Source organism: Roseinatronobacter alkalisoli (assembly GCF_028745735.1).
Classification (GTDB): domain Bacteria; phylum Pseudomonadota; class Alphaproteobacteria; order Rhodobacterales; family Rhodobacteraceae; genus Roseinatronobacter; species Roseinatronobacter alkalisoli.
Window position 1 is genome coordinate 1 of sequence record NZ_JAQZSM010000022.1, and the last position, 57386, is coordinate 57386.

The following is a 57386-nucleotide window of genomic DNA, read 5'->3' on the forward strand; positions in this document are numbered from 1 at the left end:
GCCAGTCGCGCGACCATGCATGTTCATCTGTTCTTCGATGGCCTGCCGCAGATTCTGCACAGTGCGATCCTCGAGGATATCGATCACGACATGCCGTTCGAGATCAACGATAATGGTTCCGTATGTTGGCGACTTTTCCAGCTCCAATCATCTATGCCGATGACTCTTGGCGGCGGGGCGGTGTTGTCCGCAACCTGCTTGAGTTGCCGAAGCACCGTGTCATCGCTGACGCCGACGCCCAAACGGCGCAAGAGCCGTTCGGCAGGCCGCCCACCTGTCGCGTGCCCAAGATGCCTGACAATCTCCCGACACGGGAGGTGCAACGTTCGAATGGACGTGCTATCGAGAGGACATGGTCTGAAAACGTCCGGCGCGGGCAAGCCGAAGCCAAACATCGCCACCGGCAAACCTGGAGTGCCAACGTGACCCTGTCGCCATGTGCAGGGAAATCCTGCAGTCGCCGATGCCGCCATCCGTGACGGCGTCGAGACTGCAATCCAGAGTCTGGGCAGATGCCATTTGGTGTCAGACTGCCCGATACAATCCACCCGCCGGAATCACGTCGCTCAACGCTTTGAACCGACACATCGCTCCCGGGCGACCAATGCTTCTTCGAAATCATGACTATCCCTTCTGAATTTTCCAGTTTCAGGATAGTGGCGCCACACAGAGAGTGACGCAGAACCCAATTAAGGGCTACGCGACACAGGGCTTTGACGCGCCTGGCTGCTTCTCGTAATCCTCGGGTTTCGGCACGCAATCGGTCACAATCGATTTGGAGAACTTTGAGGATTGTCGCGACGGTCACCACTTTCCCATGCCAAAGGTACCAGCGCATTGTCTCGGCAGGCCGCTCGAAGAGTAGTAACAACCCTGAAAAGCCCTTCGATTGCAGGAGCCCTTGCACCGCATTTTCAATGTGCTTGACCCGCATCGAGATATGCCACCAATCCAGTATGTGGGAGACGGGACCTCGAACGGCACGCCGCACTAGGTTTGGCAAGGCTGGCTCGCCGTCTGAAATCACGGTCACCTTGCTTTGGCCATCCCAACCTTGTGCAATCAGGTCATTTCGGAGTTATCTGGCAGGCGACGCAGCGGCTTGTTGAACGAGACCAAATCGTCGGCTCATATTGAGGCTTTCAGCCTTGCCGACCACAACATCAAGGTGCCGTTTCTGGTATTAAGGCCGACATCGTATGTGCGCACCATCCAGGAAAACAGTGGTTGGGGAGGATGCCGCGTCTGTATCCGCGTCTCCTTGACCGTCTTCGTCGAAGCCGAGTTTGTGGGCAATGCGCCCCAAACGATTTCGAATTGTCGTGTTCAACTGAGCCGAACAGGGCAGGAACATTTCGATCAATCGAGCGGCTTCTCGAAACGAGTGCCTCGATCCCAATTCGGCCTGCAGTCGCCGAAGTTCTGGCGTTGCACGATCGGGAAAAAGACCAGCAAGTAGTGATTGCGGCCCATGGGTCTCAATCCCAGCCACCGTTTGGCACGAGCAGCGCCGAATTCTCGGCGACTTCACGCGAAATCGATCGAATAGCGTGTCGAATACGCGGCCTCAATCATCATGGATCGCGCGTCGTCGACCACAGTCGTCGCAGTTCCGGCGAGCGGTCAGCGCGTCATAGATCTGTTCTTGCAGGATCGCTTCCCGCAATCGCCTTAGCAATTGCTTTGCCTCGTCGAGAAGTAGACCAAGGTTCACGGGTCCCAACGCGTCAGGCGCACAGCAGAGCCGACCGATATTGCGCCTACGCGTTTCTCCATCGTCAAACGTCGTCTCAACAAAAATATTTACATCCATGGTGGGTTACGCCTCATTCTGAAACCCTTACCCCAACACGTAGACCACCAAGTTTTGCCCACTCCCCCGCAGGTATTGCATAGCCCTTGGTTCTTTGATCAGTCCCCAGCATTCATATCCTGACTGCGCGTTGCCGGGCGCTGGTCAGGTGGGCGAGAAGGGCGTTTTCTGCGGCCTCCGGATCCCGGCTTTCTATGGCCGCGATGATCGCCAGATGTTCATCCATGACCGAAACGGCCAGCTCTGGTAGCATTCTGGTATCCTCGTTCCGGATCAGCCGGACTTTGATGGCATTGGTACGGTAGATTGTTCTGATCAGGTCATTGCCCAGCATATCGATCATTCGGTCGTGAAAATCCCAGTCGGTTTGCTGCGCCTGTGCTAGAATATCGGGGGTGATGCCCGAAGCGGCCGCCGCACGCGCAGCTTCATGATCAGCGCGCAAGGCAGCGATCTCCGCGTCCGAAACGACGGTTACAAAATGGCGCACGGCCTCGCGTTCCAGCATGATGCGCAGCTGAAATGCATTGCGGATCAGTTCCATATCTACATGCATGACCTGCAACCCACGCTGGGGCACAGATCGGATCAGGCCATCCGCTTCCAGCCGGGGGATCATTTCGCGCACAGCGCCAAGGTTCATCCCGGTCAGGGCAACCAGCTCCCTTTGTGAAATGAACTGTCCCGGTGAAATCTGCCGGGACAGCAAGTTTTCGGTGAAGGCATCATAGGCCAGTTCCCGCAGCTTCATAACGTCCGCTCCCTGTTTCCTGATGTTCAGCCCTTCAGAAACCTTATAGTACTAAGCAAACTTGCGACCAGCGTCGAGTCTGCCTGTTCCAGCGGGGGCCGCGTGCCTGACCAGCCGGGATCGTCGTGCAGGCCGCCGACCAGCGCCTTGACCAAAGGTGTGACGGGGGCCGAAACCACGCGGTCCACAAGAGCGTCCATATCAGGGTCGGCGGCCCCGGTGCGGATTATTTTGTCAACACGGGCGGGCAGAAGGTTGCCCATGCCACTGATCGCGCCAGCCCCGCCAAGGGGGGCGGCGCGCGCAAGCAAACGTTCGTCACCCACAAGAATGGCCAGATCGTCCATCGGCAGCAGGCTTGCGGTGTGATCCCAGTCACCAGCACTGTCTTTGACCCCAAAAATCGTATCGCTGAACCGGTCCTTCAGTTGGCGCACCAGGGGCGCGTCAAAGGCCACCCCCGTAACCTGTGGGATATGGTAGAGGATGATCTGCATGTCGCGCTTTGTCGCGCTGATCAGTCGCGTAACCCATTCGCCCAGCCCCGTTTGCGAAACACCCTTGAAGTAGAAAGGCGGTGCCAGAAGCAGGCGTTCCACGCCGCGGGCCTGTGCCGCCGCGATCTGCGCGCCGGCCGTTTCGAAGTCCGAGGCGACAATTGCGACCGTGATTTTCGCCGACGGCACACCGGCATCTCTCACTGCATCGAGCAAACAGGCCCGGTCGGTCGTTCCCAATGACGCCCCTTCACCCGTGGTACCAAAAAGCGTCAAGCCGTTCAGCCCTTCTTGCATCAGAAACTCTGCATGGGTAGCCGCGCGGTCGGTATCGATCGCACCGTCTGCCGTAAAGGGTGTCACCATCGCGGCGGACAGTCCGAAAAGATGGGCCCGCGGAGCGCGCGCGGTGAGACTGGTGGGCATGATCAGGAATCCTGTTTATACATTCACTGACATGTTAGCGTGTTGACATTAACAGTTCAATTGCTACCTTGTCAGCAATTCGACAAGGGGGGGCTCGTGGATGAACGTCAGATATGATACAATTCCGTCATTGCAGGCGTTTCTCGACGCTTTGCCTGAAGCGGTTCGTTCCACACGCATCGATCCTGTTCCCCCGAGAAATCACAATGACTGGTCTGCGCTGATGCCTGAAGCGCCGGCAGCGCTGTTTTGTCCCCGCACAACCGAGGATATTGCGGTGCTTCTGCGCGCCGCGAATACGCATCGGATTTCTGTTGTGCCGCAAGGCGGTCTGACTGGCCTATGCGGTGGGGCACGTCCGGTATCATCCGGAATAGCACTGTCACTGGAGAAGATGGTCGGCATCGAGGAGATCGATCCTGCCTCGGCCACAATCACCGTTCTTGCGGGAACCCCACTAGAAGTTGTGCAGAACGCCGCTGCCGAGGCAGGACTGTACTTTCCCCTGGATCTCGGGGCGCGGGGATCCTGCACCATCGGAGGTAATGCCAGCACCAACGCGGGGGGGAACAGGGTGATCCGATATGGCCTGATGCGCGATCTCGTGCTGGGGCTTGAAGCGGTGCTGTCCAATGGGACGGTGATTGATGCCACCACCAAGCTGATCAAGAACAACACTGGATACGACCTGCGCCAATTATTTTTAGGGTCTGAAGGCACGCTCGGGATCATCACGCGGCTTGTGCTGCGGCTGCAGCCCGCGCCGGGCTGCACTCATGCTGCGCTTTGCGGTATGGGTGACTATGCGTCTGTCCTGCGTCTTTTAGACGGGGCGCGGCGCAAACTGGGGCCGACGTTGTCCGCCTTCGAAGTAATGTGGCCGGATTATTGGCAGATCGCTTGCGATGTGCCGGGCGTGCGTAGTCCACTAACGCAGCAGCACGTTTTCCGCGTCCTGATCGAAGCGCAGGGCACGAATGAGGCGATCGACAGCGCGCGCTTCACGACCTTTCTCGAAGAGATGTTCGACGACGGAGTGTTGGAGGATGCGGTCCTGTCCCAAAGCCTTTCAGACATCAAGACCTTCTGGGGCGTGCGTGATGCGTGTTCCGAGTTCAAAGTCACACTTGGGCCGCATTTGGCCTATGATGTAGGATTGCCGACTAGGCAGGCAGATGAATTCGCGAAGGCGTGTGCGGCTGCCATCACACAGGCAGTTCCGGGTGGTAAGTCAGTGTTTTATGGCCATGTTGCGGACGGAAATCTGCATCTACTTGCTTGGCTGCCCGGTGCAAAGTACCAACCGGCCAAGGCGTTCGACACTGCCGTCTATTCAACTGTCCGGGAGTTTGGTGGCTCCGTTTCGGCAGAGCACGGCATCGGAACAACCAAGAAGCCGTATCTTGAACATTCCCGCACTGCGCAAGAGATCGCGCTGATGCGTCTGATCAAGACCGCACTGGACCCGAATGGTATCCTTAATCCTGGTAAAGTGATCGACCTATGATGACAGCCCTGAGATTTTTGGAGGTCAATTTCGAGCGTTTTATCCTCGCCGCGATTCTTCTTGCGCTAGTTCTGATCCTGGCCGCGCAGGTTATGTTTCGCTATCTGATCGGGTCACCACTGGTCTGGTCCGAAGAACTGGCAAGATATCTTCTGATCTGGTGCACGTTCATTGGGGTCAGTCTTGCTGTGCGGGAGGGACGCAACATTTCTGTCGATCTGTTGCCAGTTCTGGCGGGTCAGGCGTGGCTTCGGACCTTCGGAGTTGTCGCACTGCTCGGATCTGCGATCTTCTTTGCGTTGATGGTTTGGTATTCTGTCCCTCTGACGCGAAGAATCGCACAGATCGGACAAACATCCCCTGGACTGAACCTGCAGATGTGGATCGTCTATGCTGCGGTGCCAGTCGGTATGGGGCTGGCACTTCTGCGCGCAATTCAAGCCCTATGGAAAATCGCGCGGGGCGGCGAAGTGCCGGGACTGAACGTTATGGCAGATGTAGTGCCTGAGGCCAGCGCTGCAGAAAGGCCGCGCGCATGATCCCAGTCTATGCCCTAGGTTTTTTCCTGCTGGTAATGCTTTTCAGCGTCCCGGTTGCTTTTTCGCTGGGCTTTGCAGCATTTTTGCCGGGATGGATTGGCGCACCGACCAACCCCGGCCAGGTCGTGCGCTCCATCGTAACTGCACTTGACAGTTTTCCACTGCTGGCCGTGCCGCTGTTTATACTTGCAGGTGAGATCATGACGCGGGGCGGATTGGCGAAGCGGCTGTTTTCCTTTGCAGATGCCCTGTTTGGAAGGTTCAGGGGCGGCCTTGCAATGTCCTCGGTTGTGGCCTGCATGTTGTTCGGCGCGATATCGGGAAGTTCTCCTGCGACAGTGGCGGCCATCGGATCTATGGCAATACCGCTTCTTGTGTCCCGGGGCTATGACCTTCGCTTCTCCACTGCGTTGGTTACTGCTGCGGGAACGCTTGGGGTGATCGTCCCACCATCCATACCGATGATCATCTACGGCATGGCGGCTCAGGTCAGTGTCTCGGCGTTATTCATTGGAGGAATCATACCCGCACTGGTTATCGGTTCGCTACTGATGGGCTATGCCCATGTATATGGGCGGCGCAATGCGCATCGGATCACGTCGGATACAGGCCGGGTTTCAGTTCTCTCTGCATTCCGCCGCAGTTTCTGGGCGCTGATGGCCCCGGTATTTGTGTTGGGGGGCATTTATGGCGGAGCTTTCACCCCGACCGAGGCTGCGGCCATCGCCTGCATCTATGGTCTGGTCATTTCAATGCTGGTGTTCCGTGAACTGACAATCCGCGACCTGGGTAGCGTACTGGTAAACACGGCGCTTACCATCGGGCCGATCCTTATCATAGCTGGAACAGGGGCCGCGCTTGGCCGGGTGTTGACGCTTATGCAGGTGCCCGCGACCTTGGGGGAATTTGTCGGGGGGGCGATTGATGAACGACTGATCCTACTGTTGCTGATCAATCTGGTGCTGCTTGGTGTTGGCATGGTGATGGAAACCCTCTCGGCGATCATCGTCCTGACGCCAATTCTGTTGCCGGTGCTGGCACCCTATGGTGTCGATCCCGTTCACTTTGGAATGATCATGGTGGTCAACCTTGCCATTGGCTTTGCCACACCGCCAGTGGGCGTCAATATTTATGTGGCTTCCGGTATCACCAAACTGTCGGTTCTGCAGATATGTCGCGGGCTGTTGGTGCCCATTGCGCTGCTCCTCGTGGGGCTGCTTCTTGTCACCTATGTGCCGGGGCTGACGCTCTGGCTTCCGGGCCTTGCGGGTTGATCCGCGGGGCTTTCACCCCATGAAATGGAGGATTTCATGAAACTCAAGTCCCTTTCCGCAGCAACCCTGCTCGCTTTGGGTACAGCGCTGCCTGTCGTGGCGCAGGAATATACCATGATCCTGGCGCACACGCTCAATGATACAACGCATCCGCTTTATCAGGCCTTCAAAAAGATCGAAGCTGATATCGAAGAGGCCTCGGATGGCCGTATCGACGTTCAGCACCAACCAGGCGGCGCACTGGGCGGTGACCGCGAGTTACTGGAGTCAATGCTGCTGGGCGACATTCAGTTTGTGCCCACGTCAACGTCCGGTGCGGTTCAGTTCGTACCTGAATTCGCGGCCTTTGAAATACCTTACCTGTTTCCGACAGATACAACCCAACTGCGCGCCATATTAAACGATAGCGAGTTCACGACGGCTGTCGAAACAGCGCTCGAATCCCGTGGCATACACTTTGGCAGTTTCTACAATGGTGGGTTCCGGCAACTGACAACATCGACTGTCCCGGTGCGCTCACCTGCTGACATCAAGGACAACAACCTTCGTATCAGGGTTCCCGAAAACCGGTTCTCGGTGGCCACCTGGGAGGCAATAGGCGCCGCGCCGACCCCTATTGCTTTTCCTGAACTCTACGGGGCTTTGCAGCAGGGCGTGGTGGAGGGACAGGAAAATCCCTTCGGTCACATCATCTCGCAGCGTTTCTATGAGGTGCAGAACTATCTGACGACGACCAATCATATTCTCCTGGCCAACGTAAACCTGATCAACAAGGAATGGTATGACGGCCTGCCCGGCGATCTTCAGGCTGTTGTTGATCAGGCTTTGGCTGATGCCGAGACCTTTCAATGGGAACTTCAGGATCAGATGCTGAATGAGCAACGTTCAGCAATCCTCGAGCATATGGAGATTATTGACCTGACTGAGGAGGAACTGTTGCAGTTCCGGGACGCCACGGCATCTTTGCAGGACATGGTGCGCGAGCAGATCGGGGACGAGATGGTCGACACTCTGATCGGGGCCATCGACGCCCAACAATAAGGGGAAGACCATACGCCCCCCCGGGCAGTGCCAATTGCATTGGCCGGGGGTTCTGAACCTGTGACCTTGACCGCGAAGATTGGTTCCGTCGCTACTTTTCAGTTGGGTGGAGAGCAGGCTTGCGCCGGACATAGTTGTGCTGCGAACTGCTGAAATGCAGTCAAGCCGTTGGTGCCCAATTGGCCCTTTCGGATCATGTGCGCGGTCTCGATGCCTTTGAGCGTGGCAGAGACTGAATGAAGCGCTTTGAGGCCCGGCATTCGCCCCGTGCTTCACTTGATGAACCGGTGGTCCTGCGCGCGGGTATTGTTCAGGTATTTGACCTACAGGAGCTTTATGGTTTTTCCGCTGGTGCCAATTGCACGCCGGAAGCGCCGCGCCGCCGGCTTGTTACGGCGCTCAGACCGCATATGCGATAATTTCACGGGCATCGCGAAAGCCCTTCAGGTGCGGCGTTGATGTCGGTTTCTTCATACTTCGCCCTCTAACAAAGTCAGAGCGGCAATCAACTTGCCTATGCTTCAGCAGCCTGGATCGTCCCATGCGCCGGGCGCATTCAGGCGGTCCCATTTCCCTCGTAGTTGCATATCGTCGAGGCTGGCACCTTTGCGTATAGCCCCGCCATTGAACGCGGGGTCAAGGCGTCTGACGGTCTTTGATTTGTGCATCCCTGATCAGCGCGGCCACGCGATAGAACCCATGTGCCATCTTGGAATAGGGCGTGCTGAGGAACAGTGCCAGAACCGCGCCAAGGTGAATCGCCAGCAGCGCTGGAACCGCGTCAGTTCCTGTAAAGGCATAAAGCGCCAAACCGCTGAATCCTGTCAGCCCCAGCAAAAGCACAAAAATCATCTCTGCACCCCAGACAGCGGGGGCACCCAGCCCACGATCTGCCCTGAGCTTGAGCCAGATCAGCCCGGTCGCACCGGCCGTAAGCAGCACACCACCCGGGACGCCAAAAAGTTTCGGCAACGAGAACAGCGGATACGGCGCGTGCATGTCAAAGACATAATGCAGTACCGTACCGCTGGATGTGGAGGCGAAGCACAACAAAAAGCCCCACATCACGGCCTGATGTGCATGGCGGCGGGCATTGCTGAAGCGGTCCTCGTCTTCAAAATTGCAGCCCTGCCCTTGACCGCCCGCAAGGTTGCGCATGCTGGCTGCGCTGCGCCCGGCCTCCAGCAGATGCGCAAGGGTGACGCGCGTACCGCCAACTTCAGCCCAGTAGCGCGTCAGGCCGATGCCGATGGCCGTTAGCGGTAGCAGAAAGGCGGGCAGGAAAATTGCGACCATGGCGGTGTGGGACAGCACAGCATAAAAGCCCTTGCCGCTGGCCGGTTGCAGCGCGGCGGCCGCCCAGAACAGAAGAGCGATGCCGACAACCAGCGCCCCCGCCAGCGCCACGCCCGAGCGATGGAACACCCGCGCCGCAGCCCTGGGCCAGGCGAAGCGTTCCCACGATTCCTGCCGCGCCTCGGCAAGGGCGGCAGGCAGGTTGAGGGCAAATTCATGCGGCTCGACATACTGGCAGGCATAATAGCAGCCGCGGCAGTTGTGACAGAGGTTGGCGAGCTGCGTGATGTCGCCGGAGGCAAAGGTGCGTTCCTTGAACATCGCCGGGAAGACCGAACAATAGCCCTCGCAATAGCGGCAGGCGTTGCAGATATCGACCTGCCGTGCGGCCTCGGTAAGGATCGGTGTGTCAAGCGACATGGGAAGCGGCCTCCTGTCCTGCAATACGGCCAAAGACCGTGCCGATGGTCATGCCGAACCCGGCAAGGTATCCTTGGCCCAGTATCGAACCGGCCATGATCTCGCCCGCCGCCCACAGATTGGCGAACGGCCCATCGGCACCATAGACACGGGCGGTTTCATCGACCTTGAGGCCCAGATAGGTGAAGGTCACGCCGGGGCGCAGGCTGTAGCCATAGAACGGGGGCTGGGTGATCGGGCGGGCCCAGTTGGTCTTGGGCGGGTCCAGCCCCTCGGTTGCCAGCCCGTCCAGTTCAGTCGGATGAAAGCTGCCGTCCGGGTCGGTCGGGCAAGCTGCGTTGAAGCTGTCGACGGTCGCTTTCAGCGTCTCGCCGGGAAGGCCAAGTCGGCGCGCCAGATCTTTGATCGTATCGGCCTTGATCGGCGGGAAGACCGACGGCATGAACAGTTCAAGCGACTGCGAGTCGATGATCGAATAGCCCACCTGTTCAGGCTGGGCGGCAACCAGACGCCCCCAGATGGCGTAGCGCTTTGGCCAGACATCTTCACCCTCGTCGTAGAACCGCGCGCCTTGATTGTTGACCACGATAGAGAAGGGCACACAATCCAGTCGGGTGACGATGCCGCCGTCGAATTTTGGCGCACGCCCGTCGATGGCGACGGCGTGGCACTGTGTCGGATCGCCAACGCTTTCGGCACCTTGATCCAGCATGTCCCTGAGAACAACGCCGCGGTTATAGGGTGTGCCACGGATCAGAAAGTTGCGCGCCGAGGGGCCCCAGGCGCGGCAAAGCCAATCGATATCACCCTGAAACCCGCCCGAAGCGAGGACGAACGCACGCGCTTGCAGGGTAGCGGTTTCACCTTTGCTGCGAACATCCACGCCGGTCACCCGGTTACCATCGAGATGTATATGCGTCACTTCGGCGTCATACAGTACCGTGACACCCAGGTTTTCTGCGGTGCGGTAATAGGCGTTTACCAATGCCTTGCCTCCCCCCAGAAAGAACGCATTGGTCCGACTAAGCGACAGCGTGCCCGACAGCGACGGCTGGAAGCGCACGCCATGTGCCTCCATCCATGGTAGGCATTTCTCGGATTCCCGGATACACATGCGCGCCAGATGCCGGTCTGTTTTACCATTTACCACGCGCATCAGGTCGTCGAAATACTCATCCTCAGTGTAACTACCGGTCAGAACCGACAACGGCCCCTGATGCATGCAGCGAAAGTTGCGGGTGTGGCGTGAATTACCCCCGCGATAAACCTTGGGCGCGCTTTCCAGCAGGAGGACACTGCACCCCTTTTCGGCCCCCTCGATGGCCGCGCAAAGTGCGGCATTGCCACCGCCGACAACGATCAGGTCATAGGGTTCAGACATTATGGAAATCAGGCTCCTGCGGTTTGGCCTCGCGCAGCTGACGTAGCCGGGCTGCGTGCGCGCGCTGTATGTGGCGGCGCATGGTGTGCTCGGCCTCGTCCTCGTCACGGGCTTTCAGCGCCGATATGATGGCAAGGTGTTCTGTCACTGCGACTTCGGCGCGGTCCGGATCCTCCATGGTGGACCGGCCTAGAACCAGCAAGGTTTTCTGCACCGCCAGTACTGCGCGCAGAAGAAAGCGGTTGCGCGCTGCGTTCATGATTGCGGCGTGGAAATTCTGGTTCTGGTGATAGCGTTCCTCAGATGTTTTGGCATCCATCATGGCACTCTGAATCGCTTCGATCTCCTCAAGCTCAACAGCAGACGCGGCGCGGGCGGCGAACCGGGCCGACGTGCTTTCGAGCACGGCGCGCATCTCATACAGCTCAGATATTTCAGAGCGGTCAAGTGCGCGGATCGTGATGCCCAGGCGCGGAGTGTGAACCACCAACCCCTCGGTTCCAAGCTGGTGGATCGCCTCGCGGACCGGCGTGCGCGACATGCCGAAACGCTCTGCGAGCTCGGCTTCTATCAGACGATCCCCGGGTGTCAGAGCGCCTGCGCGTATGTCGTGCACAATTCGCATATAGGCATTCTGCCCTGGCGGAAGGTCGGCCTTTTGATGCGTGGCACTGGGGGTTGTCATGGCACCTGTTTCCGTTGTGTCAGCCATGGATACATTTGCATACGATTGGATGCAATATGAAAATTCCGGGCAACATTGGCTTTCATTTGCCCAATTTAGGCTTTGGCGATGCTTCATCTTCTGCGTAGTTTTACCAGCCTGGGCGTGACGCTTTACGCATACCACTGATCAAAATGCGCGTATGCGTGTTACACCGTGCCCGCGATAGCCGCGGACCGCTACCGCAAGCACCGGTCAGATGCCGTTCGCACAACGGCCTGATTGAGGGGCTTCATTAAAGGTGTGGCTGTCACAGGGATTGCCAGGCACGACGTGCGCGCCGGCAATTGGTCAGGACTCGTTCTTGTTTCATAACCAGAACATCACGATGGCAGCGAGGGCTATGGCCGAAAGGAAGACCTTCGGGCTTCGGTCATGTCGGGTTGAACCCTTCGCCAGTCCTTCAGTTAACCGAACATGATCTCGATCCTGTTACGGCGCTTGTCGTATTTGAAGGCCTTCCCCGGAGCATTCCGGCCCGGGATATAAGGCTTTATCCGCTTGTCCCCCATCGCTTCCAGCGGTTGTAGAGCCTGAAGCACAAGATCAATGGGTCCAGACCCTAATCCTGCGCAATCGCACGGTTCAGTTCCAGCATCTCTGACATTGCTTTGCGAGCAGCTTCGTGATCGCGGGCTGCGATGGCATCGGCCACTGCGATGTGTCCCTCGCGGCTAACCTTTTCGTTGTCGGGGTTCACCACGCCGAATTCATAGGATATCCGAAGCATAGTCAAGATGATCTGGCGCAACTGGCGCATGACGTTGTTTCTGGTCATGTCAAGTAATGTGACGTGAAACTGGCAGTCAGCCGCGAACAATGTCTCGACATCCACCTGGCCCGGATGAATGGCATGTGCAGCCGCCTGTAGAATCTTCACCTGTTCGTCGGTTCCTCGCTGGGCGGCGAGCGCCGCCGCAGCCGGTTCGAGTACGGTGCGCAATTCCGTTGTTTCTGCAAATATCTGTTTGATGCGTGGGTGCGACGGATCGTGCCAGGAAACAACGTCACCGTCCAGAAAGTTCCATTCCTCGATTGATCGGACCCGCGTTCCATAGCGGCGCGCGGTGCGTAAAAGTCCTTTACCCGACAGCACTTTCACCGCGTCCCGCACAGTGGCCCGGCTAACCCCCAATGAGTCCGCCAGTTCTTCTTCAGTCGGCATCACCTCATCGGGGGAATATACATCATTGGTGATGCGTTTCCCCAGAGTTTCGACAGACCGCTTGGCCACGCCTGTTGGCAGCGAAGACATGAATTCCGTCGGTATCCTGAGGTCGAGATGTCGGCGCGGCGGGTTTTCAATGGTCTTGCGCATGGTATCCACTTCCCCAATTTTTCTTTACATATGATCTAGAGTGAGTCATCGTCTGATCTATGTAGCGCCACCCGGCCTGCACTGGCAACGCTCTGGCAACAAAAACAACACTATTTGCCAGCGATCCCAGATCGAACGGAGGAGGAGGAACAATGAACATGAGAAGTGCAATCTGCGCCGCTGCCCTGGCCGCCGCAACTTTCGCTTTCGGTGCGACCTACGCGGATGCCACCGAGATCAAATTTGGCATCGGCATTCCTGAAGGGGACTTCCCGGAATATAATGCCCTTGTGCGCTTTAAGGAATACGTAGAGTTCAAGACCAATGGCGAACTGACCGTGCGGCTTTTCCCCAATAACCAGCTTGGTGGGGAACGCGAGATGATCGAGATGGTCCAGCAAGGCAGTCTTGAACTCAGCTTTCCCGCAGACGGCGCCATGAGTGGGTTTTATGCTCCGATGCAGGTCTGGTCGATTCCTTACCTGTTTGAATCCGCGCCAGTGGCATGGAGGGTGCTGGAAAGCGAATTCGCGGAGAATATGAAAGATGATATTCTGAGACAGACCGGAATTCGTGCGTTGGCGTTTTCGCAAAACGGCTTCCGGTCCTTCACCAACAATATCCGCCCGCTGATCAACCCCGAAGACATGGGCGGCCTTAAAATCCGCACCATGGAAAGCCCCGTCTACATGGAACTGGTGAATTCGCTGGGCGCGACCGCGGTGCCGATCAGCGGTGCTGAAGTGGTCATGGCGCTGCGTCAAGGCGTGGTCGACGGACAGGAAAACCCGCCAGCCGTGGTTTACGGAGGTGGCCATGGTGAGGTTCAGAAATACTATACCCTCAATGAACACACCTTTGGCCTGCATGTCATTATTGCCAATGACGATTGGTTCAATTCGCTGGAACCAGGCCATCAGCAGGTTATTCAGGACGCGGCACTTCTGATGGCGTGGACAGAGAACCTTCAGAAAACCGAAGGGGATTGGCGCTTCAGCCGCCAGTTGGCAGAGGAACTGGGGATGGAAATCCATGTGTCGACCCCAGAACAAAAGGCAGCCTTCAAGGAGATCACACAGCCCGCTGTGCTGGAGTTTATCCGCAGCAATGTCGGCGACGAACTGGTCGATGATCTGATTTCAACGGTCGACGCTGCAAAGGCCTCCCTTTACGGAAATTGATCATATCCAGCCCGTGGCCTTGTCATTCTGTCGTAGGCAGGCCACGGGCACCTTCTGCCTGACTTTCCTCTGAACATTGCGGCCCGCGCGGCCAAACTAACGCATGGGTTAAGACATGACGCGTATTGCCACAAGCGCCGCCCGGCTACTTGCGAGAAGCACAGAAGTAATTGCGGCGCTGCTGTTGATGGCAGTAACGGTGCTGAACCTGACACAGGTTGGCGGGCGCTATTTCTTCAGCACAGGTTTCAGTTGGACCGAAGAAGTCATGCGATATTCGATGATCTGGCTGATGATGCTGGGCAGCGTCGCATGTATCTTCAGGGTCGAACACATGGGGATCGAAGCGCTGGAAGGGCTGGTCAACCCGAAGCTCGTCCGTTTTGTGAAGTCGGCCTTGTATTCGGTCGCCGCAATTTTTTGTGTCGTAATCATCTATTATGGTCTGCCGCTGGCAATGCGCAATGCGGCGCAGACCGCGCCTGCCTCTGGAATTCCGATGATCATCCCTTACTCGGCATTGCCTGTCGGGGCGGCCCTTATGCTGGTGCAAATTGCGTTAAGCTGGCTTTCCGGTTTTGAACCTGATGACGGTGGCGCGGCCAATAACCACATGCATGGGGCAAACACCGGCAAAAACGGGGTTGGCCAATGATCTGGGTCGCAATTCTGGGGCTTGGCCTGCTGTTCATCGGTATCCCCGTCGCATTCGCAATCGGCCTTGCCGGTATGCTTGGGGTCTGGCTGGCGGGCATCCCGTTGTCAGTCACTGCGACGCGGCTGTTCACCGGGGTGGACAGTTTCATCTTTCTTGCTGTGCCCTTCTACATTCTAGCGGCCGAAATCATGGGTCAGGGCGGCATTACCGCGCGTCTGATCTCAATTGCATCGTCGGCGACAAGCTGGCTGCGCGGAGGCACCGCTTATGCCAATATCGGAACCTCGGTCCTGTTTGCGGGAATTTCCGGTTCGGCAGTGGCAGATGCTGCAGCCTTGGGGCGCGTATTCACGGAAGAAATGCCGAAGGAAGGCTATACAAAGGAATATTCAGCCGCAGTCACCGCGGCCTCTTCAATAGTCGGACCGATCATTCCACCATCAGGGCTGGCCATCATCATGGCCGCTGTGACGGGCCTTTCAGTCATCGACCTGTTTCTGGCGGGCATCCTGCCAGGCCTGCTGCTAGGGGGTGCTTGCGCGGGGGTTGTTGCGATAGATGCGTTTCGCAAGCGCGTGCCAAAACCGCGGCGCATGATGTTCAACCGCGAAGGTGCAGTGCGCATGATCATTGAGGCGGTTGCGGTTTTGACCCTCCCGGTCATCATCATCGGTGGCATGCTTGCCGGCATCTACACGGCCACAGAAGGAGGCGGAATCGCTGTAGCCTATGCAATTTTCCTGTCCATGGTCGTGTTTCGTGTGATGGATATGAAAGGGTTGTGGCGGGCGTTCTTGCGCGCGGCGCGGACATCGGCCACCATCTATCTGCTTGTTGCGGCCGCAACCATCCTGTCCTACGCACTGAACCTTTTGGGAATCGCATCCTGGGTTTCATCAGCCGCCAGAGTGTTCGAGCATAGTCCTTTGCTGTTTTTGTTCGCCGTGGCGGTCCTGATGCTGATCCTTGGCACGTTTCTGGATATCGGTGCCGCAATCCTTATCTTCGCGCCATTGCTGATGCCGGTGGTATATCAGCTTGGCATTGACCCTATGCAGGCGGCCATGGTGATCATGCTGACCTTGGCGATGGGCCTTGTCACGCCCCCTGTCGGGGTGGTGCTGTTTGTCATGATGCGCGTCGGCCGTGTGCGGATGTATCCATTGATCCGCGCCCTGGTGCCGTTTTTGCTGGCACAACTGGCGGCCATTGGTCTCGTTTGCCTTATTCCGGGCATTTCAAGCTATCTGCCCAATCTTTTAAACTAACGCCCCGCAAGACACGGGCTTTTCGCAAGCCAAGAGGACTTCATGAAAATTACCAGCATCAGCACTGTGGTTGTAAACGCCATTCACCGGAACTGGGTATTTGTGAAAGTTCAGACAGACCAGCCCGGCCTTCACGGCTGGGGAGAAGCAACGTTGGAATGGAAGACCCGCGCGGTTCTTGGCGCGGTGGAAGATCTGGCTCAGTTTGTCATTGGCGCAGACCCGCGCCGGATTGAACATATCTTCAGCAAGATGACCAAATTCAGCTTCTGGCCCCTTGGGTCGATTGGCATGACGGCTGTATCCGCCATCGATCAGGCGCTTTGGGACATCAAGGCCAAGGATCTAGGTGTGCCGGCGTGGCAACTTCTGGGCGGGCAGGTGCGCGAAAAGGTCAGGGTCTATACCCATATGCGCCGCGCCCGCATCGGTGCGCAGGTCGGGACTGCCGATATCGGCGCGTTCTGCGATGCGGTTCAGGAAACCGTTGAAATGGGGTATAATGCCGTTAAGCTGGGGTTCGTGCCTTATTCAGGATACGAGGCTCCGCTGCCGGATCTGCTGCATGTCGAAAAGCTGGCGCAGGCGGTACGCGAAAGGGTCGGCCCCGATGTTGCCATCATGACGGATTTTCACGGGCGTCCCGCATCGCCCGAAGTCGCGAAGGCCTATATCGATGTCATTGCCCCGATCAGCCCGCTTTTCGTCGAAGAGCCGATTCAGCCGGGCAACGCAATTGCAATGGCGGACCTTGCGCGGCGGGTTAATTGTCCGCTTGCTACGGGCGAACGGTTATTCACGCCACGTGAATTTGCCGAGCTTGCCGAACACAGGGCGGTTGCACATATCCAGCCTGATCTAAGCCATTGTGGCGGTTTGACCGGCGGGCGCAAGATTGCCGCCATAGCCGAGGCAGGACAGATGGGTATCGCGCCACATAACCCTATGGGGCCTGTCGCGGGTGCGGTCGCGCTACACTTCGATGCGGCGACACCAAATTTTGTCATTCAGGAAGAAGCTGTCGGGCTGGTGCCATGGTTTGACGAAATTTTCTCACATCCCATGCGTCTTGTGCAGGGATATTGGGAGATCCCCGATGGTCTCGGCTTTGGTGTTGAAATAAACGAAGCTGCGGCCGCCCGCCACCCCTTCAAGCCAGAGATTGTACCCGCGTTGGAGGCGCTGCTACCTGACGGTACGATCGCGAATTGGTGATGGTTAAAGCGTTTCGGAAGATCCGTGAATCCTGGGTTTTCCAAGCCTTCGAATTTATGCTTCATCATGTTTGAGAGAATGGATCATGTCAGCTCCTTCGCCGGTCGCACTATGCAGATAACGAAGTAGCAGCTGTATTCTTCAGGCAGTTTGAGCGGTCCATTTCTGGCGAGCTTTGCACATTGCGTTTGCGATTGTGATGAGCTTGCGTGCGACAGCCGTGATGAAGACCTTATGTGGTTTTCCGGCGGCGCGAAGACGGTCGGAGAAGACCTTCAGGACTGGATTGTGATAGCTGGCGACGAGTGCGGCTTGGAACATCACATGCCGCAACAAGCGCCGTCCACCTGCAATGGCGCGCTTGCCGCGCATAGCGCCACTGTCCTGTGCGATGGGCGCGAGGCCAGTGAGTGCTGCGGCCTGTTCCCCGAGATTTGGCCGAGCTCGGGCATTTCGGCAATCAGCATGGTGCTGGCGACCGGGCCGATCCCAGGGACAGACCGCAGAATGTCCGCAGTCGCGGCAAGCTCTTCATCCGAGGCGATAGTCTGCTTTATCTGCGCGTCCAGCGCTGCAATCTGGTGATCGAGAAGGCCTTTCAGCTCGGCATCCATGGCTTCAAACATATCTGCCGATCCCAGTTTTCCATGCGCCATGAGACAGCAGTCGGACGCTTTTTTACTTGGGCCTTTACCGCAATCAAGGGGGAATACTTTACCACCCAACGGTTCAATGTCGCGTGGTCAACATCGACCCCACGCTCCTGCATAATCTCTTCAAGATCGCGATAGGAAACAGGGTAGCGCAGATAGAAAAACACCGCGAACAGGATTACCCGATTTCAGATAATGTGCGCCTTTGAAATCTATCATTGTGCCATCCAAGCATCGGTGCGAGCACATCTCCGAACGCGATGCATCCGCGGCGCAAACAGAAAACCAAAAAACTTTGCGACAAAACCTATCTACAGCACCTTCTCATGGCGTGGACCTGGCGGCTCGGAAGGCAGCAACCAGATCGCTGAGTTTGTCCAGATCCTCGTGGTCAGAAGGGATAGGATAGCGGCTGGGGTGCTTCGGCGGCGCCGCAGACTTGCGCCACTCGGTCGGGGTGGTCCCAAAGCTGCGTCTGAAAGCAGTGTTGAAGGCGGTGATGTTGGGAAATCCGACATCCATAGCGATGGACAGCACCGTCACTCTCGGTTCGTTTCTGAGCCGGTCAGCGGCACGTATCAGACGCAGTTGAGCCAGGAACCGGGAAAAGCTGGTCTTGGCCTGCGACCGGAATAACCGGGCTAAATAATCCGCAGAGGTCCGGTGCGCTGCTGCGACATCGCCGAGACTGATCGGCTGATCGTAATGATCAACAATAAAATCCATTGCGCGGCGCAGGGCTGCCCCGATCTCGTTGCCTTCCTGCGGGTCGAACATGTTTTCAGAACTTTCCAGCACGACCCCGCCATCCAGTTGCAGCAAAAACCCCAGCATGCGCAGCGCGTGGGATTCCACCTGCAAGGCCCAGCCGCTCCTTTGCTGCACCGCATCCAGGTGCAGGCGCGCAGCCATTGCGGCAAGTTCCCGCTGTACGCCTGATCCGGGCGCAGCGGGCATCGCAAAACGGCGGCGCTGAAAATCGATATCGGCACTGGCGATTGTCGGGTCGATCTGCACGACCAGCATGCGGTTGCTTTCGCCGACGCGCTGCGTTCCGTGCGGTTGCCAGCAATGGGCCAGCCCCACATCGCCTTCGGACAGGATGCGCGTTTCACGATCGGTTTGCAAAAACAGCCGACCCTCGAGCATGACGATTAGTTCAAAAGCACCATGCAGATGCAGGCCCACGTCGCCTACGCTGTGCAGAAAGCTACGCACCCTGAGATTTTCAGGGAACGGCACAAGCTCGATGGAACGCGCTGAGACCAAGCCTTTCACCCCTCCATAGCTGGAAGGCGGCCCATGGGCCGCCTTTTGTGTTGTGTCTGTTCCGTCACCGGATCAGATATTAACCTCACCAGTCAGGTGGATGTCCAGAGCACTGGCACCGACAAAGATCTTCAGCGTGCCTTGGGCTTCCTGCCATCCATCTTGCCAGTGAGCCAGCGGCCGTTCCACCCCTTCGCGCGGCAGGGTGAACTGCACTTGCCGAGACTCGCCGGGTTTCAGGCTGACCTTGGCAAAGGTACCAAGCCGACGGACGGGCTTGTCCTCTCCGGGAAGTTCAAGATACAGTTGGACAACCTCTTTGCCCTCCCTGCTGCCGCGGTTGGTGAGGGTGACACTGGCGCGAACCTCCGAAGCAGTCGCCTCCAGTTGCAGATCGGCATATGTGAAAGCCGAATAGCCCAGACCAAAGCCAAAGGGATAGGCAACCTCAATCTCGCCGTGGACAAAGCCGCGATAGCCCGAAAGCACCCCTTCGCGGTAGTGAACCACGCCTTCGGTGCCCGGATAGCAGGTGGCATCCGGGAACAACGCCATCCTGTCGTCTTTCGGGAAGGTCAGCGGCAGCCGCCCCGAAGGATTGACCGCGCCGGTGACAACGCGGGCCACCGCCGCGCCCTGTTCCTGCCCCAGATAGCCACCATGCAGAATGGCAGGAACCCGTGCATCCCAGCCGTCGGTGCAGATAGGGCCGCCTGACTGGTTGACGACCACGACATTGGAATTGGCCTCTGACAGCGCCCGGATCAGGGCGGGCTGGTTGTTCGGAAGCCGCAGGTTCGGACGGTCGCCATGTTCGGATTCGAACACCCGTGTCGCCACGATGACGAGATCGGCACCTTGTGCAGCTTCGACCGCGGCGCGTTGCAGGTCGCTTGCCAATGGAACCGGCGGTTCCCAGCCAAGGCGAATCTGCGCGCCGGTCAGCACGCCCTGCGAGGGCGAGTCGGGCTGGTGGTCGATGCGCAGGGTATGACCTTCGGGCCGGTCCGTCAGGTCAACCTTGATGCGGAACACCTTCGGATCGCCGCCGGCAATGTTGCTAAGCGCGCCGCTGCCGGTGAATGCCCCGCCAGAGCCATTGCCGATGCCGATGCCGAGCTGAGGCGCATCCTCGTCAATCTCGGCCGCGTTGGGCGCGGTGCTGAGAGTTTCTGTCGCCGCGCCATGGTGGCGCTCGGAAAAGATCTGCTTGCCGTTCAGCCAGACGCTGGTCGTGCCCAGCATGGTGATGGCCAACTCGTAGCTGCCAGAAACCGGAACCACGAGACTGCCCTCAAAACGCACTGCCGTGTTGACGCACAACTCATAGGGAATGTTGGGATAGCGGTCTGAATTGCTGCCCGTGCCCATGAAGTTATAGAACCCCAGGTTGACTGAGACCTGGGGCATGGTCAGGACGGAATGCGGGGAACCGTCAAAATGCAGGTTGGTCCAGAACGAGGCTTTGACGCCTGGCTGTCCGTCGGGCGTGCGCAGGAAACTGGACGGGATGCTGTCAGGCCCATCCAGTAGGTCGGCGGCCGAGACTGGATCGGAACCCTGGGCAAAGACCACCTCGGCATCGGCACCCAGCAGCTTTTCAAAGCCTTGCAGCATGGAACTGCCACCAGCCGGGCGCACTTTACCCGAGCCGCCGCCTGCGGTTGACAGATTGTCGCCGTCAGCTCCGACCACCAGAACCTTGCGCAGGGTTTTGGGGGCGCGCGGCAGGAACCCGCCGTCATTCTTCAGCAGCACTAGCGCCTCTTCGGCGATCTCGCGTGCGGTGGTGGCGTGTTCCGCAAAATTCATGTCCGACACCGACGGGGTCCATTCAAGGATTCCGATGCCCGCCAGAGGCCGCAAAATGCGGCGGCACATCTCATCAAGATGGGCCAGTGGCACGTCGCCCTGTTCAACCACCTCTTTCAGACGTCGCCCGTAAAAAGTGCCCGTCGGTTCCTCTTGATCCAGACCCGCAAGAGCAGCAGGTACGGTCGAGTGAACGGCGCCATAGTCACTCATCACCCAGCCCCGGAAACCCCATTCCTGGCGTAGAACCGTCGTAAGCAGCCAGCCATGTTCACAACTGTAGGTGCCGTTGACCTTGTTGAACGCCCCCATCAGCGAGCCGACTTCAGTGCCGCGCACCACGGCCTCGAACGGAAGCAGATACAGCTCGCGCAGCGCCTTTTCCTCGATCTGCACGTCGATCGAATAACGCTGATATTCCTGGTTGTTGCAGGCGAAGTGTTTGAGACAGGCTGCCACGCCCTTGGACTGGATAGCCTCGATCTGCGCCGATGCCATCCTTGCGTTCAGAACCGGATCCTCGCCAAATGATTCAAAGGTGCGTCCACCAACCGGAACCCGGGCAATGTCGACTGCCGGGCCCAGGAACACATTGTGTCCGCTGGCCCTGGTCTCGTGGCCCAGAACCTCGCCATAGCGACGGGCCAGGTCCAAATCCCATGTTGCGGCCAGCGTGATGGGCGCAGGCAAGGCGGTGGCCGACTGACCGTGTACGTCCGGATTGCCGATCCGGATACCCGCCGGGCCATCGGCCATGGTCATCTCAGGAATTCCAAGATGCGGCAGGGCAGCGTTGTAGAAGCCGAAATGGTGGTTGATGTCACCGGTGACCAGATCAATCTTGTCATCCAGCGACATGCGGCCAAGCAGCGTCTCGACATCGGTTTCGACTTCTGGCGAATGACGCCAGTCCTTGTTCGGGAGCGGTTTATTCATTGTCGTCTCCTGTTCATTCAATTGGTTTGAAATCTTGGTGGTCATGAAATCACCGGACCGTACGGATGGGGATGATGGCAAGCGCACCGATAATCGCGAAAACGCCCGCAGCGATGAACAACGCGGTATAGTTCTTGCCGTCAGCCACGGCGCCAAGACCGAGGAAAATCGGCGCGATGGCCGGGGCAATCGACTGCGGCAGCGCATTGGCGATGTTGAAGATACCTAAATCCTTGGCGGCGTTGGCACCCTTGTTGGGCAGAACAGCCGCGACAAGCGCCAGGTCGACGGCCACATAGACCCCCTGCCCGATCCCGCAGATGGTGGCACCAATCACGAACTGATTGAAATCCGTTGCCAACCCGATCACGATCAGACCTGCTCCATAGATGACTGCCGATATCAGCACAAAGATCTTGCGACGCCCGAACAAGTCCGAAGCCCAGCCCGCAAGCGCACTGCTGACGACAGTTGCAATGGTCAGGGCAAGGGTCGCCTTGAACAGATAGGTAGGTATTTCCGCGGGCGCGATGCCCAGCACATCGATCAGATAATAGACCTGATAGGAAATCAGTGTAGCGAGACCTATGAACAGCAGAAAGCGGCTGACGAAGGCCCAGGAGAAATCGGGCGCGGTCTTGGGGTTGATCCAGAAGTCCTTGGCAAAGCGGACCAGATCGATCGGGGCGGCGTCTTCCTTGGCCAGCCGACGGTCTTTCAGCGTCAGCATGAATAGCAGAAGCCCGCCTGCGCAGGCAAACATCGGCCAGGTAAACATCTTGACAACATCGCCACCCGAAAACTGGGCAACATAAATTCCAGCCAGAATGCCACCCTGAATACACATTCCCAAGAGGCCCGAAACAACCCCGCGCTGCTCTTCGGGAACCTGATCCGGCAAGACGGCCGTGATCGACGTCAGGCCACCCGTGACGATCAGCCACGTGCCGATCGCTGCCACCGCAAAGCCGCCCAACATCCATGGCTTGCGCATCCCGAAAACAGAAGTCGTGCGGTCACTGAAGTATCCAGCGACCGGGTTTGCGATCAGCGCTACAATGGCGCCGATGCCGAGGATGAAGGCCAGATTGGTTTCCTTGTTGGCTGGGTCGATCTGCTCGACACGCAGAGCAAACGCCACCACGACCGGCGTCAGAATGGCCATCCACATGGTGAAGAAGGCAATGACAAAACTGGCAATGAACGAAATTCCCACCCTTGTCTGCGGCATAAGCCCGGCTGTAGATACAACGTGCATATAGATTTCTCTCCGGAAAACTGTGAATGTCTGTATTCTGGTTCCGGTTCTTTTTGCCGGTTTCTACACAAATATGTTACAAGGAAGCCTCGGTCTTTCGGCATTCAGGACCTGAAGCTGATCAGAAACCGAACATTGTTACATGTCGCCCGTGATTAGCGGCCCGGCAAATCCGTGCCCGACCTGCCGCTCGATACCGGGTGCAAATATTGCCAAACCACGCTTGCGCGATGGCCGTGCAACATAGCTCTTGTTGCTTCGTTAGTGGCAAAACCCTGAGATTGGCAGTTAGCGGCCGCCGACTTCGTCAGGCAGCTCTGCGCATGTTTGCACTTAGGGGGGAGTACTTCGCGATCCAGCGGACAAGTGTTGCATGGTCTACATCGACGCCACGTTCAGCTATGATCTCCTTTAGATCCCGATACGACAGGTGTAGCCGACATAGAAGAGCACCGCGAAGAGGAACACGTCCTCTGAAAATTGCGCGCCCGTGAAAAGAACCATCTTTGCACTCCAATTGGTACAGCGTGGGGTTAGAGTCGCCTGTCCTCCCAATCCCCTGCTCAAACGCCAAAAATTGCGACAGAACCCACCGAACGCTATTCGGAGCATCCTGATGTCCATCGGTACGGATCATCCTTCACTTGTCGGATTCAGGAGCGGGACGGAAGGCCGGTTCGGACTGCCAGCGCCGCAAGTTCTGCGCGGTTGGCACAGTGCAACTTTTCAAAGCATTTCTGCACATGGGTGCGGACGGTGGCAAAGCCGATTTCCAGAAGCCTTGAGATGTCCTTGTCGCTGCAACCGCGGGCAACGAGGACAGCAACCTCGCGTTCACGCGCAGTCAATAGTAAAAGCGGGTCCGATCCAAGCACGTACTCTGCCTGCTCCAGATAGGGGCACAGAACTCCTAGGAGCCCGATCTCTCGGTAGCCAAACTCGGGTCGCGAGGCACGACGCCAGACACGGAGGTCGGCAGCGGAACGTTCCCCACCTTTGGGAAACAGATTGATGCCGTGGTCCATCCCGTCCTTCCGCAGGAAATCGTTGAAGAATTCCGACTGGCACAGCTGCTTGCGCGGAATGACTTCCTCGACGAAAGCGGGGCGCCAAAGCGCGCGCAATTTCAACGACATCGGGTCGTGATACTGGAACCAGTTCAGGTAGCGATCAATGTTGGCCGGATCCTGGTTAAGTATGAACGGGTCCTCGAATGCGTTCGTCGTCCTGTTCCAGCGAAACGAGGCAAGAAAATCCGCCCGCAGCAGTTTCAGGATCGATGGGAACACTTCTTCACGCAGGTCCGAAACGGGTTCGGGCTGGCAAAGACGCGCGACGATTCCGGTGAGCAACTGAACCTCTTCCGAGGTCATATCGTAGATCGCTTGCGTCATCGACATCCTCCTCTTTCGGAGTGGGCAGGCCAGCGGACAAGTCGTCCTCGCCGTCTGGACGGCGGCGAGGCTGTATCAAGGCGCGTGACGGCCAATTCGATGCTGGCACGCGCTATGTTAGAACGGGTAATGCTGATCAGGATCTTCGATGGTGATCCAGCGTGTCAAGGTAAATGCGTCAAGTGCGGCCTTGCCCCCAAACCGACCATAACCCGAGTTCTTAACGCCGCCAAAGGGCATCTGGGCCTCGTCCGAAACGGTCGGACCGTTGATGTGGCAAATGCCGCTTTCGATCCGCTCTGCCACCGCCATGGCGCGGCGAATGTCGCGGCTGAAGACCGCGGCCGAAAGGCCATACTCGGTATCATTGGCGACACGCACCGCTTCATCGTCGTTGGCGACACGGATGATCGGCTTGACCGGACCGAAGCTTTCTTCCTGATAGATCGTCATATCGTCAGAGACGTTGTCGATCAGTGTGGCCGCAACGACCGATCCGTCACGCGCGCCACCCGCGACGACCTTGCCGCCCTTCGCTTTGGCGTCGCCGATGATCCGGTCCATCTTTTCGGCCGCCTCTGGCGTGATGAGTGCGCCGAGCACGACCTTCTCGCGCGGGTCGCCGTAGGGCAGCGCGCCTGCCTTGGCGGCAAGGGCGGCCACAAAGGCGTCGGCGATGCCTTCGTGAACGATGATCCGTTCGGTCGACATGCATATCTGGCCCTGGTTCATGAAAGCGCCAAACGCGGCTGCATTCACGGCACCTTCAAGATCAGCGTCGTCGAGGACAACGAGGGGCGCCTTGCCTCCCAGTTCCAGAAGCGCTGGCTTCAGATGCTCTGCTGCCTTCATTGCGATGATCCGGCCAACCCGGGTCGAGCCGGTGAAGTTCACATGCTTGACTTCGGGGGCCGCGATCAGCGCCGCAACAATCTCGCCCGCATCTTCCGGCGCGTTGGTGATGACGTTGATCACGCCGTCAGGCAGCCCCGCCTCGGTCAGCGCGTCGCCAATGGCGCGGTGGATGAAGGGCGACAGCTCCGAGGCCTTGAACACCACCGTGTTGCCACAGGCAATCGCCATGGCCACGGCCCGAACACCAAGGATGACAGGAGCATTCCAAGGCGCAATGCCAAGGCAGACGCCCAGCGGGCGGCGTATCGCCATGGACAGGCAACCCGGTTTGTTCGATGGAATGACGTCGCCAGTGATCTGCGTGGTCATTGCGGCGACTTCGCGCAGGATGTCGCCTCCCAGCTTGCAATTAAAACCAAGCCAAGGCCCGGTTGCTCCGGTTTCGGCGATCCCGCCCGCGATGATATCGGGGGTCATGGCGTCCAGCTTGTCGGCTGCCTTGTTCAGAATGGCCCGGCGCTGGCCCGGGGCTGTTGCCGCCCATGCCGGAAATGCCGCGTGGGCCGCAGCAACGGCACGAAGTGCATCGGCAACCGAGGCCGCCGGGGCCTGGGTCGCGATCTCGCCCGTCACCGGATCGTGGCGGTCGTAGGTCCGCCCGCCTTCGGCCTCGACGGCCTTGCCTCCGATCAACATCGAAATCTTCATGGTTTCTCCTCCTCGTTTTCGGTTTTCAGTTGTCCGGACGGATGGCAATGTTCAACAGCACCTGGCGTCGTTCGGTGGTCGCCACCCGGATCGCTTCGTTCAAGACGGCGGGCAGGTCCTCTCCTTGGTCGACCGTCGCGGTCCAGGCCCGGCTGGCTTCGGCTGTCCGGGTGAAATCGGGGCTCGGTCGCAGGCTGGTCAGTGGCACGGAATTGGCCTGTTTTGCCTCGCCCGTTGGATAGAGCCCCAGCACGGATTGCCGGACCGCGCCCCATTCGCCGTTGTTCAAAATCATGACGATCACCGGCAAAGCATGGGCTTCTGCAATCTGGTGGCAGGCCGTGGGGTTGGCGAACATGTAGCTGCCATCCCCCATCGTGGCAAAGACCAGCCGGTCAGGGTCGGCAAGTTGCCCGCCGAGTGCCGCGGGAAACCCCCAGCCCAATCCGCCCGAATGGGGTTCCTGAAAATAGCTCTTGTGATCTTCGACATCGAGATGGGCCAACGGGCATCCCAGCTCGTGAAACACCGTGGACTTGCGCCCCTTGCCTGCCTGTTCTTTAATCGCTTGGCCCAAACAATGGGCGACCCATGCCTTGGTCATCGGCCCACCCTTGCCGCGTTCCGCCGTCGCAACAAGGGCCGCACGGGTTGCCGCCGATTCGGCGGCGATTGCCTTGCGCCGGACGTCTAGAGTCACCTCATCGCGCGGCAGGGCAGACATGGTGTCGATCAGGGCGAGCAGGCTGGGCCCGGTTTCCCCGACCAGCGTGACATGGGCCGGGAAATTGCGGATCGGTGTGCGGCTGAACAGCGGATCGGCGCCAAGCTGGATCACGGTCACATCGGGATGCAACTGCACCTGGTCCGGCCACCAGGGCGCCAGCGAGTCGATGACCAGAACCACATCGGCCTCGGCCAGGGCGTCAGTGGGATCTTGGCCTATGTGCATCGGATGCGACAAAGCAAGGGTGGGCGTGTTGGCCCAGTATTGCGACACGGGCAGCGCCCAGCTATCGACAAAGGGTGCAAAGGCGGCAAAGGCCTCGGCACTTCCGGCCCCGCGTTGCGCAATGATCAGCGGAGATTTCGCGCCTGCCAGCAAGGCCGCTGCCCGTGCCAGTGATGACGCTTCGGGCGCAGCGATGGCGGGCGCCATGCGCGAGGGTTGGTCAAGACCATACTCGGCCGTCTGTTCGCACAGGACCTCGCGTGGGAGGCTAAGATAGACCGGCCCCTTGGGCGTCGATTCCGAAATGGCCCAGGCGCGCTCGAACACTTCCGAGACCTGCTCGGGAAAGCGCAACTCGTACTCCCACTTGGTGCATTCGCGCACGAGCGCTGCCTGATCGAACATCTCTTGCCCCCAGCCAATCGGCACGGTGCGCGCGCCAAAGCGGCGGCTTTCGGTCACCGGCGTGCGGCCTGACATCAGGATCATCGGAATTTGGTCGCACCAGGCGTTGATCGCCCCCATGGCCCCGTTCGCCAGACCGACATTGGTGTGCAGCATCACCGCTGCCTGCTTGCCGGAAATCTGATAGTAGCCATGCGCCATGCCAACCGCCACGCTTTCATGCGGGCAGATGATCGGCTCGGGCAAGTCAAGTGCCCGGCGACCAGCTTCGACCAGACCTTCCACAATCGGCGGGAAATCGGTGCCAGAGTTCACAAAGACATGTTCGACACCCAATGCCTTGAGCTTGCCGAAGATTGCCCCGCCTGCCGTGATCATTTCGTCGCTCATGCTTGTCCTGCCTTCGTTTGGCTTCGATACTGCGAAGTCGGTTCACCCAGCCACACAAAGCCAGGAACGTCCGGCTCAACGGCAGGGGAAGGGAAACTACCTCTCCTCAACTGGCAATGGCACCGTCCAGTGCATCATTCCCGGCCCGTTCGGCTTTCCCCGCGCCGAACAAATTCCCCGTAGGGCCGATGTAAAGGATAGCGGCAAAGCGAAATATTGTCTAAATTATCATTGATATGGAGTTCATTGATGAAATCAATACGACTTGAGTCCTTCGACCTGAATCTGATGAAGCTCTTCGTCGCACTGGCCGAAACCGGATCGGTGACGCGTGCCGCAGCGCAGATCGGCCTGACCCAGCCGTCGGCAAGCAATGCGCTGCAACGGATGCGGCTTACGCTGGGTGATCCGCTTTTCGTTCGCAGCAAACGCGAGATGGTCCCGACGCGCTATGCCGCCCTGATCCTACCGACGGTTCGCGCGACACTCTCCGCGCTGTCCGAGGCGCTGAACCACGCGGCAGATTTCGAGCCACAGGAGAGCCGCAGGAGATTCAGAGTGTCGCTTTCGGGACTCGGAGAGGCGGTGTTCCTGCCGGTTCTGGCCACGATGGTCGGGAACGCGGCACCTTTTGTCGTGCTGGAGAACGATCCGGTTCCGTTGTCGAAGCTGGGAGAAAGCCTGCTGTCGGGACGCATTGACCTGGCGCTTGGGCTGGTTGCGGTTACGGCGCCCGGAATACGCAATCTGCCGCTGTATCAGGAAAGCTATGTTGCTATCAGCGCACCGGACAGGGAACAGGTGCCGCAAACAATCTCTGATCTGCGCAACGAGCGGCTGGTTCTTGTGGCCCCTGCGGCAACCTTTGGCCGCGAGATTCAGACGATCCTGACGCGGTTAGGCCTTCAAGGCAACGTCGCGCTGATCGTGCAGGAATTCGCCGCCCTGCCCGAACTGCTGCAGGGCGGGCGCTACCTCGCGATCGTACCGGGCATCTATGGTGAAAAGCTGGCCCGCTCGGGTCGTGCCAAGGTATTGCCGGTGGCATTCGGTCATCCGGAAACGCCCGTCAACATGGTTTGGGCCAACCACGCCGAGTCAGATGCCGGTTTTCGCTGGTTTCGCGATCTGGTGGAACGGAGCCTTGTCGGGCAGACGCCTTGAAGCACGGATGTTGATCTGAAGTCGTCTCACTAACCATGATGCGAATGCTGCTCAGGAGGAAGCCGCAGACATCACCCGTTCGAACGCCATTGCTGCGCCAAGCACCAGGGAATCGCATCCGGGCGGTGCGTCCAGTGCCAGACCCACCGGAAGCCCCCTGTCTGTCTTTCCGACAGGAACGGACACACCCGTGAAGGCGGCATTCGACAAGAGGTCGGCGTTGTGGATGATTGCGTCAAAAACCGAAAGGTCCTGATCGCCCAGACGCAGGGTGCCGGGCCCGTCCAAATCCGGCGCTTCGAACAGAGTGGTGGGACAAGCCAGTAAGTCGATCCTGTTGCGTGCGAACAGACCAGCCCCAGCAGCAATCAGGGCAGGACGATGGACGGTCGCCGCCACACGGTAGGCTTCTTCGGTGATGCGCGTCGTCGGATCTCGCTGGCTGTCGAAGATCACCCGAACGTCGGGGCTGGAAACCAGATCGCCGACCTTCGCATAGTCGAGATCAAGCCCGTGCTTGGCCAGAAAGGCCTCCAGCTCGATCCGCCCTTCGTAGACTGGGACAATCATGGCGCTTTCGAGGTGCGGACGAACAAGGTCAAATGCGTCCACATTGACAAGTTCCGCCCCTTCCTCCTCGGCAAGGTGAAGGGCGGCCCGGCAAAGGGCGGCCACTTCGGGTGCAGCATTTTCCCAGAAGTAGCGTTCAGAAACGCCGATCCGCAATCCTTTGAGGGACCGGTGTCCGGTGGTTTGGCCCGTCACGCAACGGTCAATCAGCGCCAGGTCGCGGGCGGAACGGGCCAGCGGGCCCGGCGTGTCGCGGCTGGTCGAGATCGGGACAATGCCATCGGTCGGCCAGCGACCCAAAGTCGGGCGATACCCCCAGACACCGCAAAAGGCCGCCGGTACCCTAACCGAGCCACCAGTGTCGGTGCCGATCGAGACCGGCCCCAGACATGCAGCAACGGCTGTTCCGGAACCGCCGCTGGACCCGCCGGCAGTTTTGCTTCGGTCATGGGGGTTACGGGGGGTTCCAAAGGTCGGGTTCTGCGAGGTCGCACCATAGGCCAGTTCATGCATACCGACCTTGCCAAGCATGATGGCCCCTGATCGGCGAAGCTGTTCCACCACCGGTGCGTTGCAGTCGGGCCAGAAATTGCTCAGTGCCTTGGTGCCCGCCGTCGTGGGGTGACCGAATACGTTGATGCTGTCCTTGAACGAGATCGGCACACCATGAAGCGGCCCCAGGGCCTGTCCGCTGGCCGACCTACAGTCCGCATCACGGGCGTCTTCCAGAACCCGCTCGGGGTCGATGCTGGTGAACGCATGCAGGTCCTGGTTCTTTGCGATTTGCTCCAGAACACTCTGTGCCAGTCCCTCGGCGCGTAGTCGGCCTGCGGAAATCGCTTCGGCGGCTTCCCAGGCAGTCAACTCTTCAACTAACATTTTCGGCCCCTAGATTCAGTCGGGTTGCGCTGAATGGGCAAGAGGTCCTGCCCGATCAGCTGCCGGATTCCACCCCAGGCGCCTTTGGGAAACAGGAGTGTTACAAGAATTGCCATCAGACCGAGGAGGATGAAGTAGACCGAGCCTAGATCGGACAGGGTTTCCCGTAGAAGAAAATACACCAAGACACCGACGATTGGACCTTCCAGCGTTCCGATTCCGCCCAGGATGACGACAAAGAGGGTGATTGCCATCCAGTTCATCGAGAAGGCCGTTCCGGGTCCGATCTGCAATGCGAGCATGTAATATGCACCACCTCCGGCGCCCGCGACTGCCGCCGCGATCATCATCACCAGCCCCTGAGTGCGGCGAAGGTCAATTCCCATGGCTTCGGCAGCTGTAGCATTGTCGCGGATTGCCCGCAGCGCCAAACCGACGCGGCTGCGCATCAAGAAGACGCAGACCACAAGCGCTACGATCAGGACCAGCGCAGCCGACCCGTAGGTTCCGTACATCCGAAGTTCGCGCGGGACGCTGCGCATGGCGGTCAGCGAGATTCCACCGCCGCCACCCAGAACCGAAGTTTGGAAGACGGAAAGCCGGACCACTTCGGAGATCACCCAGGAGGCAATGGCAAATTGTACGCCTTGAAGCCGGGACAGGATTGGCATGATGGCCAAAGCAATCAAGGCGCACAGCGCTGCCGAAAGCAGGATGAACGGGAAGGGCAAGACCTGAAATCCGTTAGCCGCCATGAAGACAGCATAGCCGCCGATCCCGACAAAGACCTGGAAGCCCATGAAGACCATGCCGCCAAAACCGGCCAGAAGGTTCCACATCAGTGCGATGGCCAGAACGGCGGCCATTTCGGCCACGAGGTTAACCGTCTGACGCGAACCCAGGATTGGCACCAGGATCAGCAAAAGAACGATGATCGCCAGTACGATGAAGGATCTGTTTATGGAGGGCAGGCGCATCATTGTCTCCTGCGCAAGGACATCAGGCCACCTGGCAAGGCAAGCAGCACGACAAGAAAGACGAGGTGGCCGACAAGGGGACCGTAGCTAGGATTGATCAGGGACCCCGCAGCCTGCGAGAGACCCAGCAAAATACCCCCGGCCAGAGCCCCCCAGATCGAACCGACGCCGCCAAGGATCACTGCCTCGAAGGCAAAGAGCATCCGTTCGGGACCAGTCGAGGGGTCAAAGTTTCCGCGCATGCCGTAGAAACCGGCTGCGATTGCGGAAATGGCAAGAGTGAGGCCCATGGCCACAGCAAAGATGCGGCTTGTCTTAATCCCCATCAGTTGCGCCGTCTGATCGCTGTCCGACGTGGCGCGGATGGCACGTCCGAACTTGGTCGAGCCGAAGACCGCGCTTGTCGCCCAGAAGATCGCGAACGCGACGACCAGCGTCAGCAGGGGTAGAACCCCAAGACTAAGGCCTGCGATCTCGATGGATGCCGCGCCCAATGGGCCGGGATTCAGGTTCCGCGTGTCGGCGCTGAACAGTTCCAGCATGACGTTCTGCAAAATGATCGACAGGCCAAAGGTCACCAGGATGGGCGGCATTTCACCACGGCCCAATGTGCGTTGGATCACCAGTCGCTGCAGGACGAACCCGACGACAAACATCACAACCGCAACCACGGGCAAGACCATCAGCGGGTGGACTCCAAGGAGGAGTGAGCCCTGCAGGGTCAGATAGGCGGAGAAGACGATGAAATCGCCGTGGGCCAGATTGATCTGGCGCATAAGCCCCAAGGTCAGCGCCAACCCAAGACCGTAAAGCCCATAGAGAGCACCAATGAAGACCCCGTTGATCAGTACTTCCATGATTCAATCCATCCCGAAATAGGCGCTTGAAATTTGCGCGCGGTCTGCCCCGGCCGAGGGACCGCTGAGGGGTATGCCGCCATGCCGCATACAGGCATAAATGTCCGACGAAGCCAGCGCCCGGCTGATGTCCTGTTCGACGATGATCAGTGTCATGCCCTCTGCGCGCAAACGCGAGATGGCGGTATAGACAACGTCGACAGCAGCCGGCGACAAGCCCAGCGAGAGTTCGTCGCACAGCAAGACAATCGGATTGGACATCAGCGCACGCCCAATGGCCACCAGTTGTTGCTGGCCACCCGACAGCGAAGAAGAGGGCCGCTTGCGCAGCGGTTCAAGGGTGGGAAAGACCGAATAGACCCTTTGCAGGTCCCAAGTCCCCTTGCGATCGCAATGCGCCCCGATCATCAGGTTTTCTTCCACCGTCAACGACGGGAAAAGTCGGCGCCCCTCGGGAACCATGGCGAGGCCCATGGAAACGATATCGGTGGGTGTCAAACCCGAAATGACCGAGCCGTTCAACGTCACCTTGCCGGATCGCGGCTTAACGAATCCGGTCAGGACCGAGAACGTCGTGGTCTTGCCAGCACCATTTGACCCGATCAGCGCCAGTGTCTGGCCCTCGGCGACGTGAAGCGACACGCCAAACAGAACCGACAATGCGCCGTAACCGGCATGAAGATCATTAATCGAGATCATGCTGTTCGGGCTCCATCCCAAAGTAGATTTGCCGGACCTTGGGCAGTTGCATTGTTTCATGAGGCTGGCCCGCGGCGATGATGCGGCCCTCGCCCAGCACCGCGAGTCGGTGCGCTGCGTGCGCGAGAACGTGCACAAGGTGTTCGATCCAGATCACCGCGATGCCCCGAGCTGCCAGTGCCGTGATGGTTTCGACCAACCCTTCCGCCTCTTTGTCGGTCAGGCCGCCTGCGATCTCATCCAGCAATAGCACCGCGGGCTTGGTTGCCAGCGCCCTTGCCAATTCCAGCCGCTTGCGATCAAGAAGAGACAGTTCGCCAGCCTGAGCATCGGTACGGTGCGTAAAGTCACAGAGATCGAGTGTTTCCCGGATCAGTACCTCAGCCGCATGATCGGGAAGTCCGGCGCCAAACTTCGCCGCGACCAACAGGTTTTCGTAGACCGACATCTGGGAGAATGTCTGTGGCACCTGAAACGTGCGTCCGATTCCGTTCTTCGCCCGTTCCGCGGCACTAAGATCGGTGATGTCACGTCCCTGCAGCACGATCCGGCCGGCCGAGGGTGCGTGCGCCCCGGAGATCACACCGAATAGCGTGGTCTTTCCCGATCCGTTCGGGCCGATGATCCCCAGTATTTCGCCTGCAACGGCCTCAAGGCTGACATCCTCGAGCACGTTGGGACCGCCATATGATTTGGCAATTCCTTCGACAGCAATCGCTGATATGGCGGCCCCGGTCATGGCTCAGATACCCACGCCCAGCTTGAACGTGTCCTCGATCGGCACTTCAGGCGCGGCGGCGTTGTAGGTCACTTTCAGTGCATAGCTTCCATCGGGCTGCAGCCGCCACTGGCCGCCTGCAATCTTCAGCTTTGCGACGTTCTTGACCGGGCTGCCAGCGAAGTCGATGTCGCCGATGATCGTGGTCATGTTGGTGTTCCTGATCACGTCCTGCACCGAATCCGGATCCATCGGGTCGGCGGCATTTTTCAGTGCGTTGATCCCAAGTTCCCACAGCGCATGGACAACGCCGATCGGCTGCGTCCAGGGTCTGCCGCTGGTGGCGGTGTAGTCGCCGGCCAACTCTTGCGAGCTTTGCCCGGTGAGGGTCGACTTGTAGGGATAGGCCGGCGTCCACCAGATCTCGGTAGACATGCCGTCGCCGCCGTTGCCCAGGGCCGCAATGCCTGCCGGAAACAGCAGCGCTTTGGCCGGGGTCGCTATCTTGGGCTTGAAGCCCAATTGCTGTGCCTGCCGCCAGAAGATCGCCCATTCCGATGGGCTGAATAGACCGGTGACAATATCACAGCCCGCGTTGCGAAATGCAGTGATCTGGGCCGAGAAGTCATCGGCACCAACCTGGAACTCGCCCACATCGGTGATCTCGTAACCGCCCGCCCCCAACGAAGCCGGGAAGCCGATGTCTTTGCTGCCGAAGACCTTGCCGGGAGGGTCGTTCGACCAGACAGTCGCGACTTTCTTGTTGGTGTCCTGGCCATCCCACATGCCGATGAAGGTCGAGATGATATCCTCGATCCCCCAGAAGAAATGGTTGACGTATTCGAACCCGACGGCGGGGTCGCCACCCTGCGGAAACATCCAGCCCTGCCAGGGGTCCATCGTGGTGATGCACGGAACCCCGGCCACCTCGCATTGCGCCGAGACCGGAACAGCTGTGCTGGCACCCTGCGCGAGCATCAGATTGACCTCTTCGCCGTTGATCAGGCGGTTGGCGGAGGTCGCGGCCCGGTCCGAGTTCGACTGGTCGTCGACTTCGGAGATCTCTACTTCATAGGTCTTGCCGTTGACTGTCAGGCCGCTTGCCAAGGCGGCGCGGACCTTCTGCAACATAAACGGATCAGATTCGGCAAAAGGTGCCAGCGAGCCAGTCTGTGGGCTGACGTAGCCGATACGCAGAACGTCTGAACCGGCCAGTGCTGGTGCAGCAAGTCCGGAACTCAGCCCCAAAGTGGCAGCAGCACCACCCAACCCTTGTAACGCTTCCCGCCGGGTCATGCCGGCGACACGAGAACGCCTTGTCATATTGTTTTTCTCCCCTGTTGTATCGCCGCACCCATTCCGGATGTCTGATCGATAACATTGTTGTCTTTGAAGTTTACAAGGGCTTCGGGCGGACCGGTATCAGCAGAATTGTTGAGAGAATTCGGCGTCATTGAACAGGTACGGCTGCGCGAGGCCTAACGCCTACTGGCCTGCACCTGCATGCAGGTGCAGATGGTCTGCCTATGTCCTGGGCTTTGAAGGCCAAGCCTACTTCAGCCAAACTTTCCGACGTCGCCCAAGACTCTCGCCAAGCCAGTACTACAAGAAAATGGGATGCACCCAAATTGGCAGATCAGACTTCAGCAACCGCCGACATTTTGACCTTCACTGCCCGACACGGCGCGCAGGGCTGATCGCCACCGGACCATGGTGATGGTCGTGATCGTGGTTATGGCTGTGGTCGTGATCCAGTTCCTCAAGCGCGCCTGACGGGATCGGCTCAAGTCCCTTGCGGAATTCGATTGCCTTGCCGTGTTCGGTATAAAAGTAAGACCGGCGCCAATGCTCCTCGTAGTCCGTCACTTCGGTCGTAGAGATCAAGCCACGCGCGGCGATAATCTTTTCCAGCGCCTGCATCCACTGACGATAGTAGGAGGTGTTGATATCCTCATCTGCCGTCTGCGGCGATGCGGCGATTTCTGCCGAAAACGTACCGACCCAGTCGTTCCAGGTAAAATGGCCCGCCCGCGACAGCTGCATGGTCAGGGCAAAGGCTTCTGCCTGCCAAGGCTCGGAAAAGGCAGGCCCATCTTCCAGCCATTTCGGATCAACTGTCGGCCCCGCAGTGGTCACTGGTCATCTCCGGCAAGAAGGTAGCTCTCCCAGAGACTGAGGTATACCGCACCCGGCCCATCGCTGCCCTTGCCCCACAGATTTTTGCTGTCAAAGCGCACGCAATAGAGATGTTCTGGACATTCACCCCGCCCCATCGAATGCGCGTCGGGAAAAACATGCGCACCTTCATACCCGACAATTGTGCCAGGCTTGTCACGCGCATAGCCCGGCAGGCGGGTGTGCGTAGAGACCGTGTCGTTGATCGTCCTGACCGTTTCACCGACTTGGAATACGGGCGATGTCTCGACAGGGCGGAGGGTGGGCGCACCGGTGGCCACTGCCACCGCAACCATTTCCTTAGGCAGCATCTCCAGCCCCCTTTGCCGCAAGTTCTGCGATCCGCGTCTGATACTCTTCCTGCGAGAAGACTCCCTTGGAAATCAGCAGATCTTCAAGCGAATGCAGCCAATGTTCGAAATAAGTTGTGGTCAGATATTCGACGGCCGGAATTTTCTCCATCGAATGCCGGCTTTCGTCGATGTTGAAACAGCCGGCCGCCAGCGAAAGAATATTCACGGCAAAGGTATCGGCTTCCCACTCTGCCTTGAACCGGGTGTCGTCATCCGCCAGGTCAACTGGTCCAAAACCCTGAATTCCGCCCAGATCGGCGATTGATCGCATGATCTTACCCCCTAGCCTACCACAACGTCCGTCAAAACGCTGACCCCGATCATAGAGTCACGCGTCACGAGCGCCTCCAATTGTTCCTCGGTCCAGCCATCCGTGCCGGTCGGGCGCTCGGGCAGAACCATATAGCGGATCTCGGCGTTGCTGTCGTAGACCCGCACTTCGCAGTCCTCGCTGATTTGCAGGCCAAATTCGGCAAGTACGGCGCGCGGCTCAATGACAATACGACTGCGATAGGCCGCAGACTTGTACCAGGACGGTGGCAGTCCAAGGACGGTCCAAGGATAGCACGAACACAAGGTGCAGACGATCACGTTATGCACCGCCGAAGTGTTTTCAAGAATGTGCATCGCCTCGCCCTGCAAGCCACCGATCCCCATTTCCTTCAGGGCCCCAGTGCCATCCGCCAGAAGGCGCTTCTTGAAAGCGGAATCGGACCAGGCGCGCGCGACAACCCGGGCACCGATGCGTGGACCAAGCTTGTTTTGAAAGATGTCGACGATTTCCGTCACAGCTCCGGGATCAATCTTGCCCTTCTCCACCATCAGCGTCTCGATCGCCTTTATGCGCAGCGCAAGCGAGGATGGCGGCAGTGTATGGTCGTCGTGGCCCATGGCAGTCATGCTTCTCTGTCTTTGGCGTTTTGTTCAGTCTATCCGCAGCCAAGCGCACAATGCATCCTCATTTTTGTGGATGTGCTGCCCGCGCTTCGGTTGCCAGGTGACGGGGCGAAAGCAAGTCGGCGCGCGGGCATCCAACCAGCGCAAGAGTGGTATCGAGTTCCGCTTTCATCAGGTCCAGGACCTCGCAGACACCGGCCTCGCCGGCCGCGGCCAAACCGTACAGCAGCGCCCTGCCGGACATCGTTATGACCGCGCCCGAAGCGACGGCCTTGGCAATGTCAGCCCCAGAACGGATGCCGCTGTCCATCAGGATCGGAATTTGCAGGGCCGCCAACGCGTCCTGCAACAGGCTGATCGGGGCCGGGACGTCCTCAAGCTGTCGACCGCCATGGTTCGAAAAGACGACGGCGTCCGCGCCCGCCTTCTCCAACCGCAGAGCATCTTCGACGCAGAGGACACCCTTGACGATCAGCTTGTGCGGCCAAAGATCACGCAGTGCTGCAAAGGCCTCCCAGTCAAAGCCTGCGTCCATCCGGCGCGCCATGAGCGCCGATTGGGATGCGACATCGGTCGCGTCCGCCGAGGCGAAATTGGCAAGCTGCGGCAGGCCATGCCTGACCTGCGCCAAGCTCCAGAGCGGGTGGGTTGCCGTATCGAAGAGGATCTTGGGAGACAGCTTGAAGGGTACCTTGAAACCCGAACGCAAATCGCGTTCCCGCTTGCCGTTGACCGCAACATCCGTGGTCAGGATCAGGGTCGAATAGCCAGCCTTCAGCGCGCGTTGGACAAAGTCGCGTGCCTGGTCACGGTTCATGACGTAAAGCTGGAACCATTTTTCGGCATCGGTCGCACGTGCCACGTCTTCGATTGTAGACGTCGAAGCCGTCGACAGACAGAACGGTATGTCATACTTGGCAGCTGCCCGCGCCAGCGCGCGATCGCCATCGGGCCACAAGACTCCGTTCAGGCCGGTCGGCGCGATTGCCAAGGGCATGGCATAGGTCTTGCCGAACAATTGTGCAGACTGATCGCGATGATCCACCGCGACAAGCCGGTGCGGATCGAACAGGATGTCATCCAATGCGTCGCGATTGCGGCGCAAGCCGCGTTCGCTGCCTGCGCCACCCTCAAGGTAATCAAAGACCATCCGCGGCAGGCGGCGACGCGCACGCCTGCGCATGTCCTCGATGTTGACAAGATCGACCATTGCTTCCTCCGCAAAATCTCGCGCCGCGCGTTCCGCCGTGGCATATCGGCGCCCGGCGCCATAAAGACGTTGCATGGTGCCGAAACAGGACCTGAATCTCCGAAAACTACCCTCCCGCAGACAGACGCACCATCCACAGTTCTGCTACCATTGGTGACGCAAGCACTTGTTGTGGCATTGCCAAGTTATTGCTGGTTGGTTGTAGTCGTGGCGGTTCTCGTCATTTATGCCGTCATTTCGTGGGCATAGTCGTTCCATAGCCGGAAGGCATCTGCCCGAGCGTGTCGATTGTACTTTGCGATGAGACGGTAGCGGCGGGGTTTGAAGATCGTATTGATTTGGTCATGTGCGGCAAGGAAACGCTGCGCTTGTCCGGATGATTCGAACCGTCCCATTATTTTCTCCCGTCTTCGGGTCTGCCTGTGGCTGCCCTCGATCCGGTTGTTGAGATCCTTGCGGGCGCGATGGTCAGCATTGGATGCCCGCTGTGCGATCGGCTTTGCATAGCTACGCAGCTTGTCGGTGACGACCACTCTCGGCTGGCCAAATTGAGTGATCAACCGTGTCAGGAAGCGCTTTGCAGCCTTGGCATTGCGGCGCGTCTGGACGAGAATGTCGAGCGGCATTGCCAAGTTGTTTGCGCGGCGTGACTTCGCTACGGTTGAGGTATGAAATTACCGACGTCCATGCGGCGCCTGAAGGGTTTTCGTTTTCCACGCGAGATTGTCGCCTACGCTGTCTGGGCGTACCATCGGTTTGCGCTGAGCACGGCGGATGTCGAGGATCTGCTTGCCGAACGAGGCGTCATCGTGAGCCGTGAAACGATCCGTCTCTGGGTCAACCGGTTTGGCGCGCATTTCGCGGCCTGTATCCGTCGGGACCGTCCCCGCCCAAATGACAAATGGCATCTGGACGAGGTTGTGATCCCCATCAACGGGGTGAAGCACAGGCTCTGGCGGGCGGTCGATACCAACGGCGATACGCTTGATATTCTCGTGCAGACGCGTCGGAATGCCAAAGCTGCCAAGCGCTTCATGGCAAGGCTGATCGCGCAGTTCGGCCAACCAAGGGTCGTCGTTACAGACAAACTGCGCAGCTACATCAAGCCGATTGCCCATCAAGCGCCGGAGGCTGACCACCGGGCCCATAAGGGCATTAACAACAGGATTGAGGGCAGTCACAGGCCAACACGACGACGAGAAAAGATCAGGGGCCGGTTTAAGTCGCCCAGACAGGCACAACGTTTCTTGGTCGCGCATGACCAGATCAACACCATCTTCCGCCCTCGACGCTACAAACTGACCGCCATCTCATATCGCCACGCCCGGGCAGATGCTTTCTGTCTCTGGACAGACTATGCCGCTCAGATGACTGCTTGATATATCCAGCCAGGACCTTTCAAATCCAATGCTCAACAACTTGGCAATGCCGTCGGGAGTTCTATCGACATTGCTTTTATTTCAGGATGTTCAGAAGGCCGGTTTCCGTCCATATGACGCGCATTGGCTTGGTGAGTGGTGACAAGAATGACGACAACTTTCAGCATGAAATGCGAAAGGCACGCGCAATGATCCATGTTTTCGACATGCAACTGGGCAAGGCAGAGAAACCGGTGGAAATGCCGGAGTGGAGCAAACGATGACACAGACCTCTTCCGACGATAAACCGGTGATCTGGTATACAAAGTGGATGACCGGCGGTGACACCCATATATCTTTTGATTATCGATGCCCGGGCGGCTTTCCGAGCAGGCTGGAGTTTTCCAGAGCGACAATGTCGTGCAGGCCCACTGATGAAAGCAATGCGCCAGAATTTGTTTTTTTCAGCCGTCACGACAAAATCAAAGCATCCTGTCGCGATGCGTTCAGCATTACTGGTGGCGTCCTTGTCTGTTCGCCGGCCTTTCGGGATGTGTTGATCCGCTTCGATCTGGGATCATCGCGGCTCTACGAGGTGCCGATCTATCGCGATGAAAACAAGACGCCCTCTGGCATTGCGCCGCATTATGTGCTGCATATGACCGAAGGCAAGCTAGGCTGCTTTGTGCCAGAGGAGTCGAGCGGCGTTGAGCAGATGCGGCATCCTCTCGATAAAATTGCGAAACCGGGCAATCCCTGGCGCGAAGCACTGGATCAGGACGTCCAACTGGCAATTCGTGCTGACGCCGCGCAAGGTGCGGATCTGTGGTGTGATCCGAAGCTTAGGAATCGGATTTTCCTGAGCGACAGATTGGCGCGTGCCGTCAAGGAGGCCGGGTTGAAAAGCCCAGCCTTCCGCTTTGTGCGCGCAAAAGTGGTTTGATCCGTTTTTCTTAATTCCATCTTTTATTCGAGGCTCTACACATGACAAATTTCAGCTTTCAGGCGCACCACACCTTTCCAGCCAGCTTGTTAGAACGGTTTGCACCGGAAATCTCGGCGTTGTTCAATGACAATCCGATCAATCCCTTCTCTGCGAATGCAGCCAGGAATTTTGTCCCGCTTTTCGAAGATCCCGCTATGGCGCAGGCTTGGGCAGCCGCGCATCCATCAGGATCAGGCGTTTTTGGTGCCAACATTCATCCAAATGGCAACCCACACACTGGCTTGCGTGCTTTTCTGGCAGCAGAACTAGTGAACATTTTTGATGTCGAACTTGGATTTACTGAAAATCAACGTATTGCATCCCTGAATCAGCTGTAGGAGTTTGCGCGGGATGTGGCGATCAATGGTCAGCCGCCGCTCAGCTCCACAAGCGCTTCTGACTTCGCGTCAGCCTACAACAACAATGGCTGGCGACCAGACTTTTCAAATTCTCAATCGATCGATACTATTGCGGACACAGTCCGGACAAATGCGCAAAGCATGACTGCTGCGGATATCGTGACGAATCAGCAGGTTCGATTGAACACGGTCATAGAGCTCAATAACAATGTAGCAGCGACCCACCCAGATCCAGAAGCTCGACTGGTTTTTGAACAGCGTGCAGAAATACTCAGAAGCTATCAGGCCGCTTTGGAGGAAAGTGGTTCCACTTTTAGAGGTTTGGGTCCGGATGTAGGTGACTTTGGAGTGCAAGCGACCATTGAGCAAGGTAAATTGTCTGGGGCATTAACTTCTAATAGCCAGATCAGTAGTACGCCCGGCTCGGGAAATTCAGTCGCCTCTTCGTGGTCAAGCGAGCAACTCGACACAGCTCATGCAAGGACAACTCAGTTTTCGCAAATAGTTGATGCATTCAAGAATTTCGGTGTGAATCCGGTCGTCTTGGGGTCCGCAGTAGAAGGATTGCGGCAACTGGGCGTCGTGGGAGACCTGGTATCTCTCGGGATCACAGCTGTAAACGCGTCTTCGCTATATGAGCAAGGAGACATGCAAGGCGGAAATCGGCTCTGGACCGAATTCGCTTTTGAAACGTCCGGGGGTATTGCGGCTGGAACCGCAGCCGCTTTTGTAATCGGTGGCATCGTTGGTGCACCGCTGTGGGCAACAATCGCAGCAGTCGTTATTGTTGGCCTTGCTGCAATTGATGCAGCCCAATCCCGTCCACTGGTCAAAGCGGCCATCTCAAGCTCCGGCATCGACGACTATACAAGGGTTGCTCTATTGCGCGCCTTCGATAAGGAGCCACGTCTGCTTGCCGCGGTTGATCACATCACCCGGCAGCGCGCGAAAAGCATAGGCGCGATGGCAGTCGAATCTCATAATTAAGGGCAAAAAATATCCCCGAACGCGTCGTGTTTCAGATTTAAGGGCAACGCGACACCGTGGGTCAAAATCTCAAGAAAGTTCTTGAACGGCTGTCACCGACCGAGGAGAACGCAGATAGTCCGGAGCTGGGTGTGTGACGGACATGCGCAGTTCACCATTCAAAGCGGCTGCGCAAGACCTCAATCACGATTTCAGGCGCCACAAAGGCCTTGTTGATGCCATCTTCGCTATAGGCGGACTCGCCCTTCAGCGGACCGCTTACCAGTGGAAGGGCGGCCCAGACGGACGCCAGACAATTGCCCAGTTGCGAAACGGGCGTGCTGCGCTCATAAAAGCCGCACTGGTACATCAGGAAACGCGCCAGATATGTCTGAACTTCGGGATCAAAAACCAATGCATCTGAGATGTCGTGCGTCTCGACCAGATCGCGCATGGTCAGGTAAATGAACTGATAACGCCCGACCGCCGACGAGATCGTGCCCATGGCCCTTATGTCGCGCTGATAATCCAGCACCTCTGCCAAGGTCATCTCGGTTAAGGGGCGCGTGGGCAAGGCAGGGGCGAAGTGCGATATTGACCCAAATCCACTCGGGCCTTCGAGATTTCCCATGAGGTTCAGAAACTCCACGTCATTGGCGGCAAAGCTTGTCGCAGGGTCTGCTGTGGCCGTTTGCGACCCGATTGCTGCGACAAAGCAGAGGATCTTTGCAAAACAAGATAATGCACGCTTAGGTTGCGCCATTTGTGCCACAAAATTCTCCGCCGAAGGGTTATAGGCGCTTTGCGCTTGCTTATTTGTGAATTATCACAACAGTTGAATATCACAATAGGTGAATATCTCTGCATCGGCAATGCAGATTTAGTACTGCACCGCAAAAGTGATTCCCCGAAAACTGCAGTGTCTACCTATGCTCCGCGGTAAGACCCCGAAAGCTCACCCTACCTTTGGCGGGTGATGAATCATATGGAGGACTACAGATGCGAGCCAATCAAGGCATGTTCGACCGAGGCTGGCTGCGTGCCTGCATTCTTGCGTTTGCTCTGATCCCTGCACATGTGATCGCCCAGACAGACGCGCCCGCCGAAGACCCCCCAACCAGCGTTCAGGTAACACTTTTCGGCTACACGCTGGAGCCGGAACTGACAGAGACCGGCGAGCCGGTTCTGGATGAGGACGGCGAGCCGGTCATCTTGCGTGTTCCGCTGGACGAAAGTGTCGTCACCCCCGGTGATCAGGTGCTTTACGTCATCACACTCGACAACCCGACCGAAGACCCCGCGATGAACCTGCAGCTCGGCGCGCAGGTTGCCGCCGAACTGGTGCTTGACCCGTTCAGCTTTGCCGCGCCCGAGGGGCTGGTGATTGAGTGGACCGATGAAGAAACCCCTGATCTGTTTCGCCCGATATTTGAAGAAATCGATGACGAACAGGTCATGACCGCCGATCTGGATGCCTTGCGCGCGCTGCGACTGACGCTGCCTGAATTGCCGCCATCCGAGCAGATGAACATCGAATACACCGTGACCCTGCGCTGACCCCCGCGCATCCGACCTTGTAAGGAGTAAACCCACATGATCCCCCATCCCTTCAGAATTCTTGCCCTGAGCACGGCCCTTGCCGTCGTGTTTTCAGGCGGTGCGATGGCGCAAGCTGATCCCTCAGAACAGACCGCGCCAGGCGTGTTGATCGAAAATACGATCGTCCTGAGCTATGATGGCGCTGATGGCGTGACGATTGATCTTCCTGATGAAGATCTGCCAACGGCCTCCTTCACTGTTGCCCGAAAGATCGACCTTTCGGTAACTGCGCAGGCAAGCGAGGGAGAAGTAACGGTGGCCCCCGGCCAGGCACCTTTTAGCTTCGACTTTGCAGTCAGGAACCTTGGAAACGGCGCGCAAGGTTTCAACATCAATGTGACTAATCTCGGCAACCTGCCAAACGATCAAGATACGCTCGCGGGGTTGACCTATAGCACTACAGTAACCTCTGATCTTGGCACCTATTACGTGTTAGTGAACGAAGCGATTTATGATGTAACCGGTGGGACCAACGCGGGGAATCTAGATCCGGGCGACGAATACACCGTCAGGATCGTTGCCAATATTCCCATCATCGCCACAGATGGTCTGGCCGATTTTTTCGAGGTAACGGCAATCGCACTTGTTGCGGGAAGTAACACCGTCGTTGACGAAATTCGCACTAACGCTCTGGACAGTGAAAGTCCTAACGTGGTGTTTGCAGATGAAGCGACGACTTGGAGCTTCGGTGGTGAGCCTGGTGATGCGGAGACTAACGGACAAGATGCGGACCGCACCAACCTGCGCGTCACTGCCCCTGTGCTCACGGCGACAAAGACAGCCCTTGTCCTTAGCGAAAACCTGCCCGGCAGCACTTTTAACTGCGCAACCGGTGGAACTGCAACCGGCGCGCCACTTGCTGCGATCCCCGGCGCCTGCGTCGAGTATACGATCACTATTGAGAATACTTCGACCAGCGAAACGGCAGCCGCCAATATCTCGATCACCGATGCGATTCCTGGCAACACAGCTTATGCTGGCCACACGGCGGGCGATTTCACAGTGACGACGACCGGAGCGCCGGTCACTTCGGTTACAGCCGATCTGGCAACATTGGCTGCAGAAGCAACGGCATCCTTCACCATCCGCGTGCTTATCGACTGATCGCAATGACAAGCGCGCGGCTCGCTCTGGGCCGCGTGCGCTCCCGTTTCAGTATTTTGCAGCGGATACCCCCTTGCATGGTCTCTCCTATCCTCTCTGCAATTCGCCGTCTGGGTGCGGCGGCTCTGGCCCTTGTGGTCGGGCTGGCTGCTGCGTCGGCGGTGGCGCAGGGCACGCCGGTGGGAACCGAGGTGGTCAATATCGCCCATGTCACATGGCAGGTGGGCGGGATTGATCAGGGTGAAGGGCTGTCGCCCGAGGCCCGCTTCACTGTTGCACGCCCGCAATCGAGTGGCGTTCTGACAGCGTGGGAACTGGACAAGGGCCTGACGGATGGCCCGTTCGAGACGATCTTGTTTCCGGGTGCCGAATACTGGCAGAATGCGTGGTTGCCCCTGCCCGAACCGGTTGACCGCTCGACCCTGACCGGCACCCCCACACCCGTCGACCGCAGCGCGCCCTTGCGTGTGTTCCGTACCGACCGCATCCGTCTGGGTGTGCCGGTTTTTTTCACGCTCGAAGATTCCGGGCTGAACCTTGTCCCGTCCCAAATCGAGACGGCCATTGTCACGCTGACGGATGCCTTGACAGGTGACAGCGAAACCCTGCGCCTATATGAAACCGGCCCCGATACAGGCGTGTTCACGGGCTGGATCAACACCATCAACGCCCCTTCGCCCAGTGGCGACGGACAGCTTGCGACGCAGGCTTTTTCGGTCATCACCGTACGCTATGAAGCCCCCGGCAACCCGAACAATAATCTGGTTGCCGAAATCCATGTCGGCCAGGTCAATCCGTCGGGGCTGGTGTTTGACAGCCAGTCCGGCGCGCCGCTCAGCGGTGTCGAACTAACGCTGATCGACATGGCCACAGGCGCACCTGCCCACGTGTTTGGCGATGATATGGCGGCGCAGTATCCGCCCACGCTTGTGACAGGCGGACAGGTGACGGACAGCGCGGGCCAGGTTTATGAGTTTCCGCCCGGCGCATACCGCTTTCCCTATGTCGCACCGGGCCGGTACCGGATTGAGATTGCCGAGACGGGCCTTGACAGCCACAGAGCGCCCAGCCTGCGGAGTGACGCAGCGCTGCAAGCGCTGCCGGGCGCGCCTTTTGCGCTGGTCGCGGGTTCACGGCTGGAGCCGTTCGATGTGGTGCCCGGACTGCCCATGCGCATCGACATTCCCATGGACGCTCTTGCGATTGCCCAGATCACCCGCGATGCCTCACATTCCAAAGCCGCGATTGGCGAATTTTTCGAGTACAGGGTCACTGTCACAGTGTCCGAAGGCGGGGCATTGACGATATATGACACGCTCCCTGATGGCGTGGCCTTCGTGCCCGGAACCCTTCTGATTGATGGCCAGCCCCTCACCCCGCAGATTCTTGCTGGCGGCAGGCGGCTGGCCTATGCTCTGCCTTCAGTGCTCGCAGGCCAGACCATTATCGCCACTTACGGCGCGCAAGTGGTCCCGCCCGCGCAACCGGGGCAGGTTCTCTTGTCTGGCAGTGAAATCCAGACTGCAGGCACGCGCAGGCTGCGCGCCGATCATGCCTTGCGAGTGCGCGATGCGCTTGGGTTGGATCAGGTTGCCATTCTGGGGCAGATCAGCGCGGGCGGGTGCGGCGGGGCCAATCCCGGCTATGATCTGTCAGGCATTCGGGTGCTGCTGGAAAACGGCGAGTTTGCCGTTACTGACAGTGACGGGCGCTTTACCTTTCGCGACATCTATCGCCGCCCGCGCGTGGTGCAGATGGATGTGACCACCCTGCCCGATGGCGCGCGGCCCGTGTTGTGCTATGCCTCGACCCGCAGTGCAGGCAGCGCGATTTCGCAATTCGTGGAGTTGCGCCCAGGTATGATGGGTCGGGTCGAGTTCTATCTTGAATTCGATCCGGAGGATGAGAGCGCCTTTGACCCTGCCCCGCCCCCTGCCCCGGCAGAGGCCGACCGCTCGCCTCTGGTACGGTTTGATCAGGACTGGCTGAATCGTCACGGCGCGCGTCACGGCGCAGGTTTCCTCGCCCCCGCCCATGGGCATTTGCCGAGGTCCGAGGCGATAGACGTGGTCTATCTGCGCCCTGTTGGCGCAAAGTCCGAGTTGCTGGTCAATGATGAGGCCGTGCCCGGCATCCGGCGCGAACCGACACTCCGGTCCTCTGACGGACGGTGGGAGATGATCCGCTACCGCGCCGTGCGGATTGGTGAAGGGCGCAATGCGCTGGCACTGGTCATCACCGGCAGCAATGGACAGGTGTCGCACCGCCAAACGCATGATGTCCTGTATGGTTTGCGGCCCGCGCAACTTGAACTTGTGCGCGCTGCAAGCACTCTGGAAAGCGACGGGCGCAGCCAACCGCAGATTACCCTGCGCCTGACCGATCGCGCGGGCATTCCCATACGTCCAGGCACACAAGTGACTGTGATGATCGAGGCCCCTTTCGGCTTTGCGCCCACAGGGCCAGTGCGCCGATCATCGCCTGCCTCAGAGCGCGCGCCGCGCAGCCGCATAACTGCCACAGTGCAAAACGATGGCATCATCCCGCTGACCCTTGCGCCGACTCTGGAAGGGGGCGCGGCACGGCTGAGCATCGCCGCCACTGGCCGCGAGCTGAGTGTGCGCGTGCCAATCTCCGCTGCGGCGCGCCCCTGGGTGCTGGTAGGTCTGGCCGAAGGCACGCTCGCGCACAAACGCGTACGCGACCACATGCGCCGCGATGGCGAAATCGGCAATGCGCTGTCAGGCCGTGTGGCGCTGTTTGCCGAAGGCTTGGTCAAGGGCGAATGGCTTATGACCCTGCGCTATGACAGCGCGCAGGACAGCGACAGTTTCTACGGGATCGACCCTGATGCAGAGTACATTGTCTATGGCGACCGCTCGACCCAAGGGAATGCCGCGCAAAGCCGCTTTCCCCTCTATCTGCGGCTGCGGCGCGAAGGCGCGGAATTTCTGATCGGTGATTTCAACACCAACCTGAACGCGGGCGGTATTGCTATCAACCATGAAGTCACCGGTGCGCGTGCGGTGTTCGAGGATGAACATTGGCGCGTGATGGCCTTTGCCGCTCAAGTCTCGAACGCGCTGGTCGAGGATCGCATCCCGCTGAATGGCACCGTCGGCCCCTACCCCCTCAGCCGCACGGACATCATCCCACATTCGCAGACAGTGCTTCTTGTCACTGTCTCGCGGTTTGATGCGTCCGAGGAATTGCAAAGCCGCACACTCGCGCAGGGGCTCGACTATGTTCTCAGCTACACGACCGGCCAGTTGTTTCTGCGCCGCCCGATACCCGCCTTCACACCAGAGTTGCACCGCAACATTCTGGTGGTTGACTACGAAGCGGATGAAGATTTGCGCAATGGCTTGATCGCGGGTATCCGCGCCGAGGCCGAACTCAGCCCCCGCCTGCGCGCAGCCGTGACCGCTGTGCATGCCCGACGTGTGGAAGGGCAAGCTCTTTCGATCACGCTGTCCGGGTTTGACCTCAGCTACCGGGCCACGGATGAGCTGACACTCAGCGCCGAAATGCTGCATGCGCGGCGCAGCTTTGCCACCCATAGCGATACCGGCCTGCGCAGCGAAGTGCGCGCCGAATTTGAACGCGATGGCACTCAGGTCGTAGCCTATCTGCGCCGCCAGCGGGGCCATGTCGCGCTGACCGCATCTGACGCCGATATCGACACCATCATTTCCGGGCTGAGTCTGCGCCACCAGCTATGGGCAGACCCCGAAACCCCGTCAGAGCGGTGGCTTCTGGAAGGGCAGCTTCTGGCCGAGAATGATCGCGCCAATGACGTGCGTAGGCGCGATGGCGAGGTTTTGCTGACACGTGAGCGCGAACGCAAAACCCAATCGCTGGGCTTCAGGGGCATTCACACAAACGACGCCACGGGCCTGACCCGCGACCTGCGCCTTGTCTACCGGGGCATTGGCACATCGGAAGATGGCCGCCTGACACAGGCTTTAGGCACCGAAGTCTCGCTCCGGCCAGATGCCCCGCGAGCAGGCGACAAGCTGGACCTGACCTTCGGCTATCTTCTGACCGAACGCTGGTCCGTGTTCGGCACATTCGAGGTGGAAAGCCAGCGCCAGACCAGCATTGAGGCGCGGCGTTTCACCTTTGGCGCTGAGTTCACCCCCGAGGAAGGGCGCGCCTATCGTACCGCCCTGTCATGGGCGGGCGATGGTCAAAACCAGGGTCAGGCGCTGTTTCTGGGCGCGGATCACGGCTACACCCTGCGCGAGGGGCTAACCGCCTATCTGGGCGGTGATGTGCAATGGGATCTGGGGGCTGCAGGCGTGCCGATGGGCCAGTCCATCGGCAACCCCTATATCGCGGAAAGCTTCATCGCCCTGCGCGCGGGCCTGCGCCATGAAGCCGAAAGCTGGGGCGCGGGTGCGGATACGGAATGGCGCCGGACGCGCGACACGGACACCGGCAATCTGCGCCTGCGCATGGATGGCGAGCTGTCCGAAACATGGAGTGCGGGCGCAGAAGGCCTGCTGGGTCTGACCCGCAATTCCGGCGCAGACTGGCGTCATGATCTGAAACTACTGGCCAGTGCCGCGCACCGCGCTGGCCCACGTGACCCGATCACGCTGCTGCAAGGCGAATTGCGCCAGCGCGATCAGGACGGGGTCGAGAGCCTGAGCGCGATCGGCTCGGTCTACCGCTCGCAATACCTGTCAGACACGGAATTCCTGAACCTGCGCTACGGGCTTAAATATGACCATGCGCGTTTGAGCAGCGGCACAGTGAATGACGTGCTGAACCTTGTCGGGGCCGAGTATCGCCGCGACATATCTGAGCAATTCGATATCGGCGTGCATGCCAGCATGCTGCATGCCGCACGCACAGGCCGGATGTCCAACAGCCTTGGCCTGTCGATGGGGCTGACACCGTTTGACAATGGCTGGCTGTCACTGGGCTATAACTTTACCGGCTTTCACGACCCCGATTTCTCGGCCCTTGGCCATACCGATGCAGGTCCCTTCGTGCAGTTCCGCATGAAATTCGATGCCGACAGCCTGCGGGGGATGTTCAAATGAGGGGGGGCATATGGCAAGCGCTTGGCGCGGCCGCCATGGCACTGATCCTGTCCACTGGCACAGCAGTTGCTGACCCGCGCTGCGCCGCAGTCGCAACCGGCGGCACGGTCAGCCTTATTCAGGATGGTGGGCAGTTCTTCTGCGTCCACCAGTTCTCTACTGCAGGGACCAGCACCTTCAATCTTTTTCGCACGCGCACAGTCCAGCATCTGATCGTGGGGGGCGGTGGCGGTGGCGGGGATGGTGGGGGCGGTGCGGGCGGTTTTCTGACGAATACGGTTGGACGCAGCGCCGCAACCTATCCTGTAATTGTCGGCGGCGGTGGTGCTGCATCCACTTCTGGAGGAAATCGCGGTTCAAGTGGCGGAGACAGTTCAGTTTTCAGCATCACTGTCGGTGGCGGTGGTGGCGGTGGGCACGCAAACGTTCTGGGAGGGGGGGCTTCAGGTGCGAATGGCAGGGCTTCCGGTGGCAGCGGTGGTGGGGCCGGGATAGTGCTGTTAGGAGCATTTGGTGGGTCTGGCAGCTCACCGGGCAATAACGGGGCGGGCAGTTCCGCCTTTTCTTCAGGCGGTGGTGGTGGCGCTGGCGCAAACGGATCTGGCACCAATGGCGGGGCCGGACTTTCCAGCACGATTACGGGTTCGACAGTCATCTATGCCGGTGGCGGTAGCGCTTTGGGTGGCACCCCCGTTGCAGGGCAAAACTGGTTCGGCGGGGGGGGGCAGCACATCGGCAGCACTTCGACATCTACTGCGGGTCAAAGTGGCGTTGTCATCTTGCGCTACATCGCCAATTTCCCACCAACAGCGAATGCGGGACCGGATATCGCAGTAACCGCCGGTTCTCCAATTGTACTTAACGGCAACGGCTCGAATGATCCCGAGGACAATATCATAAGCTACGCTTGGACACAGATGCCAATTAGCACGGTTACACTGACCGACGCGGATACTGTGCAAGCCAACTTTACAGCGGGTGAACCCGCAAACGGCTCTTCCGAAACACTAACCTTTCAACTGACCGTCACCGATGCCTTCGGTGCGAGTTCGACCGACCAGATCACTGTCACGGTCCTGTCCTCTGTCAACCCGCCTCCGCCCTCCGGCAGTGGTGGGAATACAGTCACTCAGTTCAACGACCTCAGCGAGAATGTGACATGGAGGGTACATAGCTTCACCGAAAGTGCAGATTTCAATCTTAACAGCGCGGGGACGATTGAATACCTGATCGTCGGCGGTGGCGGTGGCGGTGGTGCCGTCGCTGGGGGTGGCGGGGGCGCAGGCGGGGTTCGGCCGAACACAAGCCTCCAACCTGCCGGGACATATCCAGTCACGGTCGGAAGTGGCGGGGCCGGGGACTCGCGCACAACCTGGCCCACCGCCCCTGTTCAGGGCGGTGCCGACGGCCAGCCCAGCAGCGTCTTCGGTGTGAGCGCCTTGGGCGGAGGCGGGGGTGGGACCTACAACTCAAGCACGTTGATAGGCAATGGTCGGACTGGCGCGTCAGGCGGCGGAGGCTCGCATCAGGGAACAGGCGGCACGGGGACTGCCGGGCAAGGGTTCAATGGCGCAACCGGAACAATCGGCTTGGGCGACTCTTCAGGGGGAGGCGGGGGCGGTGCCGGGCAATCCGGGGCAGCGGGCACCACCTCGTTCGCAGGCCGGGGTGGCGACGGTATCTCATCGGACATCACCGGGGACGAAATCTTCTACGGAGGCGGAGGCGCAGGCGGCGGTGATATTCGGGACAATCTGGTTCAGTCAAACAGCGGCGGCCTGGGCGGTGGCGGCGCTTCGCGCAACAATCAGGCGGCGGGCGAGAACGGCGTCAATGGCCTTGGCGGCGGCGGCGCGGGCGGCAGAGTCGGGGATAACGGCATAGCCTCTCAGGGCGGCACGGGCGGCTCTGGAGTCGTGATCCTGCGCTATGTTATCAATACCGGCCCCACCGCCAATGCCGGGCCGGATGCCACAGCCTTTCCCGGTCTGCAGGTGACGTTGGACGGGGCCGGCACATTTGATCCCGACGGAAACATCGTCAGCTACGCGTGGGCTCAAACCTCTGGCCCGCCTGTTGCGCTGGGCGGTGCGTCCTCCCTCACCCCCAGCTTCACCCCGGCCCAGCCTGTAAGCGGCGCGCAGGACACCCTTGTATTCCAACTCACCGTGACGGATGATTTTGGCCTGACCTCGACCGATACCGTCACCATCACAGTGCAAGGCGTCGCAGACCTGACAGCCAGTAAGACGGTCACGGTATTCTCAGAAGACGGCAGCAATTGTGAAAACCTTAACGCGACCCCTCCCACCGAGCCGGGAAACCCCGCCGCAATTCCCGGTGCCTGCATCCAATATGTAATCAGCGTCGAAAACAGCGGCCCCGTCGCGGCACAAGGCATCACTCTGATTGATGCGTTGCCCGAAAGCCTGAAATTACGCGTCACTGAACTAGGATCAGGTTGGGGAACGGGAACATCACTGGTTTTCACACAGGGCTGCTCGGGCATAGAATGCAGGGTTGAGATCAGGGACGGTGTCATCGAAGCAAATACGTCAGCAACGCTCACAATCCGCGCCACGATTAATTGAAGTAGCATTGCCAAGTTGCTTATAGCGCGTGACTTCGGTGGAAGCTGAGGCCGGTTCTGTCGCAAATTTTCAACATGGTTGAGTGGTAGGCTGACGCTGGACAGACTTATGCTGCGAGCAGAGCGAATTGCTGAAATGCGTTCAAGCCATTGGCGTGGAATTGCCCCTTACGGATCATGTGCGCGGTCTCGATCCCATCGAGAGTGGCGGAAGCAGAAAGGAACGCTTTGAAGCCGAGCATCCGCCCCGTGATGCGCTTGATGGACCGATGATCCTGCTCAATGATATTGTTCAGATATTTAACCTGTAGGATCTTGATCATCTGACCTGTTCCGGTGAGTTTGAGGATAACATTCACGGCTTCCAGCCCAGCCAGGTTTGCGCCGCTTTTGTCGATCACGATGCGGTCAGGGACACCATTGTTACCGATGGCGCGCCGGAAGAAGCGCCGCGCCGCCGGCTTGTCGCGGCGCTCAGACAGCATAAAATCAAGGGTTTCGCCGTTTCGATCCACCGCGCGGTAGTGATACATCCACTTGCCCTTAACCTTGATGTACGTCTCGTCCATGCGCCACGACTTCGCTGTCGGTCGCTTTTTCGTTTGTGCCTGAGCCGCGATTAAAGGCGAGTACTTTACTACCCAGCGGTTCATCGTTGCATGGTCAACATCGACACCGCGCTCCTGCATAATCTCTTTAAGATCACGATAAGAAACCGGATATCGCAGATAGAAAAACACTGCGAACAAGATCACCGATTTCGGATAATGCGCGCCCTTGAAGTCAACCATCGTCACCGTCCAGTCATCTCTGCGAAGTCACCTCCTACAGCGCTGCACCCTGCCGGGCTACACGAATGCCCGAAATATTTGCGACAGAACCGTTCGAGGTCACTCAACACGGCGTCGGAACCAACCGGTACAGCTATTCCTTCAACGACCCGGTCAACAAGCTCGATCCGAATGGGAATGAGGCGTTCGTTGTAATTAGCGGTAATGGCAGTAGGTCAATGTGGGCGTATGATCATGCATCCATTGTTGTGGTTAATCAAGGGGGCCCGAACGCGATATATGATCCCAACGGATCTTTTATGCCAACCTCTGAAGGAGTAAAATCCAGATCTGTGATGGGTACTAGAGAACTTTTGGGAGGAGGTGACGCGATCTCGAATTTCGGTTCATTTCTGTCATATCAAACTGGCGATGGCACTAATCCAGTCGCTATATACGGATTGAACACAAGTCCTACACAGGACGAAATTTTGATCGGCTGGGTCTTGAACAGTGCAGGGGGCACGTTTCTGTACTGTGCAACTGCCTGTTCTGATGCTATCAGAGAAATTCCTGAATTCAGCGATCTTTCTGGATCAATGTTCCCCCAGAGACTTGCGCGTGAGATGCAATCTCTCGTGGCAACCGGCAGAGTCCGGGAAGTAAAAGAATTTGAACCTCGGCAGCTGTTTGGGCAGGCGACTTCTCCGAATGATGGAGCTTCTATGCTGATAGACGACCGCTCTGACAGAGATAGCGATGATAGTGGAGATAGCGATGATTATATGCAGAATAAGTAAGTTTATCTTTTATTTCTTTGGCGTCGCAATATTTTTGTACGCGCTATTTTTGTTGACCGCAGTTGTAATAGGAGAGCCTCTGTCGACCGACAACATAAGGCCTGAGATAAATACAGTTTTTATGTTTTTCTTTGGATCTGCAATAGTTTCTATTTTGGTATTGTATCGTGTGAAATTTGTACTGTCAATTTTTACAATTCTGTTGTTTTCATTTATTAATAAACTACTTTTCGGATTCATTTCATATGTTCTGTTTGAAACCCAACCTCTTAGACGTAGTTTATTTGGTTTGATATCGCCAGTGTCATCACTCTTGCTCGGGTTTGTTGTTTCTTTAGTGCCGCTCTTAATAGCGTATTTAGCGCTCTTTTTTATGCATCGAGCTCTACTGGATAGAAGATCGTAGAAAAAGGCTATCGGTTCTGTCGCAAATATTTCGGGCATTTGGGTAGCCCGGCAGGGTGCAGCGCTGTAGGAGGTGAGTTCTCTGGGATGATTGGATGGTGACGATGGTTGACTTCAAAGGCGCGCATTATCCGACATCGGTGATCCTGTTCGCGGTGTTCTTCTATCGTAAGCGCGACGTCGTGACCCTATGCGGCGAGGCTTGACGGCTGGTTGAAGCGCCATGGCATGAGGTCTTCGATGCCGCTCTGCGGGTGGCGCGCAGGGTGGTGGCGAGATAGTCGACGGGGTTCACGTCGGACATCTTGCAGGTGGCGACCAGCGAGGCCAGCATGGCCCAGTTCTCGGCGCCTTCGTCGTGACCTGCGAAGAGTGCGTTCTTGCGATTGAGGGCGATGGGGCGGATCAGGTTCTCGACCCTGTTGGAGTCGATTTCCACGCGTCCATCGGTCAGGAAGGTTTGCAGCCCATCCCAGTGGTTATGGATGTAGGTCAGCTTTTCGCCTAGCCGGGATTTGCTGGATATCTTGCGGCGTTGTGCCTGAAGCCAGTCGCCAAAGGCAGCGACCAGCGGCGCGGTGCGGGCCTGGCGGGCGGACAGACGCTGGCCGGGCGAGACGCCACGGATATCGGCCTCGACGGCATAAAACTCGGCGATGCGGCGCAGACCTTCGGCAGCGATGTTGGAGCCATCGCGGTCGAAGACTTCCTTCAGCTTGCGCCTTGCATGCGCCCAGCGATGGGCCACCCGAACGGGATCGCCGCCCTTGCGGGTAGGCTTGGTCAGCCGGTTGTAGCCCTGGTATCCGTCGATCTGCAGGACGCCATCGAAGCCGGTCAGGAAGGTTTCGGCATTCTCGCCCGCGCGGCCGGGGGCGTAGAAGTAAACCACTCCGGGCGGGTCCTCGCCGCCCCAGGGGCGGTCATCGCGGGCCAGTGCCCAGAGATATCCAGTCTTCGTCTTGCCGCGCCCCGGGTCCAGCACCGGGGCTGTCGTTTCGTCCATGAACAGCTTGCCGGACCGTTTCAGGTGGGTGGCCAGCCGGTCGACCACTGGCTTCGGCATTGCCAAGTTGTTTGCGCTGCGCGATTGGCGTAGGTGTGCGGTCATGAGTATACCATCCTCTCTGCCGCGCCTGAAAGGCTTTCGTTTCCCCCGCGAGATCGTCGCTTATGCGGTCTGGGCCTATCACAGGTTTGCGCTCAGCACGGCGGATGTCGAGGATCTCTTGGCGGAACGGGGGTGTCATTGTCAGCCGAGAAGCTATACGTCTTTGGGTCAATCGGTTTGGCGCGCATTTCGCGGCATGCATCCGCCGGGACCGTCCCCGACCAAATGACAAATGGCATCTGGACGAGGTCGTGGTCTCGATCAACGGGGTAAAACAATGGCTCTGGCGGGCTGTCGATGCTGATGGGGACACGCTTGAAATCTTGATTCGAGAGGCGCCGCAACGCCAAGACTGCAAGGCGTTTGCTGAACCGGCTGATCGCGCGTTTTAGTCAGCCGAGGGTTGTCATCACCGACAAGCTGCGCAGTTATATAAAGCCGATTGCGCGTCTGGCGCCCGATGCGGACCACCGCGCTCACAAAGGCCTCAACAACTGGATCGAGGGCAGCCACAGCCCTACCCGAAGGCGGGAGAAGATCATGGGCCGCTTCAAGTCTCCATGCCAGGCGCAGCGCTTTCTCGCCGCACATGACCAAATCAATACGATCTTCAAACCCCGCCGCTACCGACTGACAGCCACGTCCTATCGCCCCGCCCGTGCTGATGCCTTCGGGTTGTGGGTCGAGTATACCCGTGAAATGACCGCATGAATGCACGAGGTGCAGATCACCGTCCCAAACAACTTGGCAATCCCAAAGATTATCCGCTCATCTGCCAGGACTAAACCACCGGTGTCACAGTGAAATACTCCCAAGCGCGCGGTCAAGACTGCTCAAGAACAGGTCCACATGACCGGCCTCGCAGATCAGGGGCGGGCGCACTTTGAGCGTGTCCTCATTCGCCCCGGTGGTGGAGATCATCACCGCGTCCTCGCGCAGCGCATTGACCAGATCCAGCGCCAGCTTGCGCCGCGCCGCCGGCGCGCTGTCCGGGGCGCCAATGTCGATACCGAAAAACAGCCCAGCGTTCCGGATAGCGCGCAGGGTGGGCTGGCGGGTGGCCAGCGCTTCCAGTCCTTTGTGCAGCCGCGCGCCCATGGTCTGCACATGGCCAAGGATACCGTCGCGTTCGATGATCGTCAGCACTGCATCGGCACAGGCGATGCCAATGGTATTGCCCGCAAATGTGTTGGAATATCGCGCGGTGACGCCGAAGCGCTCCATCGGTGCCTTTCGCCCTACCACCGCGCCGATGGGGAACCCGTTACCCATCGGTTTGCCGAGTGTCACGAGGTCGGGCACGATCCCATGGTGCTGAAACCCCCACATATGCGCGCCGGTGCGGCCGAAACCTGGCTGTACCTCGTCGCAGATAATCAGCCCACCCGCGTCGCGCACGGCCTGGGCACCACCCGCGATGAAGCCCGGCGGGTCGGTCCAGACGCCATCGCTGGAAAAGATGCTGTCAAGCAGCAGCGCCGCAACGCCGATGCCCCGGCGCTTTAGGTCATGGATCGCGGCGCGCACCTCGGCCTCAAAATGCGCGGCGGCCTGTGCCTCGGGCACGCCTGCGGGGCCGGGCAGAGTGACCATCCGCACGAAGGGACTAAGCTGCACCGCTTCGCCCAGATTGGGAGAGACACCCGCCACCGCAGCACTGGTGCCGTGATAGGCATAGGACGACACGATCACCCCCTCGCCGCCGCTGGCCAGCCGCGCGATGCGCAGCGCGAGGTCGTTCGACTCGCTGCCCGTGCAGGTGAAGACCACGCGGTCGATCTCGTCGGGGAAGGTGGCGGTCAGCCGTTCAGCGTAGTCGACCAGCCGGGGCTCAAGGTAGCGCGTGTT

49 protein-coding genes and 9 pseudogenes (1 of these 58 running past the window's edge) are annotated in these 57386 nt (G+C 58.7%); 21 read left to right on the forward strand and 37 right to left on the reverse strand.

The genetic code is table 11. The annotated features are described in order from the left end of the window. Positions 1–151: 151 nt before the first annotated feature. The 4 genes and pseudogenes from PUT78_RS23835 to PUT78_RS17735 all read right to left on the reverse strand — a co-directional run bounded on the left by PUT78_RS23835 (position 152) and on the right by PUT78_RS17735 (position 3487). On the reverse strand, positions 152–622 hold the full coding sequence (locus PUT78_RS23835; RefSeq protein ID WP_420793518.1) for a transposase family protein: 471 nt from the start codon (positions 620–622) through the stop codon (positions 152–154). A 78-nt stretch (positions 623–700) separates the two neighbouring features. After that, a pseudogene (locus PUT78_RS17725) lies at positions 701–1813 on the reverse strand (ISKra4 family transposase); the annotation flags it as partial. Positions 1814–1925: 112 nt separating this feature from the next. Then, positions 1926–2564: a GntR family transcriptional regulator gene (locus PUT78_RS17730; RefSeq protein ID WP_274353612.1), complete on the reverse strand. Its 639-nt coding sequence runs from the start codon at positions 2562–2564 to the stop codon at positions 1926–1928. A 26-nt stretch (positions 2565–2590) separates the two neighbouring features. Then, on the reverse strand, positions 2591–3487 hold the full coding sequence (locus PUT78_RS17735; RefSeq protein ID WP_274353613.1) for a dihydrodipicolinate synthase family protein: 897 nt from the start codon (positions 3485–3487) through the stop codon (positions 2591–2593). A gap of 100 nt (positions 3488–3587) precedes the next feature. Between PUT78_RS17735 and PUT78_RS17740 the strand changes: the two genes are divergently transcribed. Genes PUT78_RS17740 through PUT78_RS17755 form a run of 4 tightly spaced genes read left to right on the forward strand, consistent with a single transcriptional unit; the run spans position 3588 to position 7848 of the window. Beyond that, positions 3588–4994: an FAD-binding oxidoreductase gene (locus PUT78_RS17740; RefSeq protein ID WP_274353614.1), complete on the forward strand. Its 1407-nt coding sequence runs from the start codon at positions 3588–3590 to the stop codon at positions 4992–4994. Continuing rightward, positions 4991–5533, forward strand: a complete 543-nt coding sequence (locus tag PUT78_RS17745; protein WP_274353615.1) for a TRAP transporter small permease — start codon at positions 4991–4993, stop codon at positions 5531–5533. The genes PUT78_RS17740 and PUT78_RS17745 overlap by 4 nt, the downstream gene beginning before the upstream one ends. Next, positions 5530–6807: a TRAP transporter large permease gene (locus PUT78_RS17750; RefSeq protein ID WP_274353616.1), complete on the forward strand. Its 1278-nt coding sequence runs from the start codon at positions 5530–5532 to the stop codon at positions 6805–6807. Before PUT78_RS17745 ends, PUT78_RS17750 begins: the two co-directional genes overlap by 4 nt. A 36-nt stretch (positions 6808–6843) precedes the next feature. Beyond that, a complete protein-coding gene (locus PUT78_RS17755) occupies positions 6844–7848 on the forward strand; it encodes a TRAP transporter substrate-binding protein (protein ID WP_274353617.1) in 1005 nt (334 codons plus the stop codon). Positions 7849–7946: 98 nt separating this feature from the next. Here the strand turns inward: PUT78_RS17755 and PUT78_RS17760 are convergent. The 6 genes and pseudogenes from PUT78_RS17760 to PUT78_RS17785 all read right to left on the reverse strand — a co-directional run. Continuing rightward, positions 7947–8171: pseudogene (locus PUT78_RS17760) on the reverse strand (hypothetical protein); the annotation flags it as partial. Between the two features lie 313 nt (positions 8172–8484). Further along, complete coding sequence (gene tcuB / locus PUT78_RS17765; protein ID WP_274353618.1) at positions 8485–9564, reverse strand: tricarballylate utilization 4Fe-4S protein TcuB; 1080 nt, start codon at positions 9562–9564, stop codon at positions 8485–8487. Continuing rightward, a complete protein-coding gene (gene tcuA, locus PUT78_RS17770) occupies positions 9554–10945 on the reverse strand; it encodes an FAD-dependent tricarballylate dehydrogenase TcuA (protein ID WP_274353619.1) in 1392 nt (463 codons plus the stop codon). The genes tcuB and tcuA overlap by 11 nt, the downstream gene beginning before the upstream one ends. Further along, the gene (locus tag PUT78_RS17775; RefSeq protein ID WP_274353620.1) at positions 10938–11630 is read right to left on the reverse strand and encodes a GntR family transcriptional regulator; all 693 of its coding nucleotides are present in this window, start codon (positions 11628–11630) and stop codon (positions 10938–10940) included. The genes tcuA and PUT78_RS17775 overlap by 8 nt, the downstream gene beginning before the upstream one ends. Positions 11631–11978: 348 nt before the next feature. Then, positions 11979–12187, reverse strand: a pseudogene (locus tag PUT78_RS17780) (transposase); the annotation flags it as partial. A gap of 44 nt (positions 12188–12231) precedes the next feature. Beyond that, positions 12232–12987 carry a FadR/GntR family transcriptional regulator gene (locus tag PUT78_RS17785; protein ID WP_274353621.1) on the reverse strand — a complete coding sequence of 252 codons (756 nt, stop codon included), beginning with the start codon at positions 12985–12987 and terminating at the stop codon, positions 12232–12234. A 152-nt stretch (positions 12988–13139) separates the two neighbouring features. Here PUT78_RS17785 and PUT78_RS17790 point away from each other — a divergent pair, with 152 nt between their 5' ends. The 4 genes from PUT78_RS17790 (at position 13140) to PUT78_RS17805 (ending at position 17309) form a co-directional block, all read left to right on the forward strand. Then, positions 13140–14168, forward strand: coding sequence for a DctP family TRAP transporter solute-binding subunit (locus PUT78_RS17790; protein WP_274353622.1), 1029 nt, complete (start codon positions 13140–13142; stop codon positions 14166–14168). Positions 14169–14283: 115 nt separating this feature from the next. Further along, the gene (locus PUT78_RS17795) at positions 14284–14823 is read left to right on the forward strand and encodes a TRAP transporter small permease (protein ID WP_274353623.1); all 540 of its coding nucleotides are present in this window, start codon (positions 14284–14286) and stop codon (positions 14821–14823) included. Continuing rightward, positions 14820–16094, forward strand: a complete 1275-nt coding sequence (locus tag PUT78_RS17800; protein WP_274353624.1) for a TRAP transporter large permease — start codon at positions 14820–14822, stop codon at positions 16092–16094. Before PUT78_RS17795 ends, PUT78_RS17800 begins: the two co-directional genes overlap by 4 nt. Before the next feature lie 42 nt (positions 16095–16136). Continuing rightward, a complete protein-coding gene (locus PUT78_RS17805) occupies positions 16137–17309 on the forward strand; it encodes an enolase C-terminal domain-like protein (protein ID WP_274353625.1) in 1173 nt (390 codons plus the stop codon). Between the two features lie 141 nt (positions 17310–17450). On the opposite strand, the gene PUT78_RS23840 is transcribed toward PUT78_RS17805, so the two are convergent. From PUT78_RS23840 to PUT78_RS17845, 10 genes and pseudogenes are all read right to left on the reverse strand, one after another. Continuing rightward, positions 17451–17681: a hypothetical protein gene (locus PUT78_RS23840; protein ID WP_420793517.1), complete on the reverse strand. Its 231-nt coding sequence runs from the start codon at positions 17679–17681 to the stop codon at positions 17451–17453. Further along, positions 17630–17935, reverse strand: coding sequence for a hypothetical protein (locus tag PUT78_RS17810; protein WP_274353626.1), 306 nt, complete (start codon positions 17933–17935; stop codon positions 17630–17632). The genes PUT78_RS23840 and PUT78_RS17810 overlap by 52 nt, the downstream gene beginning before the upstream one ends. 17 nt (positions 17936–17952) lie before the next feature. Further along, a pseudogene (locus PUT78_RS17815) lies at positions 17953–18181 on the reverse strand (IS6 family transposase); the annotation flags it as partial. Positions 18182–18286: 105 nt separating this feature from the next. Then, on the reverse strand, positions 18287–19231 hold the full coding sequence (locus PUT78_RS17820) for an AraC family transcriptional regulator (RefSeq protein ID WP_274353627.1): 945 nt from the start codon (positions 19229–19231) through the stop codon (positions 18287–18289). 72 nt (positions 19232–19303) lie between these two features. Continuing rightward, positions 19304–21979 carry a glycoside hydrolase family 3 protein gene (locus PUT78_RS17825; RefSeq protein ID WP_274353628.1) on the reverse strand — a complete coding sequence of 892 codons (2676 nt, stop codon included), beginning with the start codon at positions 21977–21979 and terminating at the stop codon, positions 19304–19306. A 49-nt stretch (positions 21980–22028) separates the two neighbouring features. After that, positions 22029–23237, reverse strand: coding sequence for an MFS transporter (locus PUT78_RS17830; RefSeq protein ID WP_274353629.1), 1209 nt, complete (start codon positions 23235–23237; stop codon positions 22029–22031). A 328-nt stretch (positions 23238–23565) separates the two neighbouring features. Next, positions 23566–23741, reverse strand: a pseudogene (locus PUT78_RS24000) (IS6 family transposase); the annotation flags it as partial. A 149-nt stretch (positions 23742–23890) separates the two neighbouring features. Beyond that, positions 23891–24631 (reverse strand): response regulator transcription factor, encoded by a 741-nt coding sequence (locus PUT78_RS17835; protein WP_274353630.1) that lies wholly within the window; start codon positions 24629–24631, stop codon positions 23891–23893. A 117-nt stretch (positions 24632–24748) separates the two neighbouring features. Beyond that, complete coding sequence (locus tag PUT78_RS17840) at positions 24749–26194, reverse strand: aldehyde dehydrogenase (protein WP_274353631.1); 1446 nt, start codon at positions 26192–26194, stop codon at positions 24749–24751. Between the two features lie 25 nt (positions 26195–26219). Beyond that, positions 26220–27941 (reverse strand): thiamine pyrophosphate-requiring protein, encoded by a 1722-nt coding sequence (locus PUT78_RS17845; protein ID WP_274353632.1) that lies wholly within the window; start codon positions 27939–27941, stop codon positions 26220–26222. Between the two features lie 249 nt (positions 27942–28190). On the opposite strand from PUT78_RS17845, the gene PUT78_RS17850 reads away from it, so the two are divergent. Next, positions 28191–29105: a LysR family transcriptional regulator gene (locus PUT78_RS17850; protein ID WP_274353633.1), complete on the forward strand. Its 915-nt coding sequence runs from the start codon at positions 28191–28193 to the stop codon at positions 29103–29105. Positions 29106–29156: 51 nt separating this feature from the next. On the opposite strand, the gene PUT78_RS17855 is transcribed toward PUT78_RS17850, so the two are convergent. The 12 genes and pseudogenes from PUT78_RS17855 to PUT78_RS17905 all read right to left on the reverse strand — a co-directional run. After that, complete coding sequence (locus tag PUT78_RS17855) at positions 29157–30554, reverse strand: amidase family protein (protein ID WP_274353634.1); 1398 nt, start codon at positions 30552–30554, stop codon at positions 29157–29159. Next, positions 30548–31534, reverse strand: coding sequence for a branched-chain amino acid ABC transporter permease (locus PUT78_RS17860; RefSeq protein WP_274353635.1), 987 nt, complete (start codon positions 31532–31534; stop codon positions 30548–30550). Before PUT78_RS17860 ends, PUT78_RS17855 begins: the two co-directional genes overlap by 7 nt. Continuing rightward, the gene (locus tag PUT78_RS17865) at positions 31531–32388 is read right to left on the reverse strand and encodes a branched-chain amino acid ABC transporter permease (RefSeq protein WP_274353636.1); all 858 of its coding nucleotides are present in this window, start codon (positions 32386–32388) and stop codon (positions 31531–31533) included. The genes PUT78_RS17860 and PUT78_RS17865 overlap by 4 nt, the downstream gene beginning before the upstream one ends. 3 nt (positions 32389–32391) lie before the next feature. Further along, positions 32392–33087 (reverse strand): ABC transporter ATP-binding protein, encoded by a 696-nt coding sequence (locus PUT78_RS17870; protein ID WP_274353637.1) that lies wholly within the window; start codon positions 33085–33087, stop codon positions 32392–32394. Beyond that, positions 33074–33826 carry an ABC transporter ATP-binding protein gene (locus PUT78_RS17875; RefSeq protein WP_274353638.1) on the reverse strand — a complete coding sequence of 251 codons (753 nt, stop codon included), beginning with the start codon at positions 33824–33826 and terminating at the stop codon, positions 33074–33076. Before PUT78_RS17875 ends, PUT78_RS17870 begins: the two co-directional genes overlap by 14 nt. 3 nt (positions 33827–33829) lie before the next feature. Continuing rightward, a complete protein-coding gene (locus tag PUT78_RS17880; RefSeq protein ID WP_274353639.1) occupies positions 33830–35128 on the reverse strand; it encodes an ABC transporter substrate-binding protein in 1299 nt (432 codons plus the stop codon). A gap of 345 nt (positions 35129–35473) precedes the next feature. Continuing rightward, positions 35474–35941 (reverse strand): nitrile hydratase accessory protein, encoded by a 468-nt coding sequence (locus tag PUT78_RS17885; RefSeq protein ID WP_274353640.1) that lies wholly within the window; start codon positions 35939–35941, stop codon positions 35474–35476. Further along, positions 35938–36291, reverse strand: coding sequence for an SH3-like domain-containing protein (locus PUT78_RS23720; protein ID WP_337994698.1), 354 nt, complete (start codon positions 36289–36291; stop codon positions 35938–35940). Before PUT78_RS23720 ends, PUT78_RS17885 begins: the two co-directional genes overlap by 4 nt. Then, a complete protein-coding gene (locus PUT78_RS23725) occupies positions 36281–36604 on the reverse strand; it encodes a hypothetical protein (RefSeq protein ID WP_337994699.1) in 324 nt (107 codons plus the stop codon). Before PUT78_RS23725 ends, PUT78_RS23720 begins: the two co-directional genes overlap by 11 nt. Before the next feature lie 11 nt (positions 36605–36615). Continuing rightward, positions 36616–37224 (reverse strand): nitrile hydratase subunit alpha, encoded by a 609-nt coding sequence (nthA, locus tag PUT78_RS17895; protein ID WP_420793519.1) that lies wholly within the window; start codon positions 37222–37224, stop codon positions 36616–36618. 67 nt (positions 37225–37291) lie between these two features. Further along, a complete protein-coding gene (locus PUT78_RS17900; protein WP_274353642.1) occupies positions 37292–38440 on the reverse strand; it encodes an alpha-hydroxy-acid oxidizing protein in 1149 nt (382 codons plus the stop codon). A 224-nt stretch (positions 38441–38664) separates the two neighbouring features. Continuing rightward, a pseudogene (locus PUT78_RS17905) lies at positions 38665–39060 on the reverse strand (DDE-type integrase/transposase/recombinase); the annotation flags it as partial. A 48-nt stretch (positions 39061–39108) separates the two neighbouring features. Between PUT78_RS17905 and PUT78_RS17910 the strand changes: the two are divergent. The 5 genes from PUT78_RS17910 (at position 39109) to PUT78_RS17930 (ending at position 42129) form a co-directional block, all read left to right on the forward strand. After that, a complete protein-coding gene (locus PUT78_RS17910) occupies positions 39109–39819 on the forward strand; it encodes an IS6 family transposase (protein ID WP_274353643.1) in 711 nt (236 codons plus the stop codon). Positions 39820–39932: 113 nt separating this feature from the next. Next, entirely contained in the window at positions 39933–40082 is a 150-nt protein-coding gene (locus PUT78_RS17915) for a hypothetical protein (protein WP_274353644.1), read from the forward strand. Beyond that, positions 40079–40741: an imm11 family protein gene (locus PUT78_RS17920; RefSeq protein WP_274353645.1), complete on the forward strand. Its 663-nt coding sequence runs from the start codon at positions 40079–40081 to the stop codon at positions 40739–40741. The genes PUT78_RS17915 and PUT78_RS17920 overlap by 4 nt, the downstream gene beginning before the upstream one ends. A gap of 41 nt (positions 40742–40782) precedes the next feature. Further along, on the forward strand, positions 40783–41121 hold the full coding sequence (locus PUT78_RS17925) for a hypothetical protein (RefSeq protein ID WP_274353646.1): 339 nt from the start codon (positions 40783–40785) through the stop codon (positions 41119–41121). Positions 41122–41136: 15 nt separating this feature from the next. Continuing rightward, on the forward strand, positions 41137–42129 hold the full coding sequence (locus PUT78_RS17930) for a hypothetical protein (protein ID WP_274353647.1): 993 nt from the start codon (positions 41137–41139) through the stop codon (positions 42127–42129). Positions 42130–42280: 151 nt separating this feature from the next. On the opposite strand, the gene PUT78_RS17935 is transcribed toward PUT78_RS17930, so the two are convergent. Beyond that, complete coding sequence (locus PUT78_RS17935; protein WP_274353648.1) at positions 42281–42871, reverse strand: hypothetical protein; 591 nt, start codon at positions 42869–42871, stop codon at positions 42281–42283. A gap of 236 nt (positions 42872–43107) precedes the next feature. Between PUT78_RS17935 and PUT78_RS17940 the strand changes: the two genes are divergently transcribed. From PUT78_RS17940 to PUT78_RS17955, 4 genes are all read left to right on the forward strand, one after another. After that, the gene (locus PUT78_RS17940) at positions 43108–43665 is read left to right on the forward strand and encodes a hypothetical protein (protein ID WP_274353649.1); all 558 of its coding nucleotides are present in this window, start codon (positions 43108–43110) and stop codon (positions 43663–43665) included. Positions 43666–43701: 36 nt separating this feature from the next. Further along, positions 43702–44811: a hypothetical protein gene (locus PUT78_RS17945; protein ID WP_274353650.1), complete on the forward strand. Its 1110-nt coding sequence runs from the start codon at positions 43702–43704 to the stop codon at positions 44809–44811. A 77-nt stretch (positions 44812–44888) separates the two neighbouring features. Then, positions 44889–49862 carry a hypothetical protein gene (locus PUT78_RS17950; RefSeq protein ID WP_274353651.1) on the forward strand — a complete coding sequence of 1658 codons (4974 nt, stop codon included), beginning with the start codon at positions 44889–44891 and terminating at the stop codon, positions 49860–49862. Further along, positions 49859–52453, forward strand: coding sequence for a PKD domain-containing protein (locus tag PUT78_RS17955; RefSeq protein ID WP_274353652.1), 2595 nt, complete (start codon positions 49859–49861; stop codon positions 52451–52453). The genes PUT78_RS17950 and PUT78_RS17955 overlap by 4 nt, the downstream gene beginning before the upstream one ends. 106 nt (positions 52454–52559) lie before the next feature. Here PUT78_RS17955 and PUT78_RS17960 read toward each other — a convergent pair whose 3' ends face one another. Continuing rightward, positions 52560–53243, reverse strand: a complete 684-nt coding sequence (locus tag PUT78_RS17960; RefSeq protein WP_274353653.1) for an IS6 family transposase — start codon at positions 53241–53243, stop codon at positions 52560–52562. A gap of 65 nt (positions 53244–53308) precedes the next feature. On the opposite strand from PUT78_RS17960, the gene PUT78_RS17965 reads away from it, so the two are divergent. After that, entirely contained in the window at positions 53309–54022 is a 714-nt protein-coding gene (locus PUT78_RS17965; protein ID WP_274353654.1) for a hypothetical protein, read from the forward strand. 9 nt (positions 54023–54031) lie between these two features. Here PUT78_RS17965 and PUT78_RS17970 read toward each other — a convergent pair whose 3' ends face one another. Further along, complete coding sequence (locus PUT78_RS17970) at positions 54032–54466, reverse strand: hypothetical protein (protein ID WP_274353655.1); 435 nt, start codon at positions 54464–54466, stop codon at positions 54032–54034. A gap of 65 nt (positions 54467–54531) precedes the next feature. On the opposite strand from PUT78_RS17970, the pseudogene PUT78_RS23845 reads away from it, so the two are divergent. After that, positions 54532–54609, forward strand: a pseudogene (locus tag PUT78_RS23845) (IS6 family transposase); the annotation flags it as partial. A gap of 6 nt (positions 54610–54615) precedes the next feature. Here PUT78_RS23845 and tnpC read toward each other — a convergent pair. After that, positions 54616–55487, reverse strand: a pseudogene (gene tnpC / locus PUT78_RS17975) (IS66 family transposase); the annotation flags it as partial. A 49-nt stretch (positions 55488–55536) separates the two neighbouring features. On the opposite strand from tnpC, the pseudogene PUT78_RS17980 reads away from it, so the two are divergent. Continuing rightward, positions 55537–56249: pseudogene (locus PUT78_RS17980) on the forward strand (IS6 family transposase). An 84-nt stretch (positions 56250–56333) separates the two neighbouring features. Here the strand turns inward: PUT78_RS17980 and PUT78_RS17985 are convergent. Then, a protein-coding gene (locus PUT78_RS17985; protein ID WP_274353656.1) for an aspartate aminotransferase family protein crosses the window boundary here: on the reverse strand, positions 56334–57386 show its 3' portion. Its footprint extends 276 nt past the window's final position; only the last 1053 of its 1329 coding nucleotides appear in the window; its start codon lies off the right edge, out of view — the gene reads right to left on this strand; the stop codon is at positions 56334–56336.

Coding starts and splice junctions, on each gene's coding strand:
- PUT78_RS23835 (WP_420793518.1), bottom strand. CDS start 622: ATGATTTCGAAGAAGCATTGGTCGCCCGGGAGCGATGTGTCGGTTCAA.
- PUT78_RS17730 (WP_274353612.1), bottom strand. CDS start 2,564: ATGAAGCTGCGGGAACTGGCCTATGATGCCTTCACCGAAAACTTGCTG.
- PUT78_RS17735 (WP_274353613.1), bottom strand. CDS start 3,487: ATGCCCACCAGTCTCACCGCGCGCGCTCCGCGGGCCCATCTTTTCGGA.
- PUT78_RS17740 (WP_274353614.1), top strand. CDS start 3,588: ATGAACGTCAGATATGATACAATTCCGTCATTGCAGGCGTTTCTCGAC.
- PUT78_RS17745 (WP_274353615.1), top strand. CDS start 4,991: ATGATGACAGCCCTGAGATTTTTGGAGGTCAATTTCGAGCGTTTTATC.
- PUT78_RS17750 (WP_274353616.1), top strand. CDS start 5,530: ATGATCCCAGTCTATGCCCTAGGTTTTTTCCTGCTGGTAATGCTTTTC.
- PUT78_RS17755 (WP_274353617.1), top strand. CDS start 6,844: ATGAAACTCAAGTCCCTTTCCGCAGCAACCCTGCTCGCTTTGGGTACA.
- tcuB (WP_274353618.1), bottom strand. CDS start 9,564: ATGTCGCTTGACACACCGATCCTTACCGAGGCCGCACGGCAGGTCGAT.
- tcuA (WP_274353619.1), bottom strand. CDS start 10,945: ATGTCTGAACCCTATGACCTGATCGTTGTCGGCGGTGGCAATGCCGCA.
- PUT78_RS17775 (WP_274353620.1), bottom strand. CDS start 11,630: ATGACAACCCCCAGTGCCACGCATCAAAAGGCCGACCTTCCGCCAGGG.
- PUT78_RS17785 (WP_274353621.1), bottom strand. CDS start 12,987: ATGCGCAAGACCATTGAAAACCCGCCGCGCCGACATCTCGACCTCAGG.
- PUT78_RS17790 (WP_274353622.1), top strand. CDS start 13,140: ATGAACATGAGAAGTGCAATCTGCGCCGCTGCCCTGGCCGCCGCAACT.
- PUT78_RS17795 (WP_274353623.1), top strand. CDS start 14,284: ATGACGCGTATTGCCACAAGCGCCGCCCGGCTACTTGCGAGAAGCACA.
- PUT78_RS17800 (WP_274353624.1), top strand. CDS start 14,820: ATGATCTGGGTCGCAATTCTGGGGCTTGGCCTGCTGTTCATCGGTATC.
- PUT78_RS17805 (WP_274353625.1), top strand. CDS start 16,137: ATGAAAATTACCAGCATCAGCACTGTGGTTGTAAACGCCATTCACCGG.
- PUT78_RS23840 (WP_420793517.1), bottom strand. CDS start 17,681: ATGCGCGGCAAGCGCGCCATTGCAGGTGGACGGCGCTTGTTGCGGCAT.
- PUT78_RS17810 (WP_274353626.1), bottom strand. CDS start 17,935: ATGTTTGAAGCCATGGATGCCGAGCTGAAAGGCCTTCTCGATCACCAG.
- PUT78_RS17825 (WP_274353628.1), bottom strand. CDS start 21,979: ATGAATAAACCGCTCCCGAACAAGGACTGGCGTCATTCGCCAGAAGTC.
- PUT78_RS17830 (WP_274353629.1), bottom strand. CDS start 23,237: ATGCACGTTGTATCTACAGCCGGGCTTATGCCGCAGACAAGGGTGGGA.
- PUT78_RS17835 (WP_274353630.1), bottom strand. CDS start 24,631: ATGACGCAAGCGATCTACGATATGACCTCGGAAGAGGTTCAGTTGCTC.
- PUT78_RS17840 (WP_274353631.1), bottom strand. CDS start 26,194: ATGAAGATTTCGATGTTGATCGGAGGCAAGGCCGTCGAGGCCGAAGGC.
- PUT78_RS17845 (WP_274353632.1), bottom strand. CDS start 27,941: ATGAGCGACGAAATGATCACGGCAGGCGGGGCAATCTTCGGCAAGCTC.
- PUT78_RS17850 (WP_274353633.1), top strand. CDS start 28,191: ATGAAATCAATACGACTTGAGTCCTTCGACCTGAATCTGATGAAGCTC.
- PUT78_RS17855 (WP_274353634.1), bottom strand. CDS start 30,554: ATGTTAGTTGAAGAGTTGACTGCCTGGGAAGCCGCCGAAGCGATTTCC.
- PUT78_RS17860 (WP_274353635.1), bottom strand. CDS start 31,534: ATGATGCGCCTGCCCTCCATAAACAGATCCTTCATCGTACTGGCGATC.
- PUT78_RS17865 (WP_274353636.1), bottom strand. CDS start 32,388: ATGGAAGTACTGATCAACGGGGTCTTCATTGGTGCTCTCTATGGGCTT.
- PUT78_RS17870 (WP_274353637.1), bottom strand. CDS start 33,087: ATGATCTCGATTAATGATCTTCATGCCGGTTACGGCGCATTGTCGGTT.
- PUT78_RS17875 (WP_274353638.1), bottom strand. CDS start 33,826: ATGACCGGGGCCGCCATATCAGCGATTGCTGTCGAAGGAATTGCCAAA.
- PUT78_RS17880 (WP_274353639.1), bottom strand. CDS start 35,128: ATGACAAGGCGTTCTCGTGTCGCCGGCATGACCCGGCGGGAAGCGTTA.
- PUT78_RS23720 (WP_337994698.1), bottom strand. CDS start 36,291: ATGCTGCCTAAGGAAATGGTTGCGGTGGCAGTGGCCACCGGTGCGCCC.
- PUT78_RS23725 (WP_337994699.1), bottom strand. CDS start 36,604: ATGCGATCAATCGCCGATCTGGGCGGAATTCAGGGTTTTGGACCAGTT.
- nthA (WP_420793519.1), bottom strand. CDS start 37,224: ATGGGCCACGACGACCATACACTGCCGCCATCCTCGCTTGCGCTGCGC.
- PUT78_RS17900 (WP_274353642.1), bottom strand. CDS start 38,440: ATGGTCGATCTTGTCAACATCGAGGACATGCGCAGGCGTGCGCGTCGC.
- PUT78_RS17910 (WP_274353643.1), top strand. CDS start 39,109: ATGAAATTACCGACGTCCATGCGGCGCCTGAAGGGTTTTCGTTTTCCA.
- PUT78_RS17915 (WP_274353644.1), top strand. CDS start 39,933: ATGACGCGCATTGGCTTGGTGAGTGGTGACAAGAATGACGACAACTTT.
- PUT78_RS17920 (WP_274353645.1), top strand. CDS start 40,079: ATGACACAGACCTCTTCCGACGATAAACCGGTGATCTGGTATACAAAG.
- PUT78_RS17925 (WP_274353646.1), top strand. CDS start 40,783: ATGACAAATTTCAGCTTTCAGGCGCACCACACCTTTCCAGCCAGCTTG.
- PUT78_RS17935 (WP_274353648.1), bottom strand. CDS start 42,871: ATGGCGCAACCTAAGCGTGCATTATCTTGTTTTGCAAAGATCCTCTGC.
- PUT78_RS17940 (WP_274353649.1), top strand. CDS start 43,108: ATGCGAGCCAATCAAGGCATGTTCGACCGAGGCTGGCTGCGTGCCTGC.
- PUT78_RS17945 (WP_274353650.1), top strand. CDS start 43,702: ATGATCCCCCATCCCTTCAGAATTCTTGCCCTGAGCACGGCCCTTGCC.
- PUT78_RS17950 (WP_274353651.1), top strand. CDS start 44,889: ATGGTCTCTCCTATCCTCTCTGCAATTCGCCGTCTGGGTGCGGCGGCT.
- PUT78_RS17955 (WP_274353652.1), top strand. CDS start 49,859: ATGAGGGGGGGCATATGGCAAGCGCTTGGCGCGGCCGCCATGGCACTG.
- PUT78_RS17960 (WP_274353653.1), bottom strand. CDS start 53,243: ATGGTTGACTTCAAGGGCGCGCATTATCCGAAATCGGTGATCTTGTTC.
- PUT78_RS17965 (WP_274353654.1), top strand. CDS start 53,309: ATGCCCGAAATATTTGCGACAGAACCGTTCGAGGTCACTCAACACGGC.
- PUT78_RS17970 (WP_274353655.1), bottom strand. CDS start 54,466: ATGCCCGAAATATTTGCGACAGAACCGATAGCCTTTTTCTACGATCTT.